General features: G+C 42.3%; 55 protein-coding genes and 1 other RNA gene (2 of these 56 only partly in view). 51 read left to right on the top strand and 5 right to left on the bottom strand.

Annotation, left to right across the window (positions count from 1 at the left end):
- From ACGLYD_RS10295 to ACGLYD_RS10170, 26 genes are all read left to right on the top strand, one after another.
- Positions 1-353 carry the end of an NAD(P)H-dependent glycerol-3-phosphate dehydrogenase gene (locus ACGLYD_RS10295; RefSeq protein WP_067210392.1) on the top strand. The gene continues 670 nt to the left of window position 1, outside the view, so 353 of the gene's 1023 nt are visible here — the last part of the coding sequence; its start codon lies off the left edge, out of view; it ends in the stop codon at positions 351-353.
- 183 nt (positions 354-536) lie between these two features.
- Positions 537-731 (top strand): DUF2768 domain-containing protein, encoded by a 195-nt coding sequence (locus ACGLYD_RS10290; protein WP_370570004.1) that lies wholly within the window; start codon positions 537-539, stop codon positions 729-731.
- A gap of 5 nt (positions 732-736) precedes the next feature.
- Complete coding sequence (locus tag ACGLYD_RS10285; RefSeq protein ID WP_067213971.1) at positions 737-1453, top strand: hypothetical protein; 717 nt, start codon at positions 737-739, stop codon at positions 1451-1453.
- A 77-nt stretch (positions 1454-1530) separates the two neighbouring features.
- Entirely contained in the window at positions 1531-3009 is a 1479-nt protein-coding gene (spoIVA, locus tag ACGLYD_RS10280) for a stage IV sporulation protein A (protein WP_067210387.1), read from the top strand.
- Between the two features lie 162 nt (positions 3010-3171).
- The gene (locus tag ACGLYD_RS10275) at positions 3172-3444 is read left to right on the top strand and encodes an HU family DNA-binding protein (protein ID WP_067210384.1); all 273 of its coding nucleotides are present in this window, start codon (positions 3172-3174) and stop codon (positions 3442-3444) included.
- A gap of 177 nt (positions 3445-3621) precedes the next feature.
- Positions 3622-4191 carry a GTP cyclohydrolase I FolE gene (gene folE, locus ACGLYD_RS10270; RefSeq protein WP_067213970.1) on the top strand — a complete coding sequence of 190 codons (570 nt, stop codon included), beginning with the start codon at positions 3622-3624 and terminating at the stop codon, positions 4189-4191.
- Between the two features lie 68 nt (positions 4192-4259).
- A complete protein-coding gene (mtrB, locus tag ACGLYD_RS10265; RefSeq protein WP_067210381.1) occupies positions 4260-4481 on the top strand; it encodes a trp RNA-binding attenuation protein MtrB in 222 nt (73 codons plus the stop codon).
- A gap of 50 nt (positions 4482-4531) precedes the next feature.
- Positions 4532-5266 carry a heptaprenyl diphosphate synthase component 1 gene (locus ACGLYD_RS10260; RefSeq protein WP_399632794.1) on the top strand — a complete coding sequence of 245 codons (735 nt, stop codon included), beginning with the start codon at positions 4532-4534 and terminating at the stop codon, positions 5264-5266.
- Between the two features lie 18 nt (positions 5267-5284).
- On the top strand, positions 5285-5983 hold the full coding sequence (locus tag ACGLYD_RS10255) for a demethylmenaquinone methyltransferase (RefSeq protein WP_340742317.1): 699 nt from the start codon (positions 5285-5287) through the stop codon (positions 5981-5983).
- A gap of 24 nt (positions 5984-6007) precedes the next feature.
- Positions 6008-6988: a polyprenyl synthetase family protein gene (locus ACGLYD_RS10250; RefSeq protein WP_067210375.1), complete on the top strand. Its 981-nt coding sequence runs from the start codon at positions 6008-6010 to the stop codon at positions 6986-6988.
- An 85-nt stretch (positions 6989-7073) separates the two neighbouring features.
- Complete coding sequence (gene ndk, locus ACGLYD_RS10245; RefSeq protein ID WP_067210372.1) at positions 7074-7520, top strand: nucleoside-diphosphate kinase; 447 nt, start codon at positions 7074-7076, stop codon at positions 7518-7520.
- Between the two features lie 103 nt (positions 7521-7623).
- Positions 7624-8394, top strand: coding sequence for a protein-glutamate O-methyltransferase CheR (locus tag ACGLYD_RS10240; protein WP_338656362.1), 771 nt, complete (start codon positions 7624-7626; stop codon positions 8392-8394).
- 114 nt (positions 8395-8508) lie between these two features.
- Positions 8509-9690 (top strand): chorismate synthase, encoded by a 1182-nt coding sequence (aroC, locus tag ACGLYD_RS10235; RefSeq protein WP_187045132.1) that lies wholly within the window; start codon positions 8509-8511, stop codon positions 9688-9690.
- A 1-nt stretch (position 9691) separates the two neighbouring features.
- On the top strand, positions 9692-10798 hold the full coding sequence (gene aroB / locus ACGLYD_RS10230; protein ID WP_067210364.1) for a 3-dehydroquinate synthase: 1107 nt from the start codon (positions 9692-9694) through the stop codon (positions 10796-10798).
- A complete protein-coding gene (aroH, locus tag ACGLYD_RS10225) occupies positions 10798-11160 on the top strand; it encodes a chorismate mutase (protein ID WP_067213969.1) in 363 nt (120 codons plus the stop codon). Before aroB ends, aroH begins: the two co-directional genes overlap by 1 nt.
- A gap of 28 nt (positions 11161-11188) precedes the next feature.
- Positions 11189-12289: a histidinol-phosphate transaminase gene (hisC, locus tag ACGLYD_RS10220; RefSeq protein ID WP_399632793.1), complete on the top strand. Its 1101-nt coding sequence runs from the start codon at positions 11189-11191 to the stop codon at positions 12287-12289.
- Positions 12286-13386 (top strand): prephenate dehydrogenase, encoded by a 1101-nt coding sequence (locus ACGLYD_RS10215; RefSeq protein ID WP_399632792.1) that lies wholly within the window; start codon positions 12286-12288, stop codon positions 13384-13386. Before hisC ends, ACGLYD_RS10215 begins: the two co-directional genes overlap by 4 nt.
- Before the next feature lie 17 nt (positions 13387-13403).
- Positions 13404-14711, top strand: a complete 1308-nt coding sequence (aroA, locus tag ACGLYD_RS10210) for a 3-phosphoshikimate 1-carboxyvinyltransferase (RefSeq protein WP_340742313.1) — start codon at positions 13404-13406, stop codon at positions 14709-14711.
- 38 nt (positions 14712-14749) lie between these two features.
- Positions 14750-16015: a tetratricopeptide repeat protein gene (locus ACGLYD_RS10205; RefSeq protein WP_187045127.1), complete on the top strand. Its 1266-nt coding sequence runs from the start codon at positions 14750-14752 to the stop codon at positions 16013-16015.
- A 1-nt stretch (position 16016) separates the two neighbouring features.
- Positions 16017-16568: a ReoY family proteolytic degradation factor gene (locus tag ACGLYD_RS10200; RefSeq protein WP_187045126.1), complete on the top strand. Its 552-nt coding sequence runs from the start codon at positions 16017-16019 to the stop codon at positions 16566-16568.
- 57 nt (positions 16569-16625) lie between these two features.
- Positions 16626-17075: a YpiF family protein gene (locus ACGLYD_RS10195; protein WP_187045125.1), complete on the top strand. Its 450-nt coding sequence runs from the start codon at positions 16626-16628 to the stop codon at positions 17073-17075.
- A gap of 147 nt (positions 17076-17222) precedes the next feature.
- A complete protein-coding gene (locus ACGLYD_RS10190; RefSeq protein WP_187045124.1) occupies positions 17223-17726 on the top strand; it encodes a ubiquinol-cytochrome c reductase iron-sulfur subunit in 504 nt (167 codons plus the stop codon).
- 23 nt (positions 17727-17749) lie between these two features.
- Positions 17750-18424, top strand: coding sequence for a menaquinol-cytochrome c reductase cytochrome b subunit (qcrB, locus tag ACGLYD_RS10185; protein ID WP_067210348.1), 675 nt, complete (start codon positions 17750-17752; stop codon positions 18422-18424).
- Between the two features lie 41 nt (positions 18425-18465).
- Entirely contained in the window at positions 18466-19230 is a 765-nt protein-coding gene (locus ACGLYD_RS10180) for a menaquinol-cytochrome c reductase cytochrome b/c subunit (RefSeq protein ID WP_187045123.1), read from the top strand.
- A gap of 416 nt (positions 19231-19646) precedes the next feature.
- Positions 19647-20246, top strand: a complete 600-nt coding sequence (locus ACGLYD_RS10175; protein ID WP_067210343.1) for a DUF1405 domain-containing protein — start codon at positions 19647-19649, stop codon at positions 20244-20246.
- A 71-nt stretch (positions 20247-20317) separates the two neighbouring features.
- Entirely contained in the window at positions 20318-20986 is a 669-nt protein-coding gene (locus ACGLYD_RS10170) for a zinc metallopeptidase (protein ID WP_067210340.1), read from the top strand.
- A gap of 713 nt (positions 20987-21699) precedes the next feature.
- On the opposite strand, the gene ACGLYD_RS10165 is transcribed toward ACGLYD_RS10170, so the two are convergent.
- Positions 21700-22572, bottom strand: coding sequence for a YitT family protein (locus tag ACGLYD_RS10165; RefSeq protein ID WP_067210339.1), 873 nt, complete (start codon positions 22570-22572; stop codon positions 21700-21702).
- A gap of 106 nt (positions 22573-22678) precedes the next feature.
- On the opposite strand from ACGLYD_RS10165, the gene ACGLYD_RS10160 reads away from it, so the two are divergent.
- The 15 genes from ACGLYD_RS10160 (at position 22679) to ACGLYD_RS10090 (ending at position 37510) form a co-directional block, all read left to right on the top strand.
- On the top strand, positions 22679-23017 hold the full coding sequence (locus tag ACGLYD_RS10160) for a nucleotide pyrophosphohydrolase (protein WP_067210336.1): 339 nt from the start codon (positions 22679-22681) through the stop codon (positions 23015-23017).
- The gene (gene dapB, locus ACGLYD_RS10155; RefSeq protein WP_067210334.1) at positions 23014-23814 is read left to right on the top strand and encodes a 4-hydroxy-tetrahydrodipicolinate reductase; all 801 of its coding nucleotides are present in this window, start codon (positions 23014-23016) and stop codon (positions 23812-23814) included. The genes ACGLYD_RS10160 and dapB overlap by 4 nt, the downstream gene beginning before the upstream one ends.
- Before the next feature lie 41 nt (positions 23815-23855).
- Entirely contained in the window at positions 23856-24989 is a 1134-nt protein-coding gene (gene bshA, locus ACGLYD_RS10150; protein WP_067210332.1) for an N-acetyl-alpha-D-glucosaminyl L-malate synthase BshA, read from the top strand.
- Positions 24986-26176, top strand: coding sequence for a CCA tRNA nucleotidyltransferase (locus tag ACGLYD_RS10145; RefSeq protein WP_187045120.1), 1191 nt, complete (start codon positions 24986-24988; stop codon positions 26174-26176). The genes bshA and ACGLYD_RS10145 overlap by 4 nt, the downstream gene beginning before the upstream one ends.
- The gene (locus ACGLYD_RS10140; RefSeq protein ID WP_338656377.1) at positions 26154-27137 is read left to right on the top strand and encodes a biotin--[acetyl-CoA-carboxylase] ligase; all 984 of its coding nucleotides are present in this window, start codon (positions 26154-26156) and stop codon (positions 27135-27137) included. Before ACGLYD_RS10145 ends, ACGLYD_RS10140 begins: the two co-directional genes overlap by 23 nt.
- Positions 27138-27370: 233 nt before the next feature.
- Positions 27371-28216 (top strand): 3-methyl-2-oxobutanoate hydroxymethyltransferase, encoded by an 846-nt coding sequence (panB, locus tag ACGLYD_RS10135; protein WP_399632786.1) that lies wholly within the window; start codon positions 27371-27373, stop codon positions 28214-28216.
- A gap of 1 nt (position 28217) precedes the next feature.
- A complete protein-coding gene (gene panC / locus ACGLYD_RS10130) occupies positions 28218-29096 on the top strand; it encodes a pantoate--beta-alanine ligase (RefSeq protein WP_340742619.1) in 879 nt (292 codons plus the stop codon).
- Positions 29071-29451 (top strand): aspartate 1-decarboxylase, encoded by a 381-nt coding sequence (gene panD, locus ACGLYD_RS10125; protein WP_187045118.1) that lies wholly within the window; start codon positions 29071-29073, stop codon positions 29449-29451. The genes panC and panD overlap by 26 nt, the downstream gene beginning before the upstream one ends.
- 252 nt (positions 29452-29703) lie before the next feature.
- A complete protein-coding gene (gene dinG, locus ACGLYD_RS10120; protein WP_338656379.1) occupies positions 29704-32481 on the top strand; it encodes an ATP-dependent DNA helicase DinG in 2778 nt (925 codons plus the stop codon).
- 70 nt (positions 32482-32551) lie between these two features.
- The gene (locus ACGLYD_RS10115; RefSeq protein ID WP_187045116.1) at positions 32552-33031 is read left to right on the top strand and encodes a DUF5590 domain-containing protein; all 480 of its coding nucleotides are present in this window, start codon (positions 32552-32554) and stop codon (positions 33029-33031) included.
- A 13-nt stretch (positions 33032-33044) separates the two neighbouring features.
- Complete coding sequence (locus ACGLYD_RS10110) at positions 33045-34238, top strand: pyridoxal phosphate-dependent aminotransferase (protein ID WP_255428446.1); 1194 nt, start codon at positions 33045-33047, stop codon at positions 34236-34238.
- Between the two features lie 233 nt (positions 34239-34471).
- Entirely contained in the window at positions 34472-35767 is a 1296-nt protein-coding gene (gene asnS / locus ACGLYD_RS10105) for an asparagine--tRNA ligase (RefSeq protein ID WP_067210314.1), read from the top strand.
- Positions 35768-35795: 28 nt separating this feature from the next.
- The gene (locus tag ACGLYD_RS10100; protein ID WP_399632783.1) at positions 35796-36509 is read left to right on the top strand and encodes a DnaD domain protein; all 714 of its coding nucleotides are present in this window, start codon (positions 35796-35798) and stop codon (positions 36507-36509) included.
- 10 nt (positions 36510-36519) lie between these two features.
- Positions 36520-37173, top strand: coding sequence for an endonuclease III (gene nth, locus ACGLYD_RS10095; protein ID WP_067210310.1), 654 nt, complete (start codon positions 36520-36522; stop codon positions 37171-37173).
- Positions 37163-37510 (top strand): YpoC family protein, encoded by a 348-nt coding sequence (locus ACGLYD_RS10090; protein ID WP_187045115.1) that lies wholly within the window; start codon positions 37163-37165, stop codon positions 37508-37510. The genes nth and ACGLYD_RS10090 overlap by 11 nt, the downstream gene beginning before the upstream one ends.
- Positions 37511-37565: 55 nt before the next feature.
- On the opposite strand, the gene ACGLYD_RS10085 is transcribed toward ACGLYD_RS10090, so the two are convergent.
- The 3 genes from ACGLYD_RS10085 to ACGLYD_RS10075 all read right to left on the bottom strand — a co-directional run bounded on the left by ACGLYD_RS10085 (position 37566) and on the right by ACGLYD_RS10075 (position 42061).
- A complete protein-coding gene (locus ACGLYD_RS10085) occupies positions 37566-40211 on the bottom strand; it encodes a transglycosylase domain-containing protein (protein WP_399632780.1) in 2646 nt (881 codons plus the stop codon).
- Entirely contained in the window at positions 40208-40843 is a 636-nt protein-coding gene (recU, locus tag ACGLYD_RS10080; RefSeq protein ID WP_067210303.1) for a Holliday junction resolvase RecU, read from the bottom strand. The genes ACGLYD_RS10085 and recU overlap by 4 nt, the downstream gene beginning before the upstream one ends.
- 369 nt (positions 40844-41212) lie before the next feature.
- A complete protein-coding gene (locus ACGLYD_RS10075) occupies positions 41213-42061 on the bottom strand; it encodes a DegV family protein (protein WP_187045113.1) in 849 nt (282 codons plus the stop codon).
- Positions 42062-42886: 825 nt separating this feature from the next.
- On the opposite strand from ACGLYD_RS10075, the gene ACGLYD_RS10070 reads away from it, so the two are divergent.
- The 8 genes from ACGLYD_RS10070 (at position 42887) to ACGLYD_RS10035 (ending at position 53396) form a co-directional block, all read left to right on the top strand.
- Positions 42887-43258, top strand: a complete 372-nt coding sequence (locus ACGLYD_RS10070) for a YppE family protein (protein ID WP_067210295.1) — start codon at positions 42887-42889, stop codon at positions 43256-43258.
- Complete coding sequence (locus tag ACGLYD_RS10065) at positions 43255-45537, top strand: DEAD/DEAH box helicase (RefSeq protein WP_067210293.1); 2283 nt, start codon at positions 43255-43257, stop codon at positions 45535-45537. The genes ACGLYD_RS10070 and ACGLYD_RS10065 overlap by 4 nt, the downstream gene beginning before the upstream one ends.
- Positions 45527-46813 (top strand): ribonuclease H-like domain-containing protein, encoded by a 1287-nt coding sequence (locus tag ACGLYD_RS10060; protein ID WP_067210291.1) that lies wholly within the window; start codon positions 45527-45529, stop codon positions 46811-46813. Before ACGLYD_RS10065 ends, ACGLYD_RS10060 begins: the two co-directional genes overlap by 11 nt.
- An 81-nt stretch (positions 46814-46894) precedes the next feature.
- Entirely contained in the window at positions 46895-47191 is a 297-nt protein-coding gene (gpsB, locus tag ACGLYD_RS10055) for a cell division regulator GpsB (RefSeq protein ID WP_067210288.1), read from the top strand.
- 48 nt (positions 47192-47239) lie between these two features.
- Positions 47240-47624, top strand: an RNA gene (gene rnpB / locus ACGLYD_RS10050) — RNase P RNA component class B.
- Positions 47625-47794: 170 nt separating this feature from the next.
- Entirely contained in the window at positions 47795-48922 is a 1128-nt protein-coding gene (locus ACGLYD_RS10045) for a class I SAM-dependent RNA methyltransferase (RefSeq protein WP_067210287.1), read from the top strand.
- Between the two features lie 63 nt (positions 48923-48985).
- Positions 48986-50896: an ATP-dependent DNA helicase gene (locus ACGLYD_RS10040; RefSeq protein ID WP_067210284.1), complete on the top strand. Its 1911-nt coding sequence runs from the start codon at positions 48986-48988 to the stop codon at positions 50894-50896.
- Between the two features lie 1000 nt (positions 50897-51896).
- The gene (locus ACGLYD_RS10035; protein WP_304626827.1) at positions 51897-53396 is read left to right on the top strand and encodes a carboxypeptidase M32; all 1500 of its coding nucleotides are present in this window, start codon (positions 51897-51899) and stop codon (positions 53394-53396) included.
- Between the two features lie 61 nt (positions 53397-53457).
- Here the strand turns inward: ACGLYD_RS10035 and ACGLYD_RS10030 are convergent, their stop codons facing one another.
- The gene (locus ACGLYD_RS10030; protein ID WP_067210278.1) at positions 53458-53913 is read right to left on the bottom strand and encodes a chemotaxis protein CheX; all 456 of its coding nucleotides are present in this window, start codon (positions 53911-53913) and stop codon (positions 53458-53460) included.
- 164 nt (positions 53914-54077) lie between these two features.
- Here ACGLYD_RS10030 and ACGLYD_RS10025 point away from each other — a divergent pair, with 164 nt between their 5' ends.
- Positions 54078-57668 (top strand): dynamin family protein, encoded by a 3591-nt coding sequence (locus ACGLYD_RS10025; protein ID WP_399632773.1) that lies wholly within the window; start codon positions 54078-54080, stop codon positions 57666-57668.
- On the top strand, positions 57669-57671 hold the beginning of the coding sequence (locus tag ACGLYD_RS10020; RefSeq protein ID WP_187045108.1) for a sulfurtransferase. Its footprint extends 819 nt past the window's final position; the window shows 3 of its 822 coding nt (coding positions 1-3); the start codon lies at positions 57669-57671; its stop codon lies beyond the right edge, outside the window.

The following is a 57671-nucleotide window of genomic DNA, read 5'->3' as shown; positions in this document are numbered from 1 at the left end:
CAAGACTTGGCGTGAAAATGGGTGCGAATCCACTTACATTTTCAGGTCTGACAGGTCTAGGCGATTTGATTGTTACATGTACGAGTGTTCATTCACGCAATTGGAAAGCGGGCAATATGCTCGGAAAAGGGAATAGTCTAGACGAGGTCGTATCAGGCATGGGTATGGTCATCGAAGGTGTACGGACGGCTAAAGCGGCACATCAGCTTGCAGCCCAGCACGGAGTCTCTATGCCGCTCACAGAGGCACTGTACTCCATACTATTTGAAGGAATACCGCCGAAACAAGCTGTGGACCAACTTATGAACCGTATGAAGAAGCAGGAAGTTGAAGATCTCTTCGGCAACCGTTGACTCTGTAATTCAAAAAGACTTGTGAAAAACGTCAGATTACGTTGCTAGCCTCCCCCTCCGCTCCACACGTATAAAAGCCAGCACATTACGTGCAAGCGAGGGACTTGGGGCTATGCTCACTGGTCCTTTTCTTCTGCCTTTTTAAATACTGATTATACGAAAGGAGGACTTCCTTTGTCCTCGATGGATAAAATGTGGCTGTCGTTCTATGCGATGGGATTCATGGTTATTTCCATGGGTCTTATTTATGTGAGTCGGCATAAGCTTCAAAATAAAGTTTTGAAATTACTATTTGCTATAATAGCCTATTCTTTATTAATCTTCTCATTTTTTGCGATGATTTATCTCGTATTTAATGGGCCGACAGGAGGGGCATGATGACTATGTCAGTAAAAAAAATCGGGTTACTCTTCATATCTTCCTTGGTTTTTGTTCTATCTGGATGTATGTACCCGTCCGAAAAAACAACTGGACAGGAAATCCCGTATGCTGATCAGCTGGAATCAATGCAAAAAGCGGTTGATGCTTATCAGAAAAATTCGGGAGGATTATTGCCAATCAAAACACGTGATCTTGAAACAGATATTTACATCAAATATCCCATTGAGTTCTCCAAAGTTGTACCAGCTTACACGGAAAAAATGCCTTCAAATGCGTATGAAACTGGTGGGATCTATCAATATGTGTTGATAGACGTTGAAACGACTCCAACGGTAAAGCTTGTTGATTTGCGCTCAGCGGAACATATTCGCGATTTAAACCTAAGGAAAAACGTCAATGGTCGAGCTCCATTCAAGGAGTCCGTGGGTGACCATGTCTATACAGTCGATTTCGAAGCAATGGGCTTTAAAGAGCCGCTGACGGTTCCTAGCCCCTATTCAGATGCAATCTTACCGATTGTTATCGGTGGGGATGGTGTTTTTTACATCGATTATTCGATTGATTTAAACCGAATGTTGCAAGAAAAGACCCAGACTGTTAAACCAGGGGAGGATATTCGTCACCTTTTAACGGATAACTATCCTGTTTTACCGGCTTATTCATTACCTTATACAGTGAATGCAGACAACGAACCAATATTCATGAATAAATCAAAATGAAAAACGTTTCATGCCACGTGCATGAAACGTTTTTTTTTTACATAAACTAATATGCGCATCTAAAGGAGGACGATAGAATGAAAGAGGAATTATATGAAAATCTGGCTAGACGCACAGACGGTGATATTTATATCGGTGTCGTCGGACCTGTTCGTGTAGGGAAATCTACGTTCGTGAAAAGAGTTATGGAAGAAGTCGTTATTCCAAATATGACGGAAGCATCGGATCGAATTCGTGCGCAGGATGAGCTTCCTCAGAGTTCACCAGGCTCAGTTATTATGACATCAGAACCGAAATTTGTGCCCGCCCAAGGGACTTCGGTATCTGTAGGGGATGGTGAGCTGAAGTTTCAAATCAGGCTTGCAGATTGCGTTGGCTATGTGATAGACGGCGTAAAAGGCTATGAAGATGAGAATGGCCCGAAATTGGTTCACACGCCATGGCACAACGAACCAATACCGTTTGAAGAAGCGGCGCGTATTGGTACGGATAAGGTGATTCGTGATCATTCTACGATTGGTATTCTTGTTACAACGGATGGAACAGTAAACAATATTCCACGGGCAGCAGCACAAGTTGCTGAAGAGGAAATCGTTAATAAGTTAAAAGATATTGGTAAGCCTTTTGTTATTGTTCTGAATTCTAAAATGCCGGCCAATGACAGAACGATCGCATTAAAACAGGAACTACATGAAAAATATGGGGTTCCTGTCATTGCGATAAGTGCTGATCAGTTAAACGCACAGGAAATTCAACTTATTTTAAAAGAAGCATTGTACGAATTCCCGATTTCTGATATTGAAGTCCAAAAACCAGATTGGATGGAAGTGCTCGGAAGTGAACATGAACTGAATGCCAACATCGACAGAGTGATTAACGAAGGATTTTTGGGTGTATCAAAAATCCGTAAAATACAGGAGTTGGCAGAAAGTTTAAAAGATGAAAAATATGTTAGGCATGCAGAAGTCATTGAAGTAGATGCTGGTAAAGGGAAAGCAATCGTGAAAATTACTATGGATGAACAGGCTTTCCGTGAAATTTGTGAAGGAATTATGGGACAGGAAATCGGCTCGAAAAAAGACTGGTTGTTGTTTGTTCAGGAAGCGGCCAAAGCGAAAAAGTCGTATGACATGTACTCGGAAGCAATCGATACAGCTAGAAAGCAAGGCTACGGTGTTGCTCTTCCGACAATTGAGGATTTCAATCCTTCTGCACCGGAACTTATCAAACAGAACAACTTTTTCGGCGTTCGCATGAAAGCAACGGCACCGTCGCTTCACATTATTCGGGTTGATATGGAAGCCGAATTTTCTCCATTAATCGGTTCCGAATTTCATAGCCATCATTTATTAAAAGAATTAAAGAATGCTTATTTGCATGATAGAGAGGCATTATGGGAAACACAGCTATTCGGAACACCGCTCCATGAAGTTATGAAAGAAAGCATTCGTTTCAAAACAGCTTCTGTTCCGATGAAAGCAAGAAAACGTCTGCGGGAGACGATTGAACAGATGGTGAATGATGGAAATAAAGGCATGATTACATTTATCGTCTAAAGGAAAAAGATCCGTCAAAAGCGGATCTTTTTCCGTTTTTTTAGCTAAAAGTGCATGATATTAGCGATTACGCGATAATATTGTTGCGTCAGGGATTTTCTTGTGATACTCTTTTTACAGTATTAGAAGCTAGCTAATGCCCTTTGAGAGGAGGTGAATGGTGTGAATAAAACAGAATTGATTACCTCTGTAGCTGAAGCAGCAGAACTAACTAAGAAAGATGCTACAAAAGCTGTCGAAGCTGTATTCGATACGATCCAATCTACTCTTGCAAGTGGTGAGAAAGTACAATTGATCGGTTTCGGTAACTTCGAAGTACGTGAGCGTGCAGCTCGTAAAGGACGTAACCCGCAATCTGGGGAAGAGATCGATATCGCTGCAAGCAAGGTACCAGCTTTCAAAGCAGGTAAAGCGCTTAAAGACGCAGTGAAATAATTCTCAAGTTTACATAGAAGTCCGTCCGTCGTATCTAATTCATTAGATACTTGGGGCGGACTTCTTTCCATTTTTATCTTATTGTCCAATGTAGAGTGAACGAACTGTACGGAAATGGGCGAGTATGCTACTATTTTTGTTGGAATGGCTTTATTTCCGATTGGGAGGTTTCGAATGATGAATGTTGTCGATTACGAGAAAATAGAGAAAGCAGTTTCAATGATCCTGGAAGCAGTCGGTGAAGATCCCGAGCGTGAAGGACTGATAGATACTCCAAAGCGTGTCGCAAAGATGTACGCTGAGGTATTTGAAGGTTTGAATAAAGACCCTAAGGATTATTTCAAAACAGTGTTCCATGAAAATCACGATGAAGTCGTACTTGTAAAAGATATACCTTTCTACTCGATGTGTGAACATCACCTTGTGCCGTTTTTTGGGAATGCGCATATTGCATACATACCGCGTGATGGAGTTGTTGCCGGCCTGAGTAAATTAGCGAGAGCCGTCGAAACGACTGCCAAAAGGCCACAACTTCAAGAACGTATCACATCCACAATTGCGGAAGCGATGATGGAAATGCTAAATCCAATTGGTGTCTACGTAGTAATCGAGGCGGAACATCTGTGTATGACGATGCGAGGCATCAAGAAACCAGGCGCGAAGACAGTGACTACAGTTGCGCGTGGTATTTACGAACAGGACGATGTGAAACGGGCTGAGATCCTATCACTTATAAAGATGTCTTGAAGCCTTTGCGAGTAACGCCTTTTCTATGATATGATAAGACCATAAAAGAATAGACAGGAGAGGTGAAAATGACACAAACCGACTATATCGTTATAAAAGCGAAAGAAGACGGCGTGAACGTAATCGGTCTGACACGAGGAAACGATACGAAGTTTCATCATACGGAAAAATTAGACCGTGGTGAAGTGATGATCGCACAATTTACTGATCATACGTCAGCAATGAAAATACGTGGCAAAGCTGACGTTCATACCGCATACGGTGTCTTGTCAAGCGAAGGGAAAGACTAATTCGTATTTGACACACTTTTCCGTAGACGTCTTTGAATGGAGATTCGACGATGGAAACCCAAAAAATTAAACTGCATATCGAAAATTATATAGGTGAAGTAGAGAATGCAATTCGCGAGCCGATTGTGGATAGAGATGTTGGTCAAATAACAATCGATGCTGTAAAAGCCTTTATTCTCCTGTTGCCAATGTTGAACGGGGAAAGGTGGAACAATCGTTTACATACAGCGTCAATCGCAGTTGGTGCTGTTCACGCTGCTTTTGATGCGCATGATTCGATTAATGTATCTGACGCTACATCAAAGCAACAGCAACTTACTGTTTTGTCGGGGGATTATTTCAGCGGAATCCATTATCGGCTACTCGCATCTCTGCCTGAATTTGGTTTCATCCGTTCCTTGTCTGAAACAATTGGACAAATCAACGAGACAAAAACGATTTTTCACGACCAATTACCAAATGGACCTGAAAAGTTGATTGAAACAGTTAGAATCATCGAAGCAGGGTGTATAACTGATTTTTTATATACATTCGGATTTGCACAATATGTCCCGCTAGCCAGTGCAGCATTGTCGCTTTTATGGTTTGAAGAAGGGAGTGCTGAATGCAATTCTATTTCGGATAAGCGTTCACGCCGCACAATGAATGCTGCTGATGCGGATCATGCGGTTTTTCAGCTTCATGCTGAAATGCAAAAAGCACTTGATGCAGCAGATTATCTTCAGCCTTTTTTACAGCGAAAAATCCGTAACCTAGTGACACCGCTAATTGGTAAACTGAATTGAAGAAAAGAGGTATAACTCTTGTCGATATCAAAAGAACAGAAAGTCCACACCGTTTTTGAAAAAATATCCGTCGATTACGATAAGATGAATTCCGTGATCAGTTTTAACCAACATAAGAAATGGCGCGATGACATCATGTCACGCATGAACGTCCACGAAGGTGCTCGTGCATTGGACGTGTGTTGTGGAACTGCTGATTGGACAATCGCTATTGCAGAGGCGACAGGTGCCTCTGGGCATGTGACAGGACTCGATTTCAGTGAAGGCATGTTAGAAGCCGGCCGGCCGAAAGTTGCAGCATATCCAACTATTACGCTTGTACAAGGGAATGCGATGGAATTGCCGTTCCCTGACGACTCGTTCGATTTTGTTACAATTGGTTTCGGATTGCGTAACGTACCGGATTATTTAACAGTATTAAAAGAAATGAATCGTGTCTTAAAGCCTGGTGGAATGATTGCATGTCTAGAAACTTCTCAATCTGAACTTCCAGGCTACAGGCAATTATTCCGATTTTATTTCAATTTCATCATGCCCGTTCTCGGGAAAATTTTCGCGAAAAGTTACAAAGAATATTCATGGCTTCAAGAATCGGCAAATGATTTTCCAGGGATGAAACAACTTGCCCAGCTATTTACGGAAGCGGGCTTCACTGAAGTGTCCTTTAAGTCATACAGTGGCGGCGCCGCGGCTGGTCACGTTGGATATAAACAATAAAGACAGCAGGGGAAGGTAATCGTTTTGGAGAAATTGAAGTTATTGTCACTTTATGGTGATTTTCGAAAGGATCTCGCTTATATAGAAAAGGAACTTGAACGATCCCTCAATTCATCTTCCCCTATCATTCGGCAAGCATCACTTCACCTGCTTCGTGCGGGTGGAAAAAGGATTCGACCTATTTTTGTTATCCTGTCATCCAAGTTTGGCAACTATTCGTTGGAGGATGTGGCAAAGGTAGCTGTCTCACTTGAGCTTGTCCATATGGCGTCTCTTGTCCATGATGATGTTATCGATGATTCAGATATGCGTCGTGGCCTCGAAACAGTAAGGGCGCGTTGGGATAACAGAATTGCGATGTATACGGGGGACTTCATCTTTTCACGTGCACTTACATCGATAGGTGAGATTGAAATTCCTGCTATTCATCAGCTACTTGCAGAGACTATGCTTGAAATTTGTAAAGGTGAAGTCATCCAGATTGATCATCAGCGAAAAACCAATCAGACGATTCGGGATTATTTGCGCCGCATTAAACGAAAGACCGCACTTCTCCTGTCATCCAGTTGTGAACTTGGTGCGCTTGTTTCAGGAGCGGACCCTGCGAATGTAAGGAAATTGCGTCGCTTCGGTTATTTTGCAGGCATGGCTTTTCAAATTGTCGATGATATTCTTGACATTACATCAACGGATGAAGAGCTTGGAAAACCGGCAGGCAGTGATCTGTTGAATGGTCATCTGACTTTGCCCATCCTATACATAAAAGACGATGTGAATTTCCAACCTTATATGAAGCGGTCGTTTGACGGGACTTTAACGGAATCTGATCGTGAAGAAATGTTGACTTATATTCGCGGTACAGAGGCCATTCAGATGGCGCAAGCTGTGAGCGATTTGTATTTGCAAAAAGCAATGGATGAAATAAATGAGTTGCCTGATGGTGATGCAAATGCTAAAAAGGCATTCATGCAAATATCTGCTTTCATTGGCAGACGTAAGTATTAGTGCATTAACAGTTGAAAAATCAGGCATCGGGTGGTACGATCGAAAAGGAGAAATCCTGATACATATATAAGAAGGAGTGTTAAATATGGAAAGAACATTTTTAATGGTTAAACCAGACGGCGTACAACGTAATCTAATCGGTGAAATCGTGGGTCGTTTCGAAAGTAAAGGTTTCCAACTTGTAGGCGCTAAGCTTATGACAATTTCACAAGAACTTGCTGAGCAACACTACGGCGAACATAAAGAGCGTCCTTTTTTCGGCGAGCTTGTTGATTTCATCACATCAGGTCCTGTATTCGCAATGGTTTGGGAAGGCGAAAACGTTATCTCAGTTGGCCGTCTAATGACAGGCGCAACGAACCCGAAAGAATCTGCACCTGGAACAATCCGCGGTGACTTCGCTGTTACTGTTGGCAAAAACATCATTCACGGTTCAGATGCTCCAGAATCAGCTGTTCGTGAAATCGGTCTTTTCTTCAAGGAAGAAGAACTTGTTACTTATGACAAATCAATGAACAACTGGATCAATTAATTACCTTAAACAGCCCTGCGAATTTCGCTAGGCTGTTTTTGTTCTTTCGAAATGGGTTCCAATCCGTTATAATAGTAAGAATATATGAACGGGGGGACGCAGGTTGCCGGATTATGCTGTATTTATTGGAAACGTCAAGAAAAAGACGGGTATCGATCTGTCACTTTATAAAGAAGCACAGATGAAAAGAAGACTCACTTCTCTATATGAGAAAAGAGGGTACCGAAATTTTATAGAGTATTATGAAGCTATACATAATGATAAAGAGCTACTTGAGGAATTCCTTGATCGGATGACCATCAACGTTTCTGAATTCTACCGCAATGCCCAGCGCTGGGACGTGCTGGAAAAGAAGATATTCCCCAAGCTCCTTGCTCAAAGTAAAAAACTGAAGATTTGGAGTGCTGCCTGTTCCACGGGTGAAGAACCATATTCGATAGCACTCGTTTTATTATCACATGTGCCACTGCGTGATATATCAATCTTGGCGACAGATCTGGATTTAGGCGTCATTGAACGAGCGAAAGTCGGTTTATACCCTGAAAGAGCTTTGAAGGAAGTGCCTACCTCAATCGTGAAACAGCATTTTGTCAATGAAGGTCATTTTTATCAGGTGAAGGATGACATCAAACGGACTGTGACATTTAAGCAACAAAATTTGTTAGAAGACCGATACGATACAGGGTTCGATTTAATTGTCTGTCGCAATGTAATGATTTACTTCACAGAAGAAGCGAAAGATCAGATTTACACGAACTTCTCCAAGTCGCTGAAACAGGGTGGGATTCTTTTTGTGGGAAGTACAGAACAGATTTTCAATCCTTCAAAATACGGATTAGAATCAGAAGACACATTCTTTTATAGGAAAATTTAAAATATCCGGATAACTTTCCGGATATTTTTAATATAAACATATAGTCAAAAGCATCTTACTTTGGTAGAGTGCTATAAAACGAATGTTAATCCATTCGTCGGAGGAGGAAATGGAATGAGATATTTCACAGCCGGTGAATCACACGGTCCGCAACTAACAGCAATCATTGAAGGGCTACCTGCTCAAATGGAATTGACTGCTGAAATGATAAATGGGGAACTTTCAAGGCGTCAAGGTGGGCATGGGCGCGGAAGACGTATGCAAATAGAAAAAGATCAGGTTGTCATTTCATCAGGTGTCCGCCATGGTAAAACACTTGGGTCACCGGTGACGTTGACTGTTGTTAATGATGATTGGAAACATTGGACATCGATTATGGGGGTAGAACCACTCGCTGATGATGTTAAGCCAGAAGATGTGAAACGACAAATAACGCGTCCAAGACCAGGTCATGCAGATCTTGTGGGCGGCATGAAATACGGTCATCGAGATTTGCGCAACGTTCTAGAACGATCGTCCGCGCGTGAGACGACGATGCGTGTGGCAATCGGTGCGGTCGCAAAACAGTTCCTACGCGAACTGGGTATCGAAACTGTCGCACATGTAACAGAAATTGGGGGATTCACAACAAATCCAGATACATATGCAGGAAAAGGGACGGAAGAGCTCCGCAATATCATCGAGAATGACCCTGTCTACTGTGCAGACCCTGAGGCTTCGAAACTGATGGTCCAAGCAATTGATGATGCGAAAGGCCGTGGAGATACGGTTGGAGGCGTCGTAGAAGTGGTTATTGAAGGATGTCCACCTGGAATCGGGAGCTATGTTCAATTCGATCGGAAGATGGACGGTAAGCTTGCGGGAGCGATGATGAGCATCAATGCATTTAAAGGCGTTGAGATTGGACTCGGGTTTGAAATGGCAAAAATGCCAGGCAGTAAAGTGCATGATGAAATTGTTTGGAGTGAAGAACAAGGCTATTTCCGTAAATCAAACCGATTGGGTGGCCTTGAAGGTGGAATGACGACAGGTATGCCAATTGTAGTCAGGGGCGTCATGAAACCTATCCCTACCTTGTACAAGCCGCTTGAAAGTGTCGATATTGATACGAAAGAACCGTTTGTTGCTACAATCGAACGTTCAGACCCTTGTGCGGTACCTGCAGCTTCTGTTGTTGCAGAACATGTCATTGCAACTGAAATGGCGAAAGCCATTATGGAAGAATTCCGTTCGGACACGATGGACGGTCTAAAAAAGGATATTGAAGAATATAGACGGTATGTAAAGGAGTTTTAATATGGGGAAACTTACAGTTGCTGTCCGGGATCATCAATATAACGTCCATATAGGTCAAGATACGTACGAGCTATTCGCCACAGAATATGCTGAACTTCTAGGCACAGTCGACCGAATTGCTATCATTGCGGATGAGCGGGTAGCAGCTATCTACTTGCCGCTGCTACAAAAGTCGTTGCAGTCTGTAAACTGTGAAATTAGTGTAAAAACAGTCCCAGCTGGAGAAAGCTGTAAAACATCCGCTGTGTATGTCGATTGCCTATCTTTTTTGTTAAATGAAAAATTCACCAGGGATTCTCTCCTTATCGCATTTGGGGGAGGCGCATGCGGTGATCTCACTGGGTTCGTCGCTGCGACATTCATGAGGGGGATTAGGTACTTGCAATGTCCTACAACAATCTTGGCTCATGACAGTGCAGTGGGGGGCAAAACGGCAATCAATATGCCGGAAGGGAAAAATATGGTAGGCTCTTTTCATCAGCCAGTCGGAGTTCTATTCAACACAAGGCTCTTCGAATCGCTTCCGCCTCGAGAAATCAGATCGGGTATGGCAGAATTGTTGAAACACGCGCTTATTTCAAATGAGGAATGGACGCTTGAGCTATTGTCTACCCCTTCCTTTTCTCAACCAAGCATTGAATGGTTATCACGCGAATTGTTACGGGGAATCGAAGTTAAAGCGAAAATTGTCTCAGAAGACGAATTTGAGCATTCGACTCGAAAGTATCTAAACTTCGGTCATACATTCGGCCATGCTGTAGAAGGTGTATGTGGTTTCGGTGGTTTAAGCCATGGAGAGTCGGTTATGATTGGCATGGTATACAGTCTTATTTTAAGTGAAGACACTGGCGCGGTTGATGAAGCGTTGACAATTCGATTCATTCAATTTGCAAATACGCATGGCTATACATTCCAACCGGTTCATGAACATGGATTCGATGTATTTATGAATTACATGGAAAAAGATAAAAAAGTCTCTTTCGGAAAGCTTAATTTTGTTTTGCTTGATGGGATAGGAAAACCCTATGTAAAAGAACTGTCAAAAGCGCAATGTGAACAAGCATTCCATCAATTGAGACAAAGAACGAAAGGGGATGTGAAGAAATGATGGTAAGAGGATTAAGGGGAGCAACGACAGTCGAGAACGACGAAGAACAAGCTGTTCTTGAAGCGACGCAAGCGTTGGTCGAAGAAATGGCGAAAGAGAACAGTGTTTTACCTGGGGATATCATTTCGGTACTTATCTCTACTACGACGGACATCAAATCGACCTTTCCTGCAAAAGCAGTTCGGTCGATTGATGGATGGATATACGTACCGGTTATGTGTACGCATGAGATGGACGTCCCGGGAGCAATGCCATTATGCATCAGAGCGCTTATGCATGTGAATACTGATATTCCGCAACGTTATGTAAAACATATTTATCAAAAAAATGCAGTTAAGTTACGACCGGATTTACAAAAATAACCCATATCTATTGACCGGAGGGAATTTTATGAACTGGAAAAAAGCGCTTGATAGTATGCAACCTTATAAACCAGGTAGATCGATTGACGAAGCAAAACGAATATACGGTCTGGATGATGTTGTAAAACTTGCTTCAAATGAAAACCCGTATGGCTGTGCACCATCCGTCAGAGACTATTTGACATCAGCCGCAATCCAACATGAATTGTATCCAGACGGCTATGCGGGGGGACTACGGAAGAAACTTGCGGAGAAACACGGAGTTGACGAAACCTCTTTGTTATTCGGAAATGGGTCAGATGAAATCATTATGATCATTTCAAGAGCGCTCCTTGGCAAAGGAGTAAATACTGTTATGGCGACACCGACATTCCCTCAATATGCTCATAATGCAAGAATAGAAGGTGCCGAAATCCGGGAAGTACCGCTGAAGGATGGTCATCATGATTTGGAGGGGTTCTTGGGAGCTATCGATGGTGAGACTTCGGTTGCTTGGCTATGCAATCCGAACAATCCGACTGGTAACTTGATTCCTAGCGACACGTTAAAAGGATTCCTTGAACAAGTTTCAGAAAATATCCTAGTCGTTCTTGACGAAGCGTATTTCGAATACATTACTGGCTCTGAGCATATCGACTCGATTTCATGGCTGGAAAAATTCCCGAATGTCATTATTTTACGGACGTTTTCCAAAGCGTACGGATTGGCTGCATTCAGAGTTGGCTATGCAATTGGTCACCCGGAGGTCATTTCTAATCTCAATAAAGTGCGGAGCCCGTTCAACAATAACTCGCTTGGTCTAGCAGTTGCGGAAAAAGCGCTCGAAGATGAAGCATTCATCGAACATTGTCGTAACCTGAATCATGAACAAAGGCTACGGTTTACACAGTATGCTTCGGACAATAAACTGCATTTATTCGATTCCGAAACAAATTTCGTTTTAATTGCAGTGCCAGGTGATGCAGATGATGCTTCAGAAAAGCTGTTGCAGCAGGGATTCATCATTAGAAGCGGAAATGCACTTGGAACCCCCGGTTATATAAGGGTGACAATTGGGTCAGAAGAACAGACTAGTAACTTCTTCAAAGCATTTGATACGTTGTTGCAATCCGAGGGTTCAGCCGTATGAAACCGAATATCGCGATAATTGGACTTGGCCTGATTGGTGGTTCGCTCGGGCTTGCTTTGAAACGTAACCCCGGTCTGCAAGTAACGGGGTACGACCGATCCTTCAGTACGTTGGAACAAGCCTTCCGTAGGGGGATCATTGATACAATTGCCACATCTATTGAGAATGCATGTGAACATGCGGATGTCATCATCTTTGCAACGCCGGTCAATACGACGGTTGCAATGATGCATCAAGCGGTCAACTGGAAATTGAGAACTGACGTTATTATGACGGATACGGGCAGTACAAAAGGTCCAATAATGGATGCTGCAAAACATTTGCTTGAACGTGGAATTACATTTATCGGTGGCCATCCAATGGCGGGTTCTCATAAAAGTGGAGTAACTGCGGCTAAAGAGCATCTATTTGAAAATGCGTATTACATATTGACACCAGATTCACAAACAGACAGTGCAAAGGTCGAACAGCTCCGCGTTCTACTTGGTCCAACGAAAGGGAAAATTGTCGTGCTTGATTCTGAAGAACATGATCGGATGACGGCAATCGTTAGCCATTTTCCACATCTCGTCGCTTCTTCGCTCGTTGGAAGGCTATCAGCACAACAAGAAGAGCAACCGTTTGTTAAAAAACTTGCGGCGGGCGGGTTTCGTGACTTGACTCGAATTGCATCTGCAGATCCCATCATGTGGCGTGATATTACGACGCAGAACAGGGAAGAGTTGTTAAAGCAACTGGACGGATGGCTTGAAGAGATGGAAAATGTTCGAAATATGCTAAAATCGAATGACCCCGACGAAATATATAATTATTTTGCAGGGGCGAAACAGTTCCGAGACGACTTACCGATTACGTCTCAGGGTGCATTCTATATGACATTCGATTTGCATATTGATATTCCTGATCACCCTGGTATCATTTCGGAAATCACAAAAATACTTGCGGATGAACGGATCAGTTTAACAAATATCCGAATCGTTGAGACGCGGACGGATGTCTTTGGAATACTTGTTATCAGCTTCCAAACTACTGATGACCGGGAACGAGCAAAATCCGCTCTTTCCAAAACAATGAATTTTAGCATGTACATAGTTTGAATGGGGGGCTTTTCTTGGTGGAGACGAAACTAGTGGCGTTCAATAAACCAGAATTGAAGGGTAATGTGGTAGTTCCAGGTGATAAATCGATATCGCACCGGGCCGTGATGCTCGGTTCCATCGCCGAAGGTAAAACAAAAATTACCGGATTCCTGGACGGAGAAGATTGCCTACGAACAATTGATATTTTTCGACAACTCGGCGTATCAATTGAAAGGGATGGTACTAACGTCACGGTAGATAGCCCTGGAATGCAAGGGTGGCAAACGCCGTCAGAGGAACTTTATGCAGGTAATTCTGGGACAACAGCACGTCTAATTCTTGGAATACTTGCGGGCTCAACTATCAAGTCTGTTCTGACAGGCGATGAATCACTATCAAAGCGTCCAATGAATAGAGTTACACTACCCTTGTCGTCCATGGGAGCTTCTGTAGTAGGAGAACCAGATGGCAATCTCCTGCCACTCACAATTACGGGTGGACCGCTCTCTGCAATTGAATACGACATGCCTGTTGCCAGTGCCCAAGTTAAATCGGCTATTCTGTTTGCTGGTTTGAATGCGGAAGGGACAACTGTTATTAGTGAGGAGACAGTTTCGCGCGACCATACTGAACGTATGCTGCAGCAATTTGGAGCAGAGGTTCAGGTGGACGGAACTAAAGTTAGTGTCAAGGGCGGGAATGTGCTCCGGGGCAAAGATGTGTTAGTTCCAGGTGATATTTCATCAGCGGCATTTTTCATGGTTGCAGCTGCAATGATTAAGGGAAGTTCCGTTACGTTTACGAATGTCGGGCTTAATCCGACAAGGACGGGGATATTGGACGTGCTTACGAATATGGGTGCTTGTGTTGAAATCCTTGAAGAAGTTAACGGGGCTGGCGAACCGTATGGTACTGTAAAAGTATCCTACGAAGGTTTGCATGGTACTGAAATCAGTGGGGACTTAATACCAAGGCTCATCGATGAGCTGCCTGTTATCGCATTGCTCGCAACGCAGGCCGAAGGAACAACAGTTATCAAAGACGCCGGGGAACTACGGGTCAAAGAGACAGATAGAATTGCTGCGGTAACAACAGAGTTGAAAAAATTGGGTGCAAATATCGAAGCGACGGACGATGGGATGATCATTCATGGACCTACGGAACTCTCGGGTGGCACACTTGTTTCGTACGGCGATCATAGATTGGGTATGATGGCTGCAATTGCAGCACTTGTCGCCTCAGCTCCAATCCAAATCGAAGATCCGTCATGCATAGCTATTTCATATCCAGGATTTTTCACAGACTTGGAAAAGCTCGCTGTTTCTATAAATACAAAAGGATAACAGCTTGATGTATACATTTTGAAAGTTCAGGTGAAAATATGGGACAGTTAGAAGAAATTGAACGAACTATTTTAGAAGGTGATGTAGAAGTACTCACCGGTGTTATCGATCAGTTAACGGGGTCGACCGATTTCGATTTGCTCTATGAAGCGGCAGATTTATTTGCTAGTTATGGATTTATGGGGGAGGCTGATCGCCTTTTTGAAACGTTGCGCCTTCATTTACCGGATGAAGCCCAGTTGAAAATTGATCGCGCCGGTACATTACTGGAGCTCGGGGAAGAGGACGAAGCGCTTCTTCTTCTCACGGATGTGGGGCCGGACGACGAAGAATATGTCCAAGCCCTTTTAGCGTTAGCGGATTATTATCAGATGTCCGGAATGGCGGAAGCAGCTCTTGCGAAGATTAAGGAAGCTCATGAACTTGTACCTGATGAGCCCGTCATTCGGTTTGCGTATGCGGAATTGCTCCTTGATTCTGGGAAGTACGGAGAGGCTACACGGATGTATCTTGATTTGAATGATGAAACGGAAGAAATTGGCGGCATTCGTATTGTTTCAAGACTTGCGGAAACATATAGCGCTGGTGCTGCTTATGAAGAAGCAATACCTTACTACGAAGAAATGCTACAGGATAACGCCTTGCCAGATACACTTTTCGGGGCGGCATTTGCTTACTTCCAAAGTGGCAATGTAGAAAAAGCAGTCACATTGCTAGACGATTTAATTGAAATGGATCCAGATTACTTTTCTGCTTATATGCTGGCAGGACAGTCTTTGTCAGTTTTAGGTGATGATCAAAGAGCATACGATATGTTCAAAGATGGAATCCGCAGGGACGAATTTGATAAGGAACTGCAATTGACCGCTGGGAAATCAGCATTGAAATTAGGTATTCCAGAAAAAGCAGAAGAACATTTGAAAGAAGCATTGGCACTCGATCCAGAATACATTGAAGCACTTATTACGCTTGCCTCGCTGTACAATGAGAGAGAACAGAGCCCTGAGTTGCTCGATCTACTTACGTACTCACAAGATAATCAAGTTGACATACCTTTATTGGATGCGTTTATGGCCTATGCATATGAACGTGAAGAACAATATGAAGATGCATACACATCCTATGGTAAGGCATATATTGGGATGAAGGATGACCACAGTTTTCTTGGAAACTTCGCGAAATTCCTGATTGAAGAAGGAAAACGTGATGAAGCCCTCAAAATAGTCAAGGAATTGGTTGAACTTGACCCTGACGATGAGAATTGGAGAGCTTATCTGGAAGCACAAAATGACGAGGAGGTGTGACATGACGGCCATGGTTCCTGTCGCTGCTAAAAAGGACTTTGTGCGATGGTTCTTAAAGCGCTACAAATTGAAGCGCCGTGAATGTGTGTGGATTTTGAATTACCTTCTAAGCCACGAACAGCTTCTGCAAAACGTCCACTTTACGGATGAAGCACATTACTGTCCAAGGGCGATGGTGATGTCAACAACGGGTTCGGAGAGCATTCCGTTTCGTTTTTATAAAGGGAACTTAATGACTGCTGATGCCGAGAAGTCATTTCATGACTTAAGACTTCATCCAGATGATAAGATGTATATACAATTAAATTTTTCGAACAGCCACTCTTGCCCAGAATATGCGAGTGTTCGTGAGGAAAATCCTTTTCTTCCGGATTATTTACAGGTAAGTGAAGGCGATCGGGAAATTGCAGAACAATTACTGGAGGAAAGTGCTGCTTTAATGACCGTTGATATGCTTATGAAAAGGGTTGATGAGGCCCTCGATACAAACGATAAGGAACGGTTTATCGCATTATCTGCGCTGTTGAATGACATGAAGGTATCGAAGAACTAACAACTCCGCCCAATTTGGTGGAGTTCTTTATTGATTTTTCAAGGAGGTAATTTTGCAATGAACTGGACTGCACAAGATATGGATACATATTTGCAACAGAAAGAATATATCGATACACTTATAGTACCCTTACTTAAAGTAGAGACTGTGCCGGGGAATATGAAAACCAGCGCGTCATCTTCAGAGTTTCTGATGCATCTTACGACTTTCATCGAAACGCAATTCAAAGGGCGTATGATGCTAATGCCACCATTTGCTTATACGCAGTCAATGGATCTGACGGAGCTGGCTGCAACATTGTCTCGGGATTTTGCGGCGGCACCATTTAAACATGTATTTTTCTTGACGACTGATGTTACGTGGACAAGCCTTAGAGTAGATGGTGAAGTGATCTGGTTACCGTCAATTCCGCTGGAAAGCATGGATCCACCATTAAGAAAAACAATTATTGAAGATCAGCTTCGACAGGTTTTACCACGCTTCACGGAAAAATGGTCGGAGCAGTAAAATTCGATATTTGTTCACAAACTTACATCTGTTCGGAAAGCAGGATTGAATTTCCTTTAGTATTGATATATCATAGATATGTCCTAGTATTACAATTAGCAAAAGAATGTCCGTTGGACTGACCTTTAAGTAAGAGGAGGGAAATTAATGAGCAAGAAAGTGTCAAGACGCCAATTCATGAGTTATACACTTATGGGTGTTGGTGGATTCATGGCGTCAGGTATGTTGATGCCAATGGTCCGTTTTGCAATCGACCCTGTCTTGCAGACGAAAGAGGAAGGTGACTTCATCCATACTCAATACAAAGTGGACGAGCTATCGGAAATACCGGTTCGTGTCGATTTCACTATCAAAGATCGTAAGGATGCCTGGTATAAATCTGACGTGTCAAACACTGCGTGGGTTTATAAAGAAGGCGATACGGTTATCGCGCTTTCCCCTGTCTGCAAACACCTTGGTTGTACAGTGAACTGGGGCGGCGATGAAAAGCATCCAGACCAATTTTTCTGTCCATGTCACGCAGGACGTTATATGAAAAATGGCGACAACGTAAAAGGAACGCCACCGCTTGGACCACTTGACGAATTTGATGTTAAACTCGAAGGCGGATTCGTGTATCTTGGAAAAACAAAACCGAACACATTAGTTTAAAAATGTAAGGGGGTACGACCGAAGTGCTAAATAAAATTTATGATTGGGTTGACGAACGGTTGGATATCACCCCGATTTGGCGCGATATCGCTGACCACGAAGTACCTGAGCACGTAAACCCTGCACATCACTTTTCTGCATTCATCTATTGTTTCGGAGGACTGACATTCTTTATCACTGTCATCCAGATTCTTTCTGGTATGTTCCTTACAATGTATTACACACCGGACATTGAAAATGCATGGAAATCCGTTTATTACCTTCAAAATGAAGTAGCATTCGGTGAAATTGTGCGTGGGATGCATCACTGGGGAGCGTCACTGGTTATCGTTATGATGTTCCTACATACGCTGCGTGTATTCTTTACGGGCTCTTATAAGAAACCACGTGAACTTAACTGGGTTGTCGGAGTATTGATCTTCATGGTCATGCTTGGCCTTGGTTTCACTGGTTATCTACTGCCATGGGATATGAAAGCATTGTTTGCTACGAAAGTAGGAATCGAAATTGCGGCTTCCGTCCCGTTCATCGGTGAATCAATTAAAGTTCTCCTTGCAGGAGACTCAACGATTCTTGGTGCACAAACACTAACACGTTTCTTCGCGATTCATGTATTCTTCTTACCGGCTGCTTTGCTTGGGTTGCTTGCAGCACACTTTATCATGATCAGAAGACAAGGTATTTCAGGACCGCTATAAGATTGACTGGCGTCCAATGAAATTAATAAGGAGGGGACATTATGCACCGCGGAAAAGGGATGAAATTTGTCGGAGATTCGCGCATTAAGGCTAATAACAAGATGCCGAACGTCCCGAAAGATTACTCAGAATATCCGGGTAAAACGGAAGCATTCTGGCCAAACTTCCTCTTGAAGGAATGGCTGATTGGTGCAGTTTTCCTTATTGGATATTTAATATTGACAGTTGCTCATCCGTCCCCGCTTGAACGTCAAGCGGACCCGACGGATACGATGTATATGCCGGTTCCAGACTGGTATTTCCTATCTATGTATCAATTGTTAAAGTATCAATTTGCTTCAGGACCGTTTAATATTATTGGTGCTATTATCATGCCAGGTCTTGCAATGGGTGCCCTGATGCTTGTTCCATTTATGGATACTACAAAGGAGCGCCGTCCGTTTAAACGTCCGCTACCTACTGCATTCATGCTTCTTTCATTCGCAGCTTTGTTCTACTTGACATGGGAATCATACGTGAACCATGATTGGGATAAACAGAAAATACAAGGTGCGATTGTCGAAGAAGTTGAATTCGACACTGAATCTGAAGGTTATCAAATCTACGCTGGAGCGAGCTGTATTGGTTGTCACGGTGATGCATTCCAGGGTGGACTAGGTAAGCCCTTAATAAATACAGGACTTACTGCTGATGAAATTGTGACAATTTCTCACGATGGAGTAGGCGATATGCCTCCTGGACAATGGGATGGCTCAGATGAAGATTTACAAATACTTGCCGAGTTTATTGAAGGCTTGAAAAACTAGTAACAAAAAAGAGTCAGGAAACTGACTCTTTTTTTATTACTTAGGAAACAATAAAGTTCGAGGTTAGTGGGTAATCTAGGAGAGATGATAGTCCACGTCCAGACTTCAGCACATATAGACTCGGATAGTCCACAGGATGTGAGTCACGCAGACACTGCTGTAGGACGTGGCGTACCATGGTTGTGTTCTTTAATTTGTCGGTCCAACAAGGAGGGATTGAACTTCATCCCTCCTTGTTGTGACACGATGTCACAAACTAGACCGCCTTCCATTACACGTCCTATGCCTGCCGCGGGTCTACAGGATGTAGATCATGCAGCTGTTGTCACAGGAAGTGGCGTACTTAGGTTGTTTTTATTTGTAACACGCGCTTACGCTTTTATTGATACATATTAAGTTATTTTGGAGAGGTGTCCATGGGTTTATTTATACAGAAAATTTGGCTCGTGCTTTCTCATAAATCATTTCTTTGGATTCTGTTATTTATTAACTTGAGTGGAACGGTGTTCGGCTATGATTGGTATATGTGGCAACTTAAAATTACGGAGCCAAAGTTTTGGATTTTTGTGCCAGACAGTCCTACGGCCAGTTTGTTTTTCACACTTGCCATCATCGGTTGGCTAATCGGTAGGAACTTTAAGTTAATCGAAGCGCTTGCGCTTATAACGCTTGTAAAATACGGACTTTGGGCGGTCGTCATGAATCTATTGACGCTTGTCGAGACAGGTTCAATCGGCTGGATGGGCTGGATGCTTATCGGTTCGCATTTCGCGATGGCGCTTCAGGCAGTATTATACAGTCCGTTGTATAGGTTTTCATTTGTCCATATTGCAATTGCGGCGGTTTGGACACTTCATAACGATGTCATCGATTACGTTTACGGGCAAATGCCAATCTATTATGATTTAATGAAGCATATGGATCATATTGGTTACTTTACATTCTGGTTATCGATTGCCTGTATTTCACTTGCTTTTTGGGTATTGAAGAAGAGGTCGAAAACTGTTATATGGTAATAGTAAATAGTTGCGGATGAAGTGTGACCGCTATAGAATAGGTCATATAGAGAAAAGGGAGGAAGTTGACTATGTTCTGGATTTACTTGGGTGCAATTATACTATTGCCGCTTTATGCCCAATTCAAAGTGAAAAGCACATACAAAAAGTACTCTAAAGTGCGTTCTACATCTGGAATGACAGGTGCGGAGGTCGCGCGTCTTATCCTTGACCAAAATGGGTTACAAAATGTGCAAGTGATTGAAAGCCAAGGATTTCTGACTGATCATTATAATCCGATTACGAAAGTTATTGCGTTATCCACACATAATTTCCGAGAGGCATCTGTCGCAGGTACAGCAATTGCCGCACACGAAGTTGGTCATGCAATACAGGATAAGGAAGCCTATTCATTTTTACGTTTCCGTCACCGTTTAGCGCCAGTTGCGAGCATCACTTCCAATGCATCGTGGGTTTTCATTATGATTGGTGTGATTTTCTCAAGCATGAATTCCTTGCTTGGAATCGGTATCGCGCTACTAGCAGTCGGGGTTCTGTTTCAAGTTGTTACATTACCAGTTGAGTTTAACGCATCTACACGTGCGATGAATCAGATTGTTACACTTGGTATTATTCGCAATGAAGAAGAGAAAAGTGCAAAAAAAGTATTGAGCGCAGCGGCGATGACTTATGTCGCAGCAACTGCTGTTGCAGTACTTGAACTGGTTCGTCTTATCCTGATTTTTAGGGGCAGAGACTAAGTAGAATATAAAAAATCCGTCCTCATATTTTGAGGAACGGATTTTTTTTCGGTTACATTTAGTAGAAAAGAAAGTCACACGTGTTGATTAACCAAAAGCAACCAGAAAACAACTGAATCAAACACTAGGCGCTCCGAGTACAGTTGATTTAGATAGCTTTGGATTGAACGATTCCTATAGATTAAGATATCTCGGTAATCGTATGGTGGTCGTTCATCCGTCGCTTTGAAAAGGTACACGAAGTGCTAAAGCTTTTTTGGATGAAAGAATAGTCGGCTTCTTATCTGGATAAAAGCAGCAAAAGATACAATTTGGGCTGCTCACTCCTTCTCTATGGTTTTTCTTTTTTTATTTTAAGGAAGCGTTAACCTCTACAGGAAATCACATGAGGACAAGCGTGATTTTACTGAAAATAAGAAAGGCACGCATTGTAGAAAATGCAAAGGTGCCCGAAATTGTATCTTCGGGCACCTGTAACTTCTGTGGAAAGTCATCTATTCTTATTTTGCAAGCAACTTCAATATTCACTCGAACGTTGTAGGTACGCGACAGGCAACTAATCGGAACAGGATTATAGAAAAGAGGGTGGCTAGTAGTGACGAAGTCACTGCTAGCCACCCTTGTGCCCCGGTAACACTGTCGTGATTAGTTTAGCCGAAAGCGAGCTGGAAACATACTAGTCCAAATGAAGACTTTTGCGCTTTCCGCTTTACTTATCGCTCAAGCGGCTGTTTTTGTTCATCCAGCGTAAAGCCTTCACCCATTACGTCGTGAACATCGGTGAGTGAAACGAAGGCATGCGGATCGACTGACGTTATGATGTTTTTCAAACGAACAATTTCATTTCTTCCGACGACACAATAGAGAATTTCTCGATCAGATTTAGTGAAATGACCGTATCCTCTGAAGACGGTTACACCACGATCCATTTCTTCAGTGATTTTCGTTGCGATATCATCTTGGCTATCAGAGATGATGAAAGCACCTCTAGCTGCGTATGCGCCTTCTTGAACGAAGTCGATGACGCGGGCGCCAACAAACAGCGCAACAAGCGTATACATCATCGAGCGGTGGTCTAGATAGACAGCCCATGAAACGAGAATGACAAGCGCGTCGAATAGAAACATTGTCTTTCCCATACTCCAACCGATGTATTTATGAGCAAGACGTGCGATAATATCTACACCACCAGTTGTTCCGCCATATCTAAAAATGATACCGAGCCCGATGCCGATAAACACACCCGCGAACAGGGCAACAAGAAACATATCGTCTTTTAGATGGATATCAATTTGATAAATCATGAATACTTTAAGGAAAACAGACACAGCAATTGTTCCAATGACTGTATAGACAAATACTTTTTTCCCCAATAGTTTCCAACCGATAATAAACATTGGAATGTTCAAAATGAGGTTCATAATCGCTGGATCCCATTTGAAAGCGAACAGGAGAATCAGTGTAATTCCTGTAAAACCACCTTCGGCAAGTTCGTTTTGAATATTAAAATGGACGAGACCGAAACTGAAAATTGCAGCGCCAAGAATGATGAAAAAAATATTTTTGAATTTGATCCCGTCGAGCATGTAGCGCACACCTTTCTTTTTCAAGCAATATAACTATTATCAGCTATAATTTTTATTTTGACAATAGTGTTATTAATTTATACGATGGTAGAGGGAGTTGACGCAAATGGAGCAATCGCAGACGATGGAAAAACTACAACAAGAAGTAGATTTGTACATAAACGGCTTTAAAGAAGGTTACTTCCCCCCGATGGAACTGGTTGCCAGGTTGACTGAAGAACTTGGGGAATTGTCGAGAGAAGTACAACATGTATATGGCATGAAAAAGAAAAAATCGAGTGAGGCGATAAAATCACTGGAAGAAGAAACAGGAGATTTGTTGTTTGTTCTTATTTGTTTCGCCAATTCACAGGGAATTAGTTTGGAAAAGGCACTTTCAACAGTTCTTGATAAATTCAAGGATCGGGATGCCGACCGCTGGACAAAAAAGGAGGAAACGATATGACAATAAAAGTTGCAATTGCCGGAGCACGAGGCAGATTGGGGAGCGCGGCGTTAACTGCGATTATGAAGGCTCCAAATATGGATCTGGTTGCTGTTCTCGATTATAAGTATGAAGGTCAGTATTTACATGGAACTGAAGTGAATGATGATGCGAGCGGGATCCCGATATATACATCATTAGAAAAGTTGGCAACTGCCAACAAGCCAGATGTACTTCTTGACGTTACAGATCCAGATGCTGTTTTCAAAAATGTACATGATGCCATCACACTTGGAATCCGACCTGTCGTAGGGACATCCGGGCTTTCTAAGGATAATATTGCCCTTTTGACAGATTTAGCAGCTAAGAATCTGATTGGTGGGATCATTGCGCCAAACTTCTCAATCGGAGCGGTATTGATGATGAAGTTTTCGGCCATTGCAGCGCGTTACTTAGGTGATATAGAAATACTTGAAATGCATCATGACAATAAAGTCGATGCTCCATCAGGAACGGCAGTAAAAACAGCTGAAATGATTAGCGAGGTTAGGGACTCACATAGACAAGGACATCCAGACGAAAAAGAACATCAAGCCGGAGCACGGGGAGCGGATTTCGAAGGTATGAAAATACATAGCATCCGATTGCCGGGGCTACTTGCACATCAGCAAGTGCTGCTTGGCGGCGAAGGTGAATTGCTAAGTATTCGCCACGATTCTTTCGATCGAAAATCATTTGCGCCGGGGATTCTTATGGCGATACACAATGTTATGGAACGTCTAGATTTGGTTTATGGACTTGAAAATATTATCGACTAATAGTGAGGAAATAGTACTGTAAGTCGAAAGGGGCACTGTTATTGGAAAAGTTGAAAGTCGGTGTAATCTGCTATCCCTCTCTAGGGGGGTCCGGGGTTGTAGCAACCGAGCTTGGAAAAATGATGGCAGATAAGGGCCATGAAATGCATTACATCACATCGAGTAAACCGTTCAGATTTCTGGATGCACACCAAAATATACAATTCCATGAAGTGAAAATCGATGGTTACTCGGTGTTTAAATATCCACCTTATGATATCGCGCTCGCCAACCGTATTGCGGAAGTAATCGAGACAGAAAAACTTGACCTTCTTCATGTCCATTATGCTGTACCTCACGCGGTATCGGCTGCACTTGGTAAAGATATGGCGAATTCCACGATTGGCGTCATCACGACGCTACATGGAACAGATGTAACTATTCTTGGACATGATCCGGGACTGCGAAACACAGTGCGTTATGGAATCGATAAATCTACGATTACAACAGCTGTGTCCGAATCGCTTCGATTAGAGACATTGGAATTGATTCAACCGAAAAAAGATCTGGTAACTATTTATAATTTCATCGATGAAAACAAATACCATCCGGTCAATCCTGGTACACTAAAAAGCGATTTTGGGATTAAGTCGGATGAAAAAGTGATTGTCCATATTTCGAATTTCAGGAAAGTGAAACGAATTCCCGATATTATTGAAAGTTTCAGGGGCGTATTGAAAGAAATCGATGCAAAACTGCTTCTTGTCGGGGACGGACCTGAAAAAGTGGAGATGGAAGCGCTCGTTATGGAATTAGGTTTGCAGGCTCAAGTTATTTTCACGGGAAAACGGGATGACTTACCTGAACTTCTAGCTATCAGCGATGTCATGTTTCATTTGTCGGAAAAAGAGGCGTTCGGCCTTGTTCTGCTGGAAGCGCTCGCTTGCGGATTACCTTCAGTTGCGACAGATGTCGGTGGGATTCCGGAAGTGATTGAAGATGGTGTCAACGGTTTTCTTGTCCAAGTGGGTGATACAAATGCGGCAACACAAAAAGCGTTGCTACTATTGAAAGACGATGACTTACGTGCTACATTCAGGGAAAACGGACTGATAACAGCGGCAGACAAGTTCCATTCATCTACAATCGTTAATCAGTATGAAAAACTTTATTATGAGGTGGCGGGTAATAAATGACGACATCATTCGGAACCGTGCCGAGCCGCGAAGTTATCCATATCCTTGAAAATGCAGGATATGAAGCTGTTTTTGTCGGAGGTGCGGTACGGGATCACCTTTTAGGGAAAACGGCGACGGATATCGACATTGCAACTTCTGCGGAACCTAAAGAAGTAAAAGCAGTATTTCCGACAACTGTAGATATTGGTACAGCACATGGTACGATCCTTGTGTTGATGAATGGTGAACCGATTGAAGTGACTACTTACCGGACAGAAGGCACGTATACAGATCATCGTCGACCGGATGAAGTTCATTTCGTCAAATCTTTACAGGAAGATTTACGGAGACGTGATTTTACGATAAATGCGCTGGCGATGACAAAAGATGGTGAGCTAATCGATTTGTTCGGTGGTAAGGCAGATATGGCTGAACGAATCATTAGAGCTGTAGGAAACGCAGCAGATCGGTTTAACGAAGACGCACTCAGAATGTTCAGGGCTATCCGTTTTACTGCTGTCCTTGGTTTTGATATAGAAGAACAGACACTTAAAGCGATTCGTGATAATGCTACGCAAATTCGTTACATATCCGTAGAAAGACTAAAAGCTGAAATGGATAAATTATTTGCAGGTGATTATGTAGTTAAAGCTTTTCACAACATACAAAATACAGGATTAAATTTACATTTGCCTCTATTTCCAACAGACACCGAAAAACTCAACCGTACTGTGCCATTCGAATCGGCAGTTGAAGGTTGGGCTTGTTTTATGATTGTAGGTAACTTTTCACCGTCGGATGTTGCAAGAGCGTATAAATTATCAAACGTTGAAAGAACATTTCTATCAACCGTAAAAGATGCGTACGTGAATCGAATGGATTATCAATTTACGCTTGATGATTATTACAATTATGATTTAGCTACTTTGATTACAGCTGAAAAGTTGATTCGATCAATTCACGCTAATGGCGAAGCAATTTCATTTACGGAAATTAAAAAGATGAAACAGTCACTACCGATTCAGTCCATAGCAGATCTTTCTGTAGACGGTAAAAAACTGATGGAGTGGACAAGCCAAAAGGGCGGCAGATGGATCGGTGAATGGATAGGGAAAATCGAACAAGCCGTCTTGCACGGGACATGTAAAAATGATCCAAACGACATAAAGGAATGGTTTCTATATGAATTCAATCGTGAAAAATGAATTGTTGAAAAGACTGTTCGAAGCAGAAGGCGAACCCGTCTCCGGACAAGAAATTGCTGATCAATTCGGGTTATCAAGGACTGCCATTTGGAAATACGTAAAAGAGCTCGAAAAGGATGGCTACGTGATTGGGACGATTCGAAAAAAAGGGTATTATCTTATCGAATCACCGGATCGGGTGAACGAAGCGAATGTACAAAAATATTTAACAACAAAAAAGTATGGTCAGCACATCCATTATTACGAAACGTGTAAGTCGACGCAGTTAATCGCGCATGATGAAGAACAGAACGGTGCGGCAGATGGAACTGTTGTTATAGCGGAAGAACAAACTGCTGGTAGAGGCCGTATGGCGCGTCCATGGAGCTCCACAGCGGGTAAAGGGATTTGGATGAGTGTAATTACACGGCCATCACTAACACCACAACAAGCCCCACAGATGACGTTAGTTGCAGCGGTCGCTGTAACACGTGCCATTCAGGAAATGACAGGAATTGATCCAGATATTAAATGGCCGAATGATATCCTGATTAAGGGAAAAAAAGTGACGGGTATTTTAACGGAACTTCAAGCAGATCCAGATCAAGTAAAGGCAGTCATTCTAGGGATTGGCATGAACGTTAACCAGAACGAATCGGATTTTCCGGAGGAACTCCAAGGCATAGCTACATCACTAAAAATGCTAACCGGGAAGCCCATTGATCGTTCGCAATTGATTGCAAAAACGCTTGGATTTCTTGAAATATATACTGAACTCTATGTTAAACACGGATTTGGGCCGATCAAGATGTTATGGGAAGGCTACTCTAATACGACTGGGAAACGAATTCGAGCGGTTATGCTCAATGAAACGATTGTCGGGACAGCTCTCGGTATCTCTGAAGAAGGTGTACTCGAACTTAAACTTGATGATGGTACCATCCGAGGTATCTATTCGGCAGATATCGAACTTTCAAATTGATCGCTATACATGTAACATCCAATTTGTTATAGTAGTTTCGAAGGGCGGTATCTAGTGTGAACTGCACCTGTTAGAAATTTCGGTAAACTTAAATTCAATATGATCTGCCTTGATCTTTACTAAAAGACAGGGACGGAGGAAACCATCACAAGATGATACAACCCTTCTGTCCATTTTTTGGCGCAGAAGGGTTTTTATATCCGGTTTCTTCTCAAAGAGAGGGGAATAATACTATGAAAAGCACAGTTGATTTTATCAAAATGAAAAAGGCCAATGAAAAGATTGTCATGCTGACGGCTTATGATTATCCATCAGCAAAACTTGCGGAGGAGGCGGGAGTCGATATTATTCTCGTGGGTGACTCACTAGGAATGGTCGTTCTCGGCTATGATTCGACAATCGCGGTTACGTCAGAAGACATGATTCATCATGGCAGCGCGACTAGAAGAGGGGCGAAGGAGACGTTTCTTGTTGTTGACATGCCATTCGGATCTTATCACGGTAGCGCAGACAGAACACTAACAGATGCGGTCCACATTTTTCAACAAACAGGTGCTAATGCATTAAAGCTTGAGGGTGCAGGGAACGTGGTCGAAACGATTCGCCTCCTAACTGGAACAGGAATTCCGATTGTGGCACATCTTGGTCTATTGCCTCAGTCGGCATCCGTTGTCGGCGGTTATAAAGTACAAGGGAAGACGGCGGAAGCGGCTCAGCAACTTATAGATGATGCACGTGCGTGTGAAGCAGCAGGGGCATTTATGATCGTTTTAGAATGTATTCCTTATCAGCTCGGGGAACAAGTTGCTGCAGCAGTTTCGATACCAATAATCGGCATTGGTGCAGGAGCGGGAACGGATGGCCAAGTGCTTGTATACCATGACACTGTGAAGTATGGCAGTCATCACGTCCCGAAATTTGTTGAGGCGTTTGCGGATGTTGGAACAGTTATCCATGAAGGTTTGAAAAAGTATGTGTCGTCAGTGAAAGATGGGTCATTCCCGGCAGAACGCCATCGTTTTACGATGAAAGAGGAAGAATTAACGGCGTTATACGGAGGCAATACGGATGGCAATTGAAATGGCGGTCGTTCACTCGATTGAGACCCTGCAAGGTATGATTGATCGTAATAAACGCGAGGGTCGTACAGTAGGATTCGTGCCAACGATGGGGTTTTTACACGAAGGTCACTTGACGCTTGTGAAGCATGCAAGAGAGCACAATGATATCGTTGTCATGAGTATTTTTGTCAATCCAGCACAGTTTGGCCCTGGAGAAGATTTTGAAGCCTATCCTCGTGATGTAGAACGTGATGAAAGTCTGGCTAAAGAGGGAGGGGTCGACATTTTGTTCATGCCGACTTCAGAAGAAATGTACCCGCAAGACGGCGGTGTTCGCATCTTGCCGGGACCTCAGTCAAAAGTTCTATGCGGAGCATCCCGTCCCGGTCATTTCGACGGCGTTCTGAAAGTTGTCTTGAAACTTTTTAATATTGTTGACCCGGACCGTTCATATTTTGGTATGAAAGACGCGCAGCAACTGGCGATTATTGAGACGTTTGTTCGTGATTATAACTTGAGAACGTCAATTGAACGGGTTCCTATTGTACGCGAGAAAGATGGCCTTGCGAAAAGTTCTAGGAATGTCAATCTTACTCAGATGGAACGTGCAGAGGCACCAATTATCCAGCAAGCACTTAAAAAGGGTGTATTGTTGTTTAATGAAGGTGTTTCGATCAATGAAATTGAACGGGAAATCACAGCTTATATTACGGAAAATAGTTCGGGCATAATGGATTATGTTTCGCTGCTGTCTTACCCGGAACTTACAGAATACGATGATTCGTCAGACGAGGCGATTCTTGCATGCGCTGTGAAATTCGGAAGAACAAGGTTAATAGATAATACAATTATGTCAACAAAGGATGGTTATCATGTTCAGAATGATGATGAACAGTAAATTACACCGAGCAACTGTAACAGAGGCTGATTTAAACTATGTCGGGAGCATTACGATTGACGCTGATCTCCTCGACGCAGCAGGTATGTTGCCAAATGAGAAAGTACATGTAGTTAACAACAATAATGGTTCACGCTTTGAAACGTATATCATTGCAGGGGAACGCGGGAGCGGTGTTATTTGCGTCAACGGCGCGGCTGCACGACTAGTGCAGCGTGGCGATATCGTTATCATCCTATCTTACGTCTATGTGACGGATGAAGAAGCGCGTACGCATGAACCGACCGTTCTTATCATGGATGAAAAAAACCGAGTGAAAGAAATTATTCGCGAAAAACAAGGTATGACTATCTAATTAAAAAGGGCTCATTTTGAATCGGTACGCATGATTCCGAATGAGCCTTTTATATATCTTGTCAATTTGTATATATTGAAATAAAGTACTTCATTGAATTTGCCGCCGCTCTCGGCTGACCCTTATAAGGTGTCTTGGTTCAGTTGATAGAAGTATTCATTTGTTCAACATATATATGGGCTTAGTACCGACTCGAAAGCCAGAATGTGATACAATCTGCAGTAGTATGTTAAACAGGAAGTTGATGATTGAATGCACAACAAAACGTATGCAGTCGTCGATCTTGAAACAACCGGCCATTCACCGGCTAAAGGGGACCGGATGATTCAAATCGCGATTGTGTTTATAAAAGATGGAATAATTGGGGAGAAGTATGTCCGTTTTGTAAATCCAGGACAAAAAATCCCAGCTTTCATCCGTCAATTGACGGCTATTTCCGATGAAGACGTGAAAGACGCACCGTTTTTTGATGAAATTGCGGCAGAAGTTGCCACCCTTTTGGAAGGGACGGTATTTATAGCACATAATACTGACTTCGACTTGTCTTTCCTCCAAAGTGAGTTTGCGAGATGCGGTGTTGGTAAGTGGGCAGGGAAGAAAATCGACACGGTTGAACTTTCTAAAATCTTAATCCCATCCGCTCCAAGTTACAGGTTACAAGATATTACTGAAGAGCTTGGGATACCGCTGGGGTCGGCCCATCGCGCTGATGATGATGCAGAAGCAACTGCAAAGCTGTTTCTTATTTGCATGACTAAATTGCATACATTACCAGAGGATACGCTGAATCTTCTGCACCGTAGATCGTTTCGATTGAAATCCGATCTTTCGACCCTTTTCTACGAAGCGCTAAAAATGGCGCGGATGAAAAAAATAAGCCCGGATTATTCATTTTTCCGGGGAATCCCTTATCGGAATATGTCCATTGCAAGGGATAATCACTTTGATCATCCTGTGTACCCAATTGACAATCAGGAGAAAACGGCTCAATTGAAAAAAGCTTATCCTGATTTTGAGCGAAGGGAATCGCAATTTGGGTTTATGGATACAGTGTGGCTTGCATTGTCTGGACAATCAGAAATTATTGCAGAAGTGCCGACTGGAATCGGAAAAACCATGGCTTATCTCTTACCAGCAGCAATTCATTCAATAGCGATTGGGAAACCAGTGGTTATCAGTACATACACCAATCATCTTGCTGATAAAATATTGGACGAAGAACTAGGTAAAGCCAGACTAATACTTGGATTTGATGTGACTGCGACCGTATTGAAAGGTAGAGAACAATACATTTCACTTGGTAAATTCGAGGAACTGCTACGAATTGCTGATGAGTCGTACGATGAAACGTTTGCCATCATGCAAACGCTTGTCTGGCTTACGGAAACTGTGTCCGGTGATTTGGAAGAACTGAATGTATCGGGTGGAGGCCAGCTGTTTGTAGACCGAATTCGAAAGCGGTCCAATGTGCTTGCAAAAGATGAACAAGTTGCTGATTATCATTACAGGTTGCTGGAAAGATGCGGACATTCAAATTTAATCATTACAAACCATTCCATGCTCCTTTCTGATATGAATAGAGAGCAAAAGATTTTCAGCTCACTCGCTGGACTCATTGTCGATGAGGCCCATCAATTTGTTCAAGCGGCAACATTTATGAATGAAACCGTATTTTCCTACACGAATTGGAAGTATGTAATGGGACAAATAACGTCTGATGCGACGGGACAACTGTTGCATCAGGTTGATAGGCTTAATACTCAATTCGGAACAAATCAATCTCGCAGTAGAGCTCAGTTGGATTCTGCATTCATGAAGTTTTTGACATTGTTCGATTATGCGGTAGGCATCTTGACTACATTTAACCCTGCAAAGCGCAAGAAGCAACAGGGCAACAGAATCATTTATTCGTTAGCTGAACTGAACTATGGTAGAAACGATTTTTCAAAAGTTGCTGAAGCGATGTCAGACTACATTCATCAAGCTGAATTGTTCACAAGTGGCTTAGCAATTCATCTTGACAATATGACCAAGAATGAACAGGCACTACTTTCGGAATGGGATTTTTGGGTCCGTGAAATGACCATCAAAGCGGGAGAATGGGTTGAAGTCTTTGTAGATGAAAATTTAGATGATTTTACAGTTTGGATGGAAAAAGATATGCGCAGTATTCCGGGGAGTCTAACTGTTATCAAACGTTCACTAGATGGATCTGGGCTGATTCGTGCGCTCATTGACAGGCTGAAGGATGAACAAACCGGCATTGTGTGGACATCTGGAACACTTGCGATTCCGGAAAATGAGCGTTTCATTGCAAGACAGCTGGGTATCACTGATTCTATACCACTCTTAACATTTGATGCGCCTGCCCATTTCTATGAAGGTGCGGAAGTATTCATTGTTAATGATATGCCTGATATTCAGCAAGTCAGTCAATCAGATTATATCGAAGCCGTTACAGATGCGGTCGTTCAGACTGTCTTGGCCACGGGCGGAAGGCTCTTTGTCTTGTTCACTTCACAAGATATGCTCAGAAAAACCTATGATCTAATATCGGAAAGTCAGCAGTTAGAGGATTATACGTTGTTTGCACAAGGAATTAGTTCAGGTAGTCGGATCCGATTATTGAAGTCTTTCAGGCAGTTTACTAATTCCGTTCTATTTGGAACGAACAGCTTTTGGGAAGGTGTTGACGTACCTGGGGATGCGTTGGCTGCCGTTATCGTCGTCAGGCTACCGTTTTCATCCCCAGAAGAGCCAGTTTACAAGGCGAAGGCGGCTAAGCTGACGGCTTCTGGGCTGAATCCATTCACTGAGCATGCATTACCAGAAGCGGTTATGCGATTACGGCAAGGTTTCGGCAGACTCATTCGTTCATCTTCAGATAAGGGCTTTTTCATTATTTTGGATAGGCGGATTGAAACAAAGTCGTATGGCCCGCGTTTCTTGGAGGCATTTCCAAATGTACCTGTGAAAAAAGTGTCACTCGAACATATGGTTAATGAACTCGAAAATTGCTATAATGAATAGGTATCTTAAAGGAAGCGAGTCATAATGATTCGAAAAAAACATTTTTACGACGTACAGGACGTGAAGATTTATGCTGAATTGGATTAAATTCATCGTCGTCTTCCTTATAATGTTAACTTCGGTCATCACCGTAATGGTTTTAGTTAATGCCGAAAAACCTTTTTCGGCGGCTAAAAAGGCAGCAATCGAATCCGCGGTTCAATCGGGACAACTCGCATCAGTAAGTTCTGCTGATGTTTTCAATGGTACAATTCCGACTGTAACGGTATTCGGTGTGGACGCGGATGGCAAAGAAAAAGCGGTCTTCGTTGATGAAAACTCAAAAGATGGTTTTAAAGAAGTGAAGTTGACGGATGGGATTTCGGCAGAAAAGGCTGTTGCAAACGTCAAAAAGGAACTGGATGTAAAAAAAGTTCTTCATGTAAAGCTTGGCCAAGAGGAAGAGGGCCCAGTTTGGGAAGTCGCATTTAAAAGTGATAACGGAAAACTTAATTACGTTTATGTGTTTTTCGAGAACGGTCAATGGTGGAAACGAATATTGAATCTCTAAGGGAGCGATACAATTGACGAAATCATTAGCATCCAGGGTGAATACTCTTTCGCCATCAACGACGCTTGCCATAACGGCAAAAGCGAAAGAAATGAAGGAATCAGGTATAGATGTAATTGGTCTTGGAGCGGGAGAGCCTGATTATAATACACCTGCTAACATTATTGAAGCGGCGTATACATCGATGAAAGAAGGCAAGACGAAATATACGCCTGCCGGTGGTCTGCCTGCTCTAAAAGATGCCATCATTCAAAAGCTACAAAAAGACCAGGGATTAGACTATTCTAGAAAAGAAATCATGATTGGGATTGGTGCAAAGCATGTACTATATACTTTGTTCCAAGTTATTCTCAATCCGGACGATGAAGTAATCATTCCATCGCCTTATTGGGTCAGTTATCCAGAACAAGTGAAGTTAGCAGGAGGAGTTCCTGTACATATCGAAGGGACTGCCGCAGCACAATTTAAAGTGACGGCCCAGCAAATCCGTGACGCGGTTACATCTAAAACAAAAGCAGTCATCATCAACTCGCCGGGAAATCCGACAGGCATGATTTACTCAAAAGAAGAATTACAGCAAATTGCCGATGTTTGTCAAGACAAAGACATCTGGATCATTTCGGATGAAATTTATGAAAAACTTGTATATGATGGGGCAAAACATGTTTCCATTGCCCAGCTCTCCGATGACGCGAAAAAAAGGACACTGCTTATTAATGGCGTATCCAAATCACATTCAATGACTGGCTGGCGGATTGGTTATATAGCGGGTGATGCAGAAGTTGTTAATGCGATGACAGATCTTGCAAGTCACTCGACGTCAAATCCGACGACAACTTCCCAGTATGCGACAATCGAAGCCTATAACGGGCCGCAAGATGCAGTTGAAACGATGCGTAAAGCTTTTGAGTCTCGTTTGGAACAGGTCTATCCGCAACTATCGGCTATTCCTGGGTTTAACGTTATTAAGCCGCAAGGCGCTTTCTATCTTCTTCCGGATGTATCAGAAGCAGTTAAGAACACAGGGTTTGCGAATGTGGATGATTTCGCAGCAGCATTATTGACGACAGCAAATGTCGCTGTAATCCCTGGATCTGGTTTTGGTTCTCCGGATACTATTAGGTTGTCTTATGCAACATCAATCGAATTACTTGAAGAAGCAATTCGACGTATTCATGCATTTGTAGAAGCAAATTGGAAAGAATAAGAAAAGCACAAATGCCTTGGTAGATCCGACAAGCGCTGGAGGGCCTTAAAACTTAAGGCCTGAAGCGACAGTAGTAGGCATCTTAGGATCGCGACATCCTGTCGCAACAGCTACATAACCCACGTCCTGTGGGCCAAGGGGCTGGACGCTGGAGTCTGGACACTACTCCAGTTGAAAAACTTATACTTTCATGTCTTTTAAAAAATAGAGAAGTTTAACTTTCGGAGGTTATTATGAAAACAATCATGATACATGAAATGCCAAACCACGCTGGTGAAACAGTTCGTATCGGTGGATGGCTTGCCAATAAACGCTCTAGCGGAAAAATTGCTTTCCTACAGCTACGTGACGGTTCGGGATTCGTCCAAGGAGTCGTAGTTAAAGAAGTTGTCGGCGAAGATATTTTTGCAAAAGCAAAATCAATGACACAAGAAAGCTCTCTTTATATTACAGCAGAAGTAACTGTAGATGAGCGTTCTACATTTGGTTATGAACTACAAGTGAAAGAAATTGAAGTTATTCATGAAGCAGTCGATTATCCAATCACACCGAAAGAACATGGAACTGAGTTTTTGATGGACCACCGTCATCTATGGCTCCGGTCTCGTAAACAGCATGCTGTTATGAAAATCCGCGACGAAGTAATTCGTGCAACGTATGAGTTTTTCCATATGAACGGATTTGTTAAAGTAGATCCTCCCATTTTGACAGGTTCTTCACCAGAAGGGACATCTGAACTGTTCAAAACAAAATATTTTGATGAGGACGCATTTCTTTCACAATCAGGTCAGCTCTACATGGAAGCTGCGGCTATGGCACTTGGAAAAGTGTTCTCATTTGGGCCGACATTCCGTGCAGAAAAATCAAAAACACGCCGTCATTTGATTGAGTTTTGGATGATTGAACCTGAAATGGCTTTCGTTGAGTTTGAAGAAAGCTTGGTTGTACAGGAGCAGTATGTGACGCATGTTATTCAATCAGTGCTACAAAACTGTCCAATTGAACTAGAAAGACTTGATCGTGATTTGTCTAAGCTTGAAAAAATTCAAGCGCCATTCCCACGTATTTCATACGATGATGCCATCAAATTCCTGAATGATAACGGCTTTGATGACATTAAATGGGGAGAAGATTTTGGAGCGCCGCACGAAACAGCGATTGCTGAAAGTTATGATATGCCAGTATTCATCACACATTACCCAATCGGCATCAAGCCGTTCTACATGCAACCACATCCTGACCGAGACGACGTTGTCTTGTGTGCGGATTTGATAGCTCCTGAAGGTTACGGAGAAATCATCGGTGGTTCTGAACGAGTTCATGACTATGAGCTGATGAAACAACGAATTAAAGAGCATAACCTAGATGAGTCTGCTTATGAATGGTACTTGGACCTTAGTAAATATGGGGCAGTACCGCATTCAGGATTTGGGCTCGGACTTGAACGTACTGTCGCTTGGATTTCCGGTGTAGAACACGTACGTGAAACGATTCCGTTCCCACGTCTATTGAACAGATTGTATCCTTAATACCTAAATAGAAGAGAGGAGTTCGGACATGCAACACGAAGAACGGCTCCGAATTTGGATTGAGCAGGGGAATGTAAACATTTCCCAGCTCTTTTTTCACAATTATAAAAGTCTCGGGATCAAAGATTTGGACGCAATGCTAATCATGCATATGACAGCATATAAATCCGAGGGCAATCATTTCCCAACTCCTAACGAGTTTGCAAGTCGTATGGATTTAACGGAAAATGAAGTATCCATGGTTTTACAACGTTTAATGCAACACGGTTTACTCCGAATTGGTCAAAGTGAAGATCAAAAAGGGGTTTTACATGAAACTTTTTCTTTGCAGCCATTGTGGGATCGATTAGTCGATCAGATTGCATTCGCAACGAATGAGGCTAAGGAAGAGACCCATAAGAACGCGGAAGGAGAAATTTTTTCGCTGTTTGAACAAGAGTTTGGACGCTTTCTGTCACCAATGGAGTGCGAATCAATCACGATGTGGCTGGATGACGATGGACATACAGTCGAAATTATCCGTGCAGCATTAAAAGAAGCTGTCATAGCACAAAAATTAAGTCTCCGGTATATCGATCGGATTCTTTTTGAGTGGAAAAAGAAAAATGTTAAGACATTGTCTGATGTTGAACGTCAAACAAAGTCATTCCGGACCGTAGGGACACGTCCGTCACAGCAGCCAGAAAAAACTGTTTCGGTAAAACGTGTTCCTTTCTATAACTGGCTGGAAGAACGGGATTAGGTGGGAGTACATGCTGACAAAAAAACAATGGGAATTTTGCCTTGAACAATTTGGCGAAATGTTCCCAGATGCACATTGTGAACTGGTGCATGACAATCCTTTTGAATTGACAATAGCAACGCTGCTATCTGCCCAATGTACGGATGTTCTCGTGAATCGGGTGACGGCGGAGCTGTTTAAAAAATATAAAACACCTGAAGATTATCTAGCGGTTGATGTCGAGGAACTACAAACGGATATCAGGTCGATTGGATTATTCCGCAATAAGGCGAAAAATATTCAAGCCCTAAGTCAAATGCTTATTGATAATTTTGATGGGGAAGTACCGGCTAATCGTGACGTTATGATGACGTTACCAGGCGTTGGCCGTAAAACGGCGAATGTTGTCGTATCGAATGCATTTGGCATACCTGCTATTGCTATCGATACACATCTAGAGCGTGTAGCGAAGCGACTTGGTATGAACAGGTGGAAAGATTCAGTGCTAGCTGTTGAAGAAAAAATCATGCGCTGGACACCAATGGAAAAATGGACAGATACGCATCATCAAATCATTTTTTTCGGAAGGTATCATTGTAAAGCGCAAAATCCCGGATGTAATGTTTGTCCACTCCTGCCGTTATGCAGGGAAGGGAAGAAGAGGATGAAAGCAAATGCCAAATGAAGTAAATCGTATAAGTAAGGAGCTACTGGCACCTTATTTTGATCAATGGGAAACAGTACGGGATCAAATTGAAGCTTTTTATGACCAAAAAGATCATCAAGCAGTTGAGTTGATGAATGTGGCGATTGACAATTATAGTGAATTACTTGAACAAGGTGGGAAAGTGTTAGATGACCGTAAAGGAAAGGTTGTTTATACGTTACTTCCACTGAATGGCATAGAGCGTTTCGAATTTGTGAAAGATAAAATAACGAGCCATTACGCTCATGTTCAACTGGATGCTCTATTTACAGAAACCAAAAAGAAAGTTGCCAGATTGGCGATACAAAAGAAATAAAAAAGCAGAAAGCGAAATGCTGATTAGGCATTTCGCTTTCTGCTTTTTAGTTTAGTTACGGGGAACCAGTACCGTCATCAGTAGTGGTTCCATCAGTCCCGGTTCCTGGTTCTGGTGGAACCGGGGTGCCGGTCCCATCATCGGGGGGCGTACCCTCGTTACCGCCATTACCATTGTTGCCGTTATTACCGTTATTACCGTTGTTGTCATTGTTACCGTTATTGCCGTTGTTCCAGTCGTTACCGTTATTGCCATTGTTCCAGTCTTCACCATCTGGGTTTTCAGTATCAATTTCTTCATCAGGTACTGGGACTTCTTCGGTAACCTCTTCAATCTGAACGGTCGTAGTAGCTGGACTACTAACTAAGTCGTCGAGTTTAGCAACGACGGAGAACGTATATTTCCGACCAGCTTCGGCTCCTGAGAATGTAACTGACGTGTCTGTTGTCGTTGTCATTTCTTGCATATCGCTACCATCCACACCCACTAATACGGTGAACTCTACATTGCCTATGATAGCTTCCGAAACTGGAGCATTATGGGACCAGTTTAAATCAATAGAACTCGTTTCTTCATTATATTGAGCAGCCAAACTATTTGGTGCTTCAAGTTCGATAATTTCTTCTTCAGCAACTTCTACGGGCGCAGTTCCTCTGACGAATAGTTCTGTACGCTTCCTATTGCTAGGTGTCGTCCGACTTGCTAAAACAAGTGGATTTGAACCGTATTCAATCGTCGCTTCCTCCACAGAGTCAGGTTTTTGGAACCGTGATGTATTTTTCCCAGCAGAAATGTCACTCATGACCATGCGAAACAGATTTTGAGGGACATACCTGCCTTTATCGAATGTAGTGATAGGTGTTGCATATTTCTCGTAACCACCCCATACGGCAATTGTGTAATCTGTCGTATAGCCAGCAAACCATGAATCGGGAACGTCTGAATTTTTCAAGCCGTTCTTTGTTATGATTTCAGATGGATAGTTTGTTGTCCCAGTTTTACCGGCAATATCCAGACCTGAAATAGCTGCTTTGGTTCCTGTTCCGGCTGTTAATACTTCACGTAAAATGTCCGTTACCATATATGCAGTCGAATCTTTCATGACTGTTTCTGATTTTGGTGTCATGTTAGGTGCTTTTTTTCCATCTCTAAAAATAATTTCCTTGATGGCATACGGTTTTGTGTAATTCCCACCGTTACCAAAGGCTGAATAGGCTCCTGCCATTTGAAGTGTAGAAAAATCATATTCTCCGCCGCCAAGTGCATTGGAAGAATTCAATTTATCAAACGGAAGTCCGAGCCCTTTCGCAAAAGCGCCTGCCTTTGCAGTTCCGACCTCTTCAAACACTTTTACTGCAGGAATGTTGCGGGATTTGTATAATGCTTCTCGAATTGTCATGGTCCCTTGATATTTACCGTCGACGTTCCGAATGGCTTTATCTGTCCCTTTATAGTTGTAAGGTTCATCTACGACCGTATTTCCTGTTGACCAGCTAAGGTTTTCGATGGCTGGGCCGTAAGAGAGAATCGGTTTAATCACCGATCCGGGTTGACGTTTTTGGTCTGTAGCAAAGTTCCAGTCCGTTCCAGAATAATTACGCCCTCCACCGACTGCAACGATTGCACCCGTTTTGGTATCAAGAACGGTCATTCCGGCTTGCATTTTTTCGGATTCATATAAATCGTTCGTATTTAATGCATTCTCCACAGATTGCTGAGCTGCAGGATCCAAATTCGTTTGAATTTTTACGCCTTCAGCAAGCAAGTGTGACATACCCGCTTCTTCCAATTCAGAGAGCACAAGATCGACATAAGCTGGGTATTTTGTGTTGCTAACCTGTCTTTTGTCGTCAGCCAGTAATGTTCCTGTGACTGGCATCGCCTGTGCTGCTTCCATTTCGACTTTAGTAATTTTTTTATGCTGGTACATTAGCCCAAGTACGATATTGCGTCGTTTTTTAGCACGAGCCGGGTTTTTATAAGGATTGTATCCGTTTGGACTTTGTGGAAGTCCTGCTAACATAGCGACTTCGTGTAGTTCAAGTTCATTCAGATTTTTACCATAAAAGTATTTTGAAGCTGTTCCAAATCCGTAGTTATTTCCGGACATCAGAATCTTATTAAAGTACATTTCAAAGATTTCTTCTTTTTCATACTTACGTTCAAGCTGGAAAGCGAGCCATGCTTCTTGTGCCTTCCTTTTTAACGTTTTCTCTTCTGACAGGAATGAGTTCTTAATGACCTGTTGGGTAAGTGTGCTCGCTCCTTGAGAACCGAAACCACTTCTAAAGTTCGCGATGACTGCACCACCAAGCCTCCAAAAATCCATCCCGTGGTGGGAATAGAAACGGACGTCTTCCGTTGCAAGTATTGCATCTTGCATCGGGTCCGGGATTTCAGCGTAGGGAACGAACTCCCTTTTTTCAGCGCCCGATTTCATGAAGACATCACCGTGGATATCAAGTAAATCAGATGATAAGGGGTCTTTTAAAAGGTTTTCGTCGAGATCAGGTGCAGAACTTGCATAAAAAGCGAATAAGCCCGCGCCGCCAACTAGTATGGCAACTCCGATGGCGACGATTGCCAGAACTATCTTCTTAATGATGCCTTTTCCCTTATTCGTCTTTTTACTTTTTTTCTTTGCGCGTTCTGCCTCAATGTTTTTCCGGCGTCCAGCTCTTGAATATATATTATCGCTCATACATCTTCCTGCCTTTCAGTTGCATTGTTTGATGTCGTTGTCATAATAGACACCGCTTTTAAATAATCGAGCCTTGGATTGAAACGTGGTAGAATCTCCAAGGACATGGTCTCAAACTCTATAAGTGTGATCGATTTTCTTCCACCTTTTTTCATTCTTTCCCAATATTTCTCAAAATTATCATAAGGGACGATAAAATAGCGGTCAAGCGAAGTGAATTTGACAATGAAAAAAACAACTCCACCTTGCTTTGACACAGATTGCATATGTTCCACTTGATGGTCATGAATATTTTGCAATGGAAAAGATGTCGCACTCTTGGTTTCTTTTGCTTCGAAATCAATATAGTTCCCTTGCCATACTCCGTTAAAGTCAGTTGTAGACGGTGTCCTAAAATAGGCTTCGGTTATGACAGCGGCACTTCGCTCCGGATAATTCACGTTTACGACTTGGATTGGAACGGGTTTCTTATGGATGACAGCAATGCCGCGACTTAAATAGAACTCATTCGTTTCATTCAATTCATCTTCCAATGACTTCCCTCGGTTACTGAATGAAAGATCGACTTTTTTTTGATGGCCTATCTTCTGAATGGGTATATATTTCTTGCCGTTCGGATAGCGTATTGTCATAGGTATCACCTCGCATCTCACTATCATACCATATCAATTGGACGGATTAGTGCTCGGAAAGTTGCAATCTAATGTCCAGATATTGAACAAGCTTAAACCTATTCAATAAATCGGAAATAATTATTTATCATATAGGGCGTAAAAAATGTGGCGATATAGATAATGAAGGCTACTAATTAGGACAGCCGATAAGAGTAGAAAGGGGAGTGGATACAAGAAAGGGAACAAGGTATGTGAATAAAATGTAACGATAAAGCTGTTATATCATAGAAGAATGGACATCCAATTACAATCCAAAATAAGCCGATTGCCGATTAGTACAAGGCAGTCAGCTTATTATTTTCGTAAACATAATCTAGTTCCTACATTTTAATACCTCACCCAGCTTAGCCCAGTAGTACCTTCACCTGCATGTACGCCCACACAGACGCTGAGGGGGAGAACTTGTACTTTCAAGTTTGGGAATTCCTGCAATAGCTCTTCTTTCCAACTTTCAGCATTCATTACATTGTTACAGTGGATCACTGCGATTTCTGGGATGCTGCTATTTTCCATGTCGCTGCGCAGTAAATCTGTCACATTTATTTTAGCTCGTTTATTGGCACGAACTTTTTCTTTCATCACTGGTTTTCCATCTTCAAACGAGATGACCACTTTAATATTTAGCAAATTACTTAGAAATGCTTGTGTTCCAGAGACACGACCGCTTTTATGGAGCTGATTTAGATTAGCAGGTATGAAGGATAACTTGGAATTTTCCGTCATTTTTTTGATGGCTGCAACGACTTCTTTAATGTCATGTCCCTGTTCTAGTAGTTCATTGCCAATTTCAATCATTTTGATCATCGGATAGGAGCCGATTTTCGAGTCAATTGGATAGACCTTGAAGTCTACCATTTGTGCAGCTGTTTGCGAGCTATCAAATGTGCCGGATAGGCCGCTAGACACATGCAAGGCAATTGCGCAATCATAGCCTTGCTCCTGTAGTTTTTCATAAAGGGCAACCATTTCACCAATAGCGGGTTGGGATGTTTTGGGGGGATTTTTGGCAATACGTAATTTGTCGTAAAACTCTTCCTGTGTCATATCGACTGTTTCTTTAAAAACAACATCAGCAAATACGATACTCAATGGTAATATATGTACGTTATGTTTTCGTATAAAAGATTCGTCTAGTTGTGCAGCTGTATCAGTAATCCAAGCGATTTTCGTAGCCATTAACAAAGTTCTCCCTTAATGATGCATATTTTAACGTTGAAACAAGCTATCTATTATCGTTAATGTACCTTACACGTTAAAGGAGCACTAGTATTAGTTGTCATATAGAGAAGAAGTTTTAATTTCTGTGACATAATTTGAACATAATTATGATGTACACTTGTATCAAAGACGTTATTCTGCTGGGGAAAAGTGGAGATTACATTTAGTCCTGTTGAAAATTAACTATATAGATTGAGCTAAATGATTCCATTCAATAACGCTTCGGCGCTTCAGGGATGCCTTCCGCGATAAACTAAGGCACTGAAAAAGTACGATTTCCTTCAATCCCGTTGATTTCCGTTCCGAGCGGACGCTTTCCGCGGGCACGGCTTCAGCCAATCGAACAGCAGAGGGTTCGATTTGCCGTATTTCTGCGTTCTTTGCAGAAATTAAGGCATTCTTGCCCCGTGCTCCCAACGCTAGTGCTTTTGCTCGCAAAAGCCGTTCTTCGTAACGGCTCTTCCTGCGGGGTCTTCAGCTCGCGCTGTTCCCGCTGGAGTCGCCGCTCTTCACTACAATCAACTAGTTCTTACTATAAAAAAGAACTTTTTCAGTGCCCTCCCATAAGCCTGACAAGCTTCGCTGCCAGTCTTATGGTTCCAGCTGCCCCCTTGTAAGGCGCCTGCGCTCAGTTCATATGACGTATTCAATACTTCAACCTAAATAGCACTTTATCTAGTAATGAAGGATTAGTAATACCAAGGAATATACGTTCCTATGAATTTGGTGCATCTCGGTCATATCTGTTAAAATAAAAGAAACGTCCGGAAAGGGTGTATCATTATGAATCTACAACAAAAAACTGAAGCGCTACTTGCTGTTTGTAAGGAATGCTTCGAGCGCCATGCGCAGATGAGAGAACTCGATCGGGAACCCGACTTTTTCATAGAAGTAAAACCATATGCAGATCAATATCATACGTTGCTTGATGAATGGACAGAGGAAGTATCTGAATTCATCAAGACAGCCAAGCCGAAATATGTTCATCCAATTCAAATTGAAACACTGACTGACTCTATGAAGCAATTCATCGTCCAGTCATTTTATCAAAAGACAGGTAAAAAACGTTTTATCTTATCGATTAATTCAGCTGAATATACGTTAAAAACAATTTTGGACGCACTACGTCTTGAACAAGAAGGCGATGTACGATGATAAAGAAGAAAGCGGTTCACGAAGTGTTAGAAAAACTGCGCACTGACGCCTCTTTTTCCGCTAACGTCATCCATACTAAAACGATTGCTGAGAAAGAAGCAATCTACGCCGAATTTCCGGGAAAACTCCATCCATCGATTATTAAAGCACTTGCATCCAAAGGAATTGATAAATTATATAGCCATCAAAGAGAAGCCTTCGACCTGGCATCATCCGGAAATTCTATTACCGCCGTTACACCGACAGCTTCCGGAAAATCCCTTTGCTATCATTTACCTGTTATGCAAAGTATCCTCGAAGATGATACATCGAGAGCCATTTATTTGTTTCCAACAAAAGCACTGGCCCAAGATCAGCTGGCGGACCTCCATGAGCTGATTGAAGCGAGTGGGGAAACCATCCTCAGTTATACATACGACGGGGATACTGCACCTGGCTTGCGTTCTAAGGTTAGAAAGTCGGGTCATATCGTGCTGACAAATCCCGATATGCTGCATTCAGGTATCTTGCCACATCATACAAAATGGGTGTCGTTATTCGAGAACTTAAAGTACATCATCATCGATGAATTGCATACGTACAAAGGTGTTTTCGGCAGTCATGTCGCACATGTGCTGCGAAGGTTGAAACGAATCTGCAACTATTATGGCAGTGATCCAGTGTTCATCTGCACATCTGCGACAATTGCAAATCCGCAAGAACTAGCGGAGTCGTTGATAAATGAGGACGTTCAAGTAATCATCAAAAATGGAGCACCCGCCGGAAAGAAACATTTTGTCTTCTATAATCCACCGGTCGTTCATCCAACGTTTGGTATTCGAAGAAGTGCTGTACTTGAAGTGCGAGATATCGCCGCGCTTTTATACCGGGAAGGCATCCAAACGATTATCTTTGCAAAAAGCCGAGTACGAGTTGAAATGCTTGTCACGTATATGAAAGCATTGACGAAAAAGAAACTGTTCGATGAAACAGTAATGGGCTATAGGGGAGGTTACCTACCTTCAGAACGCCGGAAAATTGAAAAAGGGCTTCGGGATGGAGCTATCCGTACGGTTGTTAGTACGAATGCACTTGAACTTGGCATTGATATCGGGCAACTACAAGCGTGTATTATGACGGGTTACCCGGGAAATATTGCGAGTGCATTTCAACAGGCAGGGCGTGCGGGAAGACGGCAAGATGAGGCGCTCATTATTTACGTCGCCCAATCCCTGGCTCTCGATCAATATATTATTGAACACCCTGATTATCTTCTTGGCCAATCACCGGAAGAAGCACGGATTCATCCGGATAATATGTTTATCTTAATGGATCATCTTAAATGTGCTTCATTTGAGCTGCCATTTTCTTCGACAGAAACATATGGTGAATTTGACGTACAAGAATTACTCGCGTTCCTTGAAAGCGAAGGAGTTTTGATAAAGACTACAGACAAATGGCATTGGATGACAGACAGTTTTCCAGCAAGTGAAGTGAGTCTTCGCTCTGCAACACAGGAAAACGTCATCATTATTGATAAAACGTATCCAAAAGAAACGAAGGTCATAGGGGAGATGGATCGTTTTAGTGCGATGACGCTCCTCCATGAAGAAGCAATTTATATCCATCAAGGAACCCAGTTCCAAGTTGAGCAATTGGATTGGGATGAAAAGAAAGCCTATGTCACAGAAGTCGATGTCGATTACTTCACGGATGCCAATCTTGCAGTGGAACTGAAAGTGATGAATGAAGATATCGCCGAACAGTTCGGAGATAACAAGGCCGCTTATGGTGATATCGCTGTACTTGCAATCCCGACGATTTTCAAGAAAATCAGATTCGATACACATGATAATATCGGTTCTGGTCCGATTTCATTACCCGCAGAAGAATTACATACGTCTTCCACGTGGTACACATTCGACATACCTGAAGGATGGACGGGCGCTGGACTGACGGATGCGATGACGGGTGCAGCCTATGCGATCCAGTCATTTATCCCGTTATTCGTCCGCTGCGATAAAACGGATATCCATGTTGTGCCGCAAGTGAAAGCTGTTCATACCGGAAAGCCAACTATTTTCATTTACGACAGTTATCCAGGCGGAATAGGTCTGAGTGAAAAGATTTTTGAACGGTGGGATGAGCTGTTGCAAAAAGCAGCCGATCATGTGTCCACCTGTCGCTGCGAGTCGGGTTGTCCGGTTTGTATCGGTGCGCAAGAAGCTGGTATGGGCATGAAACGGGATGTCGGATCCCTTCTTAAGACGCTAGCGGGAGGGGAAAGAAATGTCATATGAACAGAAACTGATGCAAATGAAGAAGTTGTTGAAAAAAACAACTTCTAAAGTGGTAGCTGAAGATGTGCCAGAAGTTGTAAAACCCGTTGCAAAAGTACCTGTCTATGAACAGCAGTGGCTGGACGCGGGTTTGACAAAAGCCGTAAATAAACATGGCATCGTCTATAAACGCATTGTTGAATACGACACTGACCATCAGCACGGAAACATTATTCTTTCGGGTTTGAAGTCAACGATCGATAAATGGAAGAAGTCCGGTGAAGTGCATCCACTGTCTCCGGATTTTTCAAAACCGCTTGTTTTCTTTGATACAGAAACGACAGGTTTAAAAGGAGCAGGTACACTGATATTCCTCATGGGGTTCATTGAACAGACGGCATCATCTTTTAAAATGACGCAGTATGTCCTTCCGGGTCCTGATCACGAAGCGGCATTCCTTTATGCAACTGGATTATGGGAAAAGCCGTCGACACTCGTTACGTATAATGGCAAAAGTTTTGATATCCCAATGGTGGAAACACGATGGACGATGAACCGTAAAGAATTACCGCCACTTCTCAAGCATACCCAAATCGATTTGTTGCATGGTTCCAGACGTATTTGGAAAGGTGAGATGGCAACGTTTCGACTACCTGCAATTGAGGAGGAACAACTTGGTTTCTTCCGACAAGGAGATATCCCAGGGCATATGGCGCCAATCATCTACCAAGATGCTGTTAAGAATGGTCGCGCGGAACTATTAATGAAAGTTCTCGTCCATAATGAATGGGATATCCTTTCACTAGTTGCGCTTTATATACGGTCAACCGATTTGCTATTGAAAAGCGATGTCCGAGAATCGGCCGTGACCCATACGAATATTGGGAAATGGTTTGGTGATTTAAAGTCGCATGACCGTAGTAAACAAATCTTTGAAAGTGTCATTGCCGAGTATGGGATCAATCATCCTGCGACACATTTTCACTTCGGGTTCATCTTGAAAAAGGAACAGGCTTACGAGGACGCAGTCTCTTCATTCAAGATAGCGGCAACAGGTCTTACCGGACGTGAACGAATTATCGCTTTAGAGGAATTAGCGAAGCTTTACGAGCATAAGCTGAAAGAGTTAAACAAGGCATTAGACTCCACGAAAGAGGCGATTAAGCTCCTGAAGGCGGATTCCTACTTGGCGGAAAGATTTCGGGCACGTTCGAGAAATGATTTCTTGAAAAGGGAAATAAGGATAACTAGAAAATTATTTCCCAGGCAAGCGCACGAAGCGACAAAAAACGGTTGAAAGTCGGCTTTAGTAAGACAAAGTCGGACAATATATGTTATAATCAACGGTATGTAAACAGAGACGGAAGGGCGATTTTTCATGGACACTAAATTGGATACAAAAACGATTCTTGAGAAGGAATTCAAAACGGGCCTTCGCGGCTATAATCAGGAAGAAGTAGATCTCTTCCTTGATGATATTATTCATGACTATGAAGCTTTTAAAAAGACGATTACAGAATTGCGTACCGAAAATGAACGCATGCAAAGAGAACTTGAATCTGCACAAAAACGCCCTGCGGCTGGAAGTGCTGGAACAACGAACTTTGATATATTGAAGCGAATTTCAAATCTGGAAAAGCATGTTTTCGGAAGTAAACTCTTCGACCAAGAATAATATATTGTAAATGAAACATAAGTACGGTATACTAAAAATATCATAGTGGAATTTAGGTAATCGCTGCAACATCCTATGTTGTAGAGGAAAGTCCATGCTCACACGGATCTGAGATGACCGTAGTGTTCGTGCTCGGCGAAAGAATAAGCCGTGGCTTCGCGTATAACGCGTTGACGGCGGGAATAAATCCTAAGTCTTCGGATATGGATGAGGTTCCCTGAACAGTGCCACAGTGACGTAGCTGTCTCGGAAACGGGGCAGATGGAACGCGGTAAACCCCACGAGTGAGAAACCCAAACTATGGTAGGGGCACTCTTCCGAGGGAAATGAACTGTAGGAAGAGACAGGTGTATACCTGTAGATAGATGATTACCACCCTAAGTACGAGGCGTGAGCCGTTTGAGTACACGGGAACAAAACATGGCTTATCGAATTTCCTATGGTATTATTTTTAAATTGATTGCTCTCCAATAAGATGGGGAGCTTTTCTTTTGGAGAATTAAAGTGTGAAAAAAATATGGTTATATTGGCAATACTATAAAAAGTTAACCCTTGATGAATTCATGGAAATGATTGATGGTATAGAATTGGAGTTGGAAATGCATGACTGAATTTAAACTAGTGGCAACATCTGCAATGGGGCTTGAATCACTTGTGGCAGATGAAGTAAAAGCTCTTGGTTATAAAACGACTTCGGAAAATGGGAAGATTTATTTCCAGGGCGATGAATTGGCGATTGCAAAAACGAATCTATGGCTCCGAGTAGCGGACCGTGTTCGTATTGTTGCAGGTGAATTCGAAGCTACGACGTTCGATGATTTATTTGAACAGACAAAAGCGATTCCATGGGAACGTTTTTTGCCAGTTGACGCAGAGTTTCCAGTTGCGGGTAAATCAGTGAAATCTACTTTGTACAGCGTGCCTGATTGCCAGGCCATTGTAAAAAAAGCGATTGTTGAACGCTTGAAGATTGCTTATAAACGAATTGGTTTCTTTGATGAATCAGGTCCTTTATTCAAATTGGAAGTATCGATTTTAAAAGATAAAGTAACATTAACGATCGATTCAAGTGGAACGGGACTACATAAACGCGGATATCGACTTGCACAAGGGGATGCACCGTTGAAAGAGACACTTGCAGCAGCGCTTGTGAAAGTGTCACGTTGGAATCCAAATCGTCCTTTCGTTGACCCGTTTTGTGGTTCAGGTACAATCGCAATTGAAGCTGCGATGATCGGGCAAAACATTGCACCTGGATACAATCGTGAATTTTTAAGTGAAGAGTGGCCATGGATCAATAAAAATATTTGGGATCAAGTTCGTGAAGAAGCGGAAGACCTCGCAAAATACGACCAACCACTTGATATTTCAGGATTTGATTATGATCCCCGAATGATTAAAGTGGCACAAGAGAATGCGGCAGGAGCTGGATTCATGGATTTGATCAAGTTCCAAACATGTGACGTGCGGGACTTGACGTTAGAGGGCTTGAACGGAGTTATGGTGGGGAATCCGCCATACGGTGAACGTCTTGGTGAGGTAGAAGAGGCTGAAGAAATTACGCAGGAACTTGGCCGTATAATGAAAAACTATCCATCATGGTCTGTTTATATGTTGTCTTCATTGGAAAATTATGAAAAAATGTACGGACATAGAGCAACGAAGAAAAGGAAATTATTCAATGGTTTTATTCGTACTGATTTGTATCAGTTCTGGGGCCAACGTCAATAATTGATAGAATGCGGAAGAGGGAAACTCCTCTTCCTTTTGCATGTAATAAGGAAGGGGTAAACGATGAAGAGCAAGATGCCATTCCCGTTATCAAAAGATAAATCGTTCTATGAGTCACTGAACGACTGGATAGGGGATACGTTATACGATGAACTGACTGAAAAAGGATTTGAATGCCGTGATGAACAAATCTATATGGCGTTCCAAATTGAACAAGCACTGAAAGAAAAGAAAGTTCTTTTTGCGGAAGCGGGTGTAGGGACAGGTAAAACAATTGCTTATCTACTTCCTGCAATCGCTTATGCTCGCTATACTGGCAAACCGGCTCTCATTTCATGTGCGGATGAGACACTGATTGACCAGCTTGTAAAAGAAGACGGTGATATCCGGAAAATTAGTGAAGCGCTCGGTCTTGATATCGATGTTCGACTTGCTAAATCACGTGACCAATATTTATGCTTGAAACGATTGGAAGAGGCGGGTAATACGATTGACGAAGACTATGTTGATGTTGTGGCAGATGAACTACCTGAATTCGTTTACGGTTCCGGTTCATTGCAATCGATTTTTCCTTACGGAGAACGTTCGGATTATCCAAATTTAAGTGATGAAGAGTGGAAAACAGTGAACTTCCATCCCATCCAGCAATGTGCTGCGTGTGATGTTCGTAATCGATGTGGTCAGACAATTCACCGAAATCATTATCGCGAATCGGTCGAACTCGTTATTTGTTCTCACGATTTTTATATGGAGCATATTTGGACAAAAGAATCCCGTAAAAGACAGGGACAATTACCATTATTACCAGAACCGTCAATGATTGTCTTCGACGAAGGCCATCTTCTTGAGTATTCGGCTCAGCGTGCTTTGACGTATGAGGTACAAAATAGTACATTGCTAAATCTGCTTGAACGAATTATGGTCGATGGAATAAGAGAGTCGACACTTCAACTGATGGAGCGCCTAATTGATTCGCATGAAGCATTTTTTAAATTACTCGATGCGCTTGCGGATACAACGGAGAATGAACGGAAAGCGATTGAGAAAACACCTGAACTTCTGGCAATTGGAAAAGAGGTTGTGAAAATCTCGAATGCGCTTCTTGAAGAATTTGTTTTTGAAGGTGAACTCTATATCATTCCGGCATATGATTTGAGAATGGTCGAGGAATATCTGGATCAATACATTTACTCAATGGACCTCTTCACCTCTCAAAATGATGCAGTCGACTGGCTTGAAGGTCGCGAAGGCGAATCCACACTGGTTATCATGCCACGTCTAGTGACGGACATTTTAAGAGAGAAACTGTTTTCATCCAACACGCCAATCGTCTTTTCATCCGCTACATTATCAGTCGGTGAAACGTTTACTTATTTGGCAGATGGTCTTGGTATCCAAGATTACTTGTCATTCTCAGTGGAATCTCCATTTGATTATGATGAAGTGATGGAAGTATTTGCGACGGATGTAGAAGCCGGTGGCAAAGCGAAGCGAGCGCTTGAACTTTTAGAAGATGGAGAGCAAACACTGATTCTCTTCAAGTCAGAACGAGCGATGAACCATTTCAAAGAGCGCGTTCCTAGCGAGTGGCAAGACCGTATCGCTTTCGAAGGTGAACGAGAATTGTCTTCTATCGTGCGTGACTTCCAACAGAAGAAAGTACCTGTTTTATGCTCTTATCACTTATGGGAAGGGCTCGACATTCCCCAAGATGCATTGACACGCGTCATTATTTACGATTTGCCATTACCACCATCGGACCCGTTGTTCGACGCGAGACGTCAGCACGCTAAGGATCCTTTCCGTGAAGTAGACTTACCATTCATGCTACTAAGGCTACGCCAAGGTGCAGGACGACTCATACGGACGTCAGCCGATTCTGGAACAGTACATCTTTTACTAGAAGGTAAAGAACAGGAAATGAAAGCTGAAATTGAAAGTATTTTCCCTGTTAAAATGAAAATGACAGTTTAATTATAATTTGTAAGGCCCTCCTAGTAATATTGGGAGGCCTTTTTGTATTTCTGAGGGAAACGCTATTATTTAGGACTGTCCAGCTCGTGCTGTTTATACAAGAAATGTATAAATGTTGTGAAGGACAATAAATAAAAAACACTTATTAAGGGTCTGAATAGGTCCTATAAAAAAGATTCAGTCATGCACATATAATTTGGGGTTCTACATTAACTCACATGTGTTGATTAACCAAAAACAACCCGTAAATAACTTAATCAAACAGCAGGCGCTTCATGTACATTATATTTGGATCGCTTTGGATTGAACGGGCTCTATACGATTATCGAGATTTCTTGATGTTTAGGGATGTGACTTCATCGCATCCCTAAACATCTTTTTCGATAATCGTATGGTGCTTATTCATCCGTCGCTCTCCAAATGTATACGTACGCAAAGTGCTTAAACCGGAACGAAAGAATAGCGGAACTTTTTATTTGGATAATAGCCGCCAAAGATACAATTTTGGCGGCTGAAGTCTTCTCCATAGTCTTGTCTTTTTTAGTTAAGGAAGAGTCACTTTCTTATAGTACATCGCATGATAATACGCGTAATCTTTACTAAAAGTAAGCAAGGAACACCTAGTACAAAGTACTAGAGTGCCCGAAATTGTATCTTCGTGCACTTACAACCTTTATAAAGAGTCATCTACTCTTTTTTTCAAAAGTAGCTGTATTTTTCACTTAAACGTTGTAGCCGCACTCGCCCCTCGGTAAAGTTGTCATGACTATTTCGCTGAAAGCGGACCGGAAATGATCAAGTTAAAATGGCGTTTTTCAAGCCTTTCTTACCTGCTTTTTATGCAAGAAAATGGTTAATCAGCAGACGTGACATTAGCTAATTGTTTTATTTCAGCATAGTTTAATTACTGAAATAAAACTGATCTCCTACTAGGAGACTATATGAGTTGCCCGAATTATGTTAAAATAAAGACCAGTATAGTAAGTAAGGGGGAATGGATATGTCTACAGAAGAGAATTTCGTAGCTTTGCTAAAGAAAATGAGTGCATACTCAGAAGCCGTTTCAATCATGTATTGGGATATGCGTACGGGCGCACCGAAAAAAGGCATTCCGGCAAGATCGGAAGCAGTCGGTACATTATCGACAGAACTATTTAAATTGAGTGTCTCAGAGGAAATGGGTGGCTATCTCGAGGAACTAGGCAATAGGAAAGACACACTTAACCCGATTTTGTTGAAAACAGTTGAAGAAGTAAAAAAAGAATATGACTTAAGCAAAAAAATTCCGGCGGAGGAGTACCGTGAATTTGTCGTTCTGACTTCTCAATCGGAATCAGCATGGGAAGAAGCGAAAGAGAAAGCTGATTTTGACATGTTCCTTCCATATCTTGAGAAAATCGTGGCAACGACTAAAAAGTTCATTGGCTATTGGGGAGAAAAAGATGGAAATCCGTACAATACATTGCTCGATCAATATGAACCGGGGATGACAACAGACATCATCGATGAAGTTTTCGGCCAATTGAAAGAGACAATCGTGCCACTTGTGAAGAAAATTTCAGAATCAGGTAACCAACCCGATACGTCATTTTTATTCAAAAAATTTCCGAAAGAAAATCAGAAAGCATTCAGTCATGAGATATTGAAGCAACTTGGTTATGACTTCGATGCAGGTCGATTGGATGAAACCGTTCATCCATTTGCCACAGGCATCAATATAGGGGATGTCCGAATTACGACGAAGTACGATGAAAATGATTTCCGTTCCGCCGTTTTTGGAACAATTCATGAATGTGGACATGCACTTTACGAACAAAATATTGATTTAGAACTTGAAGGATTACCAGTTGCAGATGGTACTTCGATGGGGATTCATGAATCGCAGTCATTATTCTATGAACAGTTTGTCGGACATAATGAAAACTTTTGGACGTATAATTTTGATTTATTAAAGAGCCAATCACCTGAACAGTTTGAAGGCGTAGCGCTCGAAGATTTCCTTTGTGCAATCAATGTGTCAAAACCATCGCTTATTCGGATTGAAGCAGATGAACTGACGTACCCACTTCACATTATGATTCGTTATGAAATTGAAAAAGGGATTTTTAACGGCGATTATGAAGTGGTAGACCTTCCTGAAATTTGGAATGATAAATATGAGGAATACCTGGGTATCCGTCCAAAAAATAACGGTGAAGGTATTTTACAAGACGTTCACTGGGCTGGCGGATCCTTCGGTTATTTCCCGTCATATGCACTTGGCTATATGTACGCAGCTCAATTGAAAGTGGCAATGTTAAAAGACCTACCTAATTTTGATGAACTTTGTGGAAATGGTGATTTTGGCCCGATTCTTGACTGGTTAACTGAACATGTTCACAAATACGGCAAGATGAAACTGCCACTTGAAATTATTAAAGATACGACAGGTGAAGGATTGAACGCCAAATATTTAGCCGATTACTTATCTGAAAAATACACGAAGTTATATAACTTATAAAAAGTAAAAACAGTCCCGTGAACCCGAAATAATCCAGGGAGGGGACTGTTTTTAGTGAACTTTAATTTTCATCAATTGTTAATAGGACAGTCAACATTCCGCCGCCGTCGATCTTGACTGGCAATTTAAATGCCTGTTTGAAGCCATAAAATTTCGTTGTTCCCGTCATCACGGTAGGGGGGGAAATATCAAGGATGAGGCCGTCTTTTTCGAGTATTGTACATAAGTTTCCAGCAACCATATTGCCAAGCTCGCCTGTGAATGATTCAATCATTTCACCTTCGATTGACATGCCAAACATTGCTTGTCCAATCGTATTAATGGCGTCTAAAGATGCATCAATGATAAGCCTTCCTTTTATGCCTCCGACAAGTCCAATTAAGACGCTTATCTCTTTTTGTTCATACGGTTGAACTGTAATCGACGGAGCAAGGACATCCAATTTGACCGGAATAACAGTTGATAGTGAAGAGATTGTCCCATTTAAAATCATTTGTACATTCTTCGAAGTGCTCATTTTAGCTTCCGCCTTTCTGAAATATAACGATAGGTCGATTATATCATGACGAAAGGTAGAATAAACAAAAAACGACAAAATATGCACAGAAAAATTTGTTGATAATTCGAACGCCGATAAATGGTATGATAAAAAGAGCAATTGACGAAGGGATCGAAAGATAAATGCCAGAATTAGATAACTTATTACAACAAGCCGCGACATACGGCCTAGTTTTTCAAAAAAATGATGATGAAGACCGCTTTAAGAAAACGGCGTTATTCGCCAAAAAACTCATAGATAAAGAATATACGATTGGATTTTCCGGTCATTTTTCCGCCGGTAAATCGTCGATGATCAATGCGTTGACTGGCCAAGACTTACTGCCGTCAAGCCCGATTCCGACAAGTGCTAACATTGTGAAAGTGCGGAAAACTGAAACGGATTTTGCTATTATCCATCATACGGACGGTACCGCAGTGAAATACGGCGGGCACGGATTTCCGGCTGCCGTTAAGTCGTTTAGTAAGGATGGTGCGGCCGTTTCACTCGTTGAAATTGGTCATACGGAATCGAATTTACCAGAAGGAATTACCGTTATGGATACACCCGGTGTGGACTCAACGGATGATGCACATCGTCTTTCGACAGAATCCGCACTGCATCTCGCGGATCTCGTCTTCTACACGATGGATTACAATCATGTGCAATCGGAATTGAATTTCCGTTTCACGAAAGAATTGATGCGTTACAACGATAACGTTTATTTGATTGTCAACCAAATTGATAAACACCGTGACAGTGAGTTACCATTTGTGGAGTTCAAAAAATCGGTTGAGGATTCATTTAAAATGTGGGGTGTCGTACCGAAAGGGATTTTTTATACCTCATTGAAAGATTTAACGCACCCGCATAATGATTTTAGTGCCGTGAAAGCGATTGTTGATGGGTCGATGGAAAACTGGCAAGAACGATTCGTCGACAATGCTGAGATGACGTTAGTAAAACTGAAGGATGAGCATAGCCAATTCTTGTCTGATGAAATAGTGGAACGAAAAAACACATTCTCCGAGATTGTTTTAGAAGATGAATGGACAAAGCAAGTTGAGCTTCAAGAAGAGGCTTTAGAATCTAAAAAAATGCTGAAGCTTCTCTCGGGGGATGCATTTTCTTTAACATTTGAAAAAGAACGAAATGACCTATTGCAAGGGGCGGCAATTACACCATATGAAACACGTGAACTGCTGAAAAACTATTTGGAATCGCTGTCGTCTAGATTTAAAGTTGGTATTTTGTTCGGTGCGAAAAAGACGGCGGAAGAAAAGGCACGAAGGAAAGATGCACTTGCTGACAATATGGGCAAACTTGTTCATGCCCAAATTGAAGTCCATCTAAAGACGCTTATGAAAAAATCGTTGAAAGAAGCGGGGATTTTAACGGATGAGCAATCACTAGTGATTGACGAAATCAACTTAACGATCCCATTTTCTGATATAGAAAAAGAGTTTAATGTATCTGATACCATAACTGGCGACACCGTCCTCAACTATTCTGAACGCATGAGAACAACGATTCAAGCCACATTTAGACGAATGACCGAGGATTGGAAACACGCAATGTCCGAAATTGCATTAGTAGCGGGGAATGACAACGCTGGTATTCTTGAACAAAAAGTGTACCGATTGGATGAGAAGTTACATGCAATCCAACAGGTAAGTGAAGTGGAAGCTCAATTGGCAAATCTCGAACATGAAATTATAGGCTCGACTGCGGAAGTCAATGCACTTCTTCAACAGTGGAAAGTACAGAAAACGCTACAATTAGTCGAATACAACGAAGCGGAAGAAGTACTTATCCTAGAGAATACCTCTGACCACACGGCAGAAGTCGAGCAAGTTCAGCGAGAAGTAGCTACTTTGGATTCAGATTCAGTGGTTAAGCACGCTATTCGTATCGCGAATTCGGTTGAAGCGATTCCAGGTTTTATGGAAACAGCAGACTACCTTCGAAAAAAAGCTGACCGACTAGATGGGCAAGAATTCACTGTTGCACTATTCGGTGCGTTTAGTGCAGGGAAATCATCTTTTTCCAATGCATTAATTGGTGAAAATGTCTTACCGGTTTCTCCAAATCCAACTACTGCAGCCATCAATCGAATACGTCCGATTTCAGTGGGAAAAGAAGATAAAACGGCCGATATTTTATTGAAAACAACAGACCGGATGACAGAAGATGTTTTCCGCTCTTTTGAAGCACTTGGTGTTGGCGCAACATCGTTGACTGATGCTTTTCAAAAAGCAGATGATGCACTAAATACAGAATTGACGGATGAGAGTCTCCATATCCATAAAGCATTTATTGCCGCATTCAAGAGAGGGTATCCTCTTTATCATGAAGCACTTGGCACAATTATTAAGGTCGGGCAGGAAGAATTCGTTAAATTTGTTGCTGAAGAAGACCGAAGCTGTTTCGTCGAATCAATTGACTTCTACTATGATTGTGAATTGACTAGGAAAGGAATCACCCTCGTTGACACACCAGGGGCCGACTCCATTAATGCGCGTCATACCGATGTTGCATTTGAATATATCCGAAATGCGGATGCGATTCTTTTCATCACGTATTATAATCATGCATTTGCGAGGGCAGACAGGGAGTTCCTAGTCCAGCTTGGTCGAGTGAAGGATGCTTTCGAGCTTGATAAGATGTTTTTTGTTGTCAATGCAATTGACCTTGCATCTGACGCGGAAGAGGCGGAAGCAGTTAAAACGTTCGTAGGGGATGAACTACGGAAGTTTGGTATCCGTAATCCTAGAGTTCATGGCATTTCAAGTTTGCAGGCACTCGAGGCGAAAGTGGATAATCGGATGGATCCATTTATGGCGCCTTTTGAAGAAGAATTCCATCATTTCCTTGAACACGATCTAAAAGGACTTGCTGTTCAGGCACTCGAAGAAGAGGCGTTAAAAACGATTGAACGACTCTCGTCACTTATTAGCCGGACAGAAACGAATCGAACTCGTAAGGCAGAAAGATTGGACGAATTGAACAAACTTGAAGGAGAAGTGCGTCAACATTTCGCACATAAGTTTACACAAGTGCTAACAAAAGCGACTCATGATGAACTAAGCGAACTTGTCTATTACATTTTACAACGTGTATTTTTACGTTTTGGTGATTTCTTCAAAGAGGCATACAGTCCATCTGTTTTCGTTAACAATTCAGCAGACCGGGCATTGAATGGTGCACTCGCTGAAACCGTGCAGATGATTGGATTTGATTTGACACAAGAGCTTAAGGTGACAAATTTACGGATGCTAAACTTCATGAAAAAGCAGTTGACAAATCGGCAGCGTTTAGAAATTTCGGGGTTATATGAAAAAGATAACTCCATAGCACCTTCACCGTATGAACCACAAGATGCTGATATGTTGTCTTTCGGAGCTCCATACACTGATTCTAATAAATATAGAAGTGTCAACCGATTGTTCAAAAATCAGAAAGCATTCTTCGAAAAGGGAGAGCGCGATATCTTGAAAGCACGACTGGAAGAATTATTGAAGACAGATGCATCAATCTATCTTGGGCTTGAAAAAGAACTGCTTGAAAAGTGGGCAGACCGTTGGATTGACAGTGAAGCGGAAGGGCTTAGACAGCACTTGTTGAAAGAGAGTTTGAATCAGATTGCCTCTGAGCGAACACTTCTTCAAGGAACGGAACAACTAAGCGAATGGCGTACAGTATATGAGAAACTACAAACTGAGGAGTGGGTTTGATTG

This window comes from Sporosarcina sp. SG10008, assembly GCF_044569405.1.
Lineage (GTDB): Bacteria > Bacillota > Bacilli > Bacillales_A > Planococcaceae > Sporosarcina > Sporosarcina psychrophila.
Note: the sequence above shows the minus strand (reverse complement) of the source record. Positions and strands in the feature narration are given on the sequence as shown.

Coding starts and splice junctions, on each gene's coding strand:
- ACGLYD_RS10290 (WP_370570004.1), top strand. CDS start 537: ATGGATAAAATGTGGCTGTCGTTCTATGCGATGGGATTCATGGTTATT.
- ACGLYD_RS10285 (WP_067213971.1), top strand. CDS start 737: ATGTCAGTAAAAAAAATCGGGTTACTCTTCATATCTTCCTTGGTTTTT.
- spoIVA (WP_067210387.1), top strand. CDS start 1,531: ATGAAAGAGGAATTATATGAAAATCTGGCTAGACGCACAGACGGTGAT.
- folE (WP_067213970.1), top strand. CDS start 3,622: ATGAATGTTGTCGATTACGAGAAAATAGAGAAAGCAGTTTCAATGATC.
- mtrB (WP_067210381.1), top strand. CDS start 4,260: ATGACACAAACCGACTATATCGTTATAAAAGCGAAAGAAGACGGCGTG.
- ACGLYD_RS10260 (WP_399632794.1), top strand. CDS start 4,532: ATGGAAACCCAAAAAATTAAACTGCATATCGAAAATTATATAGGTGAA.
- ndk (WP_067210372.1), top strand. CDS start 7,074: ATGGAAAGAACATTTTTAATGGTTAAACCAGACGGCGTACAACGTAAT.
- aroC (WP_187045132.1), top strand. CDS start 8,509: ATGAGATATTTCACAGCCGGTGAATCACACGGTCCGCAACTAACAGCA.
- aroB (WP_067210364.1), top strand. CDS start 9,692: ATGGGGAAACTTACAGTTGCTGTCCGGGATCATCAATATAACGTCCAT.
- aroH (WP_067213969.1), top strand. CDS start 10,798: ATGGTAAGAGGATTAAGGGGAGCAACGACAGTCGAGAACGACGAAGAA.
- hisC (WP_399632793.1), top strand. CDS start 11,189: ATGAACTGGAAAAAAGCGCTTGATAGTATGCAACCTTATAAACCAGGT.
- ACGLYD_RS10215 (WP_399632792.1), top strand. CDS start 12,286: ATGAAACCGAATATCGCGATAATTGGACTTGGCCTGATTGGTGGTTCG.
- ACGLYD_RS10205 (WP_187045127.1), top strand. CDS start 14,750: ATGGGACAGTTAGAAGAAATTGAACGAACTATTTTAGAAGGTGATGTA.
- ACGLYD_RS10200 (WP_187045126.1), top strand. CDS start 16,017: ATGACGGCCATGGTTCCTGTCGCTGCTAAAAAGGACTTTGTGCGATGG.
- ACGLYD_RS10195 (WP_187045125.1), top strand. CDS start 16,626: ATGAACTGGACTGCACAAGATATGGATACATATTTGCAACAGAAAGAA.
- ACGLYD_RS10190 (WP_187045124.1), top strand. CDS start 17,223: ATGAGCAAGAAAGTGTCAAGACGCCAATTCATGAGTTATACACTTATG.
- ACGLYD_RS10180 (WP_187045123.1), top strand. CDS start 18,466: ATGCACCGCGGAAAAGGGATGAAATTTGTCGGAGATTCGCGCATTAAG.
- ACGLYD_RS10175 (WP_067210343.1), top strand. CDS start 19,647: ATGGGTTTATTTATACAGAAAATTTGGCTCGTGCTTTCTCATAAATCA.
- ACGLYD_RS10170 (WP_067210340.1), top strand. CDS start 20,318: ATGTTCTGGATTTACTTGGGTGCAATTATACTATTGCCGCTTTATGCC.
- ACGLYD_RS10165 (WP_067210339.1), bottom strand. CDS start 22,572: ATGCTCGACGGGATCAAATTCAAAAATATTTTTTTCATCATTCTTGGC.
- ACGLYD_RS10160 (WP_067210336.1), top strand. CDS start 22,679: ATGGAGCAATCGCAGACGATGGAAAAACTACAACAAGAAGTAGATTTG.
- dapB (WP_067210334.1), top strand. CDS start 23,014: ATGACAATAAAAGTTGCAATTGCCGGAGCACGAGGCAGATTGGGGAGC.
- ACGLYD_RS10145 (WP_187045120.1), top strand. CDS start 24,986: ATGACGACATCATTCGGAACCGTGCCGAGCCGCGAAGTTATCCATATC.
- ACGLYD_RS10140 (WP_338656377.1), top strand. CDS start 26,154: ATGAATTCAATCGTGAAAAATGAATTGTTGAAAAGACTGTTCGAAGCA.
- panB (WP_399632786.1), top strand. CDS start 27,371: ATGAAAAGCACAGTTGATTTTATCAAAATGAAAAAGGCCAATGAAAAG.
- panC (WP_340742619.1), top strand. CDS start 28,218: ATGGCGGTCGTTCACTCGATTGAGACCCTGCAAGGTATGATTGATCGT.
- panD (WP_187045118.1), top strand. CDS start 29,071: ATGTTCAGAATGATGATGAACAGTAAATTACACCGAGCAACTGTAACA.
- dinG (WP_338656379.1), top strand. CDS start 29,704: ATGCACAACAAAACGTATGCAGTCGTCGATCTTGAAACAACCGGCCAT.
- ACGLYD_RS10115 (WP_187045116.1), top strand. CDS start 32,552: ATGCTGAATTGGATTAAATTCATCGTCGTCTTCCTTATAATGTTAACT.
- asnS (WP_067210314.1), top strand. CDS start 34,472: ATGAAAACAATCATGATACATGAAATGCCAAACCACGCTGGTGAAACA.
- ACGLYD_RS10100 (WP_399632783.1), top strand. CDS start 35,796: ATGCAACACGAAGAACGGCTCCGAATTTGGATTGAGCAGGGGAATGTA.
- nth (WP_067210310.1), top strand. CDS start 36,520: ATGCTGACAAAAAAACAATGGGAATTTTGCCTTGAACAATTTGGCGAA.
- ACGLYD_RS10090 (WP_187045115.1), top strand. CDS start 37,163: ATGCCAAATGAAGTAAATCGTATAAGTAAGGAGCTACTGGCACCTTAT.
- ACGLYD_RS10085 (WP_399632780.1), bottom strand. CDS start 40,211: ATGAGCGATAATATATATTCAAGAGCTGGACGCCGGAAAAACATTGAG.
- recU (WP_067210303.1), bottom strand. CDS start 40,843: ATGACAATACGCTATCCGAACGGCAAGAAATATATACCCATTCAGAAG.
- ACGLYD_RS10075 (WP_187045113.1), bottom strand. CDS start 42,061: ATGGCTACGAAAATCGCTTGGATTACTGATACAGCTGCACAACTAGAC.
- ACGLYD_RS10070 (WP_067210295.1), top strand. CDS start 42,887: ATGAATCTACAACAAAAAACTGAAGCGCTACTTGCTGTTTGTAAGGAA.
- ACGLYD_RS10065 (WP_067210293.1), top strand. CDS start 43,255: ATGATAAAGAAGAAAGCGGTTCACGAAGTGTTAGAAAAACTGCGCACT.
- ACGLYD_RS10060 (WP_067210291.1), top strand. CDS start 45,527: ATGTCATATGAACAGAAACTGATGCAAATGAAGAAGTTGTTGAAAAAA.
- gpsB (WP_067210288.1), top strand. CDS start 46,895: ATGGACACTAAATTGGATACAAAAACGATTCTTGAGAAGGAATTCAAA.
- ACGLYD_RS10045 (WP_067210287.1), top strand. CDS start 47,795: ATGACTGAATTTAAACTAGTGGCAACATCTGCAATGGGGCTTGAATCA.
- ACGLYD_RS10040 (WP_067210284.1), top strand. CDS start 48,986: ATGAAGAGCAAGATGCCATTCCCGTTATCAAAAGATAAATCGTTCTAT.
- ACGLYD_RS10035 (WP_304626827.1), top strand. CDS start 51,897: ATGTCTACAGAAGAGAATTTCGTAGCTTTGCTAAAGAAAATGAGTGCA.
- ACGLYD_RS10030 (WP_067210278.1), bottom strand. CDS start 53,913: ATGAGCACTTCGAAGAATGTACAAATGATTTTAAATGGGACAATCTCT.
- ACGLYD_RS10025 (WP_399632773.1), top strand. CDS start 54,078: ATGCCAGAATTAGATAACTTATTACAACAAGCCGCGACATACGGCCTA.